Source organism: Micromonospora sp. ATLC20 (assembly GCF_057196585.1).
This window is the reverse complement of the sequence record NZ_JBXUOV010000011.1, coordinates 1-57,671: the sequence shown is the minus strand read 5'-3', so window position 1 is coordinate 57,671 and position 57,671 is coordinate 1. Positions and strand designations below refer to the sequence as shown.

Genomic DNA, 57,671 nt, shown 5'->3' with positions numbered 1-57,671 from the left:
CGCGGCCGCGTCGTCGCGGGCCTCGTCGCGGGTGGCCGAGAGGGCGGAGACCCGAGCCTGCAGGTCGACCAGGCGGCTGCCGATCAGCACGGACGACCAGCGGCCCTGTACCCGCAACCACCAGGGTCCGCTGCGGGCGCCGAACACGATGAAACCGCAGCCGAGGACGGCGGCGTACGGCACCGTGCTGGCCGACATGACTGGGATGAACGCGTACCACTCCGTCGGTTGCAGGCCGAGACCGAGGTAGAGGACTGGCATGGCCACGCAACCGTACAGACCCCAGGCGACAAGTCCGAATGGTGCGATCGCGAGCACGATGCCGGTGTACGGGTCGAGAACCGCCCACAGCATCAGATGCCAGAACGCACGGTCGGTGAGGAGCCGCCAGCACTGACGTGCCTGGGCGGCGAATCCGGACCCGGCGGGGTCCGGCAGGCTCGGCACCGCGAAACCGGTGCCGGTGAAACGCTGATGCGCCCGGCTCAGTCGCTCGGCCTGGCGATGCAGCACGCGTACGCAGCCGGGGAAGATCAGCACACCGACGCCCAGCGCGACGAGACAGAAGACGGCGACGGTGACGACCGTCATCGCCATCACCGCGACCAGATGGGCCGTGAGGATCAGCGAGCCACGCACGGCCGTCCACCGCCTGGCCAGCCCGCCCTCGCCCCTGTCCGATGTGGTCCCGTACCTCTCCTCCACAGACATGCAAATGATCATGCCCGACTCGCCCTTTACATGGCATCGACGGTACGGCCCAGTTCGGCGTGTAGCTTTCCCCACCGTCACGGGATCTGGGCCACACCTTCGGCTCATCGGTAAGAACGGGTGTCGTGCTCATCTCCCGCCCACCGGAACGGCCCGAGAGCCGGGTTTCCCGACGTCCGAGCACTCGTGAGTGGCATCTGGCACTTACACGGTCAAGGCCGTAACGATCGCTTCACCAGCCAGCCACCGCTCCGGTTGGTCCGCCTCGAGGAGGCCGCCGACCGGTCGAAGGCTAAGGCCACGGCCTCGGTCGTCGTTGCTCTGCGCACTGCGACCACCTCTAGGTCGAGGTAGCGCGTACTCAGCGGCAGATGAGAGCGCATCCGTACGGATGTCGCCGACGTGCAGCGGCCCGGGCATGATGATCGGGTGCGCACCCTGGAGGAGCTGACCACTACATCCGATCCGGCGTGGCCGGCGCTCGAGATGGAACTGCTATCGAATCCGCAGATCGCCATCTTGCCGGTCTCTGCAGCCGCCGGGCGGCACAGCCTGCACCGCCTGCAGGTTTCCAATCGGTCGCGGATGGGCGCGTTGGCATTGCACACCGGCGGTCTGCTGGTCGATGGCGGCTGGCTGCGTGTGCTCGGCGGCGGTGGTGAGCGCGGCCTGCCCTCGCTGGCGGAGGCCAACGGCCTGCCGGGCGAGGAGCAAGCGCCTGCGGCGCTGGTCGTCGGCTACGACGTGCTTGGCGGACGGTTCGAGGTCAACGGCCCCGACCCGGCGATTATCGGCCGCCCCGGGGAGCCCGGAGAGGTGTGCTACTTCGGGCCGGACACGTTGGAGTGGGAGTCCCTCGGCGCTGGTCACGGCGACTGGCTGTCGTGGATCACCGAGGGTGGTACCGGCCAGTTCTACGAGTCGCTGCGCTGGCCAGGCTGGCAAGATGAGACAAGCCGGTTGCCCTTGTCGCACGGCATGACGGTCTACCCGTTCCTCTGGTCGCGCGAAGCACATCGGGACCTCGCTGGCACCACACGACGGCCGGCGCCCATGGCCGAGCTGTTCTCGTTGCAGGACAAGTTTGCTGCACGGGTCGCCGCGGAACCGGACACCACGGCGTTGCACATCCGCGTCGTGTAGCGGCCGCGTCAGCACCCCAAGCCTGATCCTCAACGACGCACTCTCAGTGACGATGGAAGGTCACGTCCGCGCTGGTGGTGCAAGAGACGGCCATCGCTTGATCCAGTCTGATGTTGTGCGGCGATTGGCGCGGGGTCGGGTCCGACCGCGACGACAACCGCGGCCCCGGACGGTCGCCGATACGACGCGCGCCCGGGGCCGCCCCCGTCGCGGGAACTCAGCCCCAGTTGTACCGGCCGGCGACCTGCCAACTGGTGAAGTACAAGACCTCGCCGCGATACATCACGCACTTGTCGACGGCGGAGCGCTGGATGGCGGCGTAGTACTTGTAGTTCCCGGAGTCCTCGACCCAGGAACCGCCCTCCACCCGGATGCCCGCCGCCAGCCCGGTCGTCGAGCCGACGGCCACCCGCTTGAGGGTGACGACGCAGTTGTAGCCGGTCGCGCCGTTGCACAACAGGTAGACGTCGCCCACCTTCGTGCCGTCGGAGGCGTTGATCGACCGGTGGCCGTCACTCGCGTAGGCCCACGAGCCACCGAAGTCGTTGTTGCACGCCTGCGCCGCGGTGAACGGGTTCGTCGCCGCCCAGGCGGGCGAGGCGAGCCCTGTCGCCGCGAGGATCGCGGCAACGATCGAGACGGCCAGTCGTCGCGCTGATCCGCGCACCCGTACCTCCAATTGCTCTGGCGCGCGGAGACCGCGCGCACGAGCCGCCATCATCCACAATGTGTGTGGCGGACCTGCCCGCGCCGGGCGCTCGCGGCGCTCGCTGGCAGGTTCCGGTGGCCCGAATCCCGGTGGTTGTCGTGGCCGCGCGCGAGGCGGAGGCCGTCACCGCAGGAGCGGGGCGAGGCCGTCGAGGAGGCGCTGGAGGCCGAACTCGAAGAGTGTGTCCAGGTTCCAGGCCCCGTCGTCGGCGGCGATGAAGCGGGCCAGCAGCGGGAGCCGCCCGTCGGTCAGGACCGCGCCGATGCGTCCTTCCTGGGCCTCCAACCACTGGGCGTCGGTCAGGCCGCTGTCCTGCTCGGCCTGCGCCTCCTCGGCCCGGTTCACCGCCGTGCCGCGAACGTGGTTGGCCACCGTCACCGCCGCCGTGAACTGTGCGTTCAGGTCGAGCCCGCGTCCGTCCAGGGCCCGCATCATCCATTCGGTATGGACCATCGCGTGCGGGGCCGGCAGCGGCCGGGTGAAGGAGACCGCCTCGGCCAGCCAGGTGTGCCGACGGTACATCGCCCATTGCAGCCGGGCGATGGCCTCGAGGCAGGCCCGCCAGCCGTCGCGCTCCGGGGTGAGGGCCGGGGGCGGATTGTCGGCCATGACCTTGTCGATCATGAACATCACCAGCTCGTCGCGGTCGGCCACGTACCGGTAGATCGCCATCGTCGGGATGCCGAGCCGACCGGCGAGCCGGCGCATCGACAGGCCGTGCAGCCCCTCGGCGTCGGCGGTGGCCACGGCGGTGGCGACCACCTGCGCACGGTCCGGGCCGGGTGCTCTGCCCACATCGGCGGCCACCACGGTGCCGACGCCCCGTACGGGCTCGACGAGACCCCGCTCGCGCAGGGTGGCCAGGACCTTCGTCGCGGTCGCCATCGCCACCCCGTACTCGGCTATGAGCTGCCTCGTCGACGGGATCCTCGTTCCGGGGGCGAATTCGCCGGACGCGATCCGGCCGGCGAGATCGGCGGCGATCCGGCGGTACGGCGGTTCCTCCACAGCGGCCTCCCGTGCACTAGTGCAGTGACGATACCCCGAGAGCGAATACGGGGGACAGCCTCACTATTGCCCGTCATAGTGCGCTCGTACGGTGTACAACATGACTGATCTCGTGCAGCTGGACCCGGAGCGTAGGACCCACGACGACCCGGTGGCCGCGGGCGACGGCGTTGGCGGCGCGCGCGCCCCGGGGGTTGTTCGCCCACGGGCCCGAGCCGACGGCCACCGCAATGCCGCGCCGAAGAGGCGGCACGTGCCCCTCGTGGTCGCGGGAGGCTCGGCGTCATGAGCGCGCTCCGACCCGACCGGCAGGGCCGCGCCCGAGGTGCAGCCGCCCACGACGACGACGCCCGGATCAACGTCGTGGACGCGTTGCGCGGGATCGCGCTGCTGTTCATCCTGCTGGCCAACGTGTGGTACTTCAGCTCCGGATTCGAGTTCCACCTGGTCGACGATCCGGCGCACGGCACGGTCGACCGGCTGGTCGCAGGTGCGGCGGAACTGCTGTTCGCGATGAAGGCGTACCTGCTGTTCTCATTCCTGTTCGGCTACAGCTTCACCCTGCAACTCGACTCAGCGGCCCGGCGTGGGGTGACCTTCGGCCCGTCGTTCCTGCGCCGGCTGTCCGGGCTGTTCGTGCTCGGGGCGCTGCACGCGGTGCTGCTGTACCACGGCGACATCCTCACCACGTACGCGTTGCTCGGTCTCGTGCTGCTCGCCGCCCGGCGGACCGAACCGCGCGCCGCCCTGCTCGCAGCGGCGGTCATCGTGGGCGTGGTCGCGACCGCGATCGGTCTGGCCGCGGTCCTCGGCGCCACGGTGGTCCCGGACGAGGCCGCCGCGGTCGCCGCCGGTGCGCGTTCGACGGAGGCCCTACGCGGCGGGCTCGGTGATGTCGTCCTGGAGCACCTGCGCTCGTTGCCGTCAATGCTCGGCGCGCTCGCCGTGCAGGGGCCGTTGGCCTTCGCCGCGTTCCTGGTCGGCCTCGCCGCCGGCAGGCACCGGACGCTCGCCACCGTGCCCACCCACGAGAACCTGCTGCGCCGCTGCGAGCGGGTCGGCTATCCGGTCGGTCTCGCCGGCGCCGCCGTGTTCGCGGTCGGTGGCGGCTCGGCGAGCATGACCGGGCTGATGGTCAGCGCCGTCACCGCGCCGTTCCTCGCCGCGGCCTACGCCGCGACCCTGCTGCGTCTGTTCACCAGGCGACCGCGCGTCGCGGACGCCTTGGCGCCCGCCGGACGCATGGCGTTGACGAACTATCTGGGCCAGTCACTCCTCTGCGTGCTCGTGTTCACCGGCGTCGGGCTGGGCCTGGCCGGTCACACCTCGCCGGCGCAGACGCTGCTGATCGCACTGACGATCTTCGCGGTACAGGTGGCGACCAGCGCGTGGTGGATGCGGCGGTTCCGGTACGGCCCCTTCGAGTGGGCGTTGCGCGCATGGACCCACCGCCGCTGGCCCGACCTGCGGCGATAGCCACTCCGACCGCCGAGCAGATCGCCGAGCCCGCCCGCGCGCTGCGTGGCCGGGCTCGTCGTCGGCGGTCACCGTGCCGGAGGCCAGGGATGGCCCCGGCGGGCGGTCCGTCGATGCCGGCCGCCCTCGGCCGGGCGGGTGCCGGCCCGCCGGGCACGTTCGCGACGTGCCCGGCGGATCCGACAGCGCGTCAGCGCGCGGTGCGGCGGAAGGCGTCGAGGACGGTCTGCTCGACGGTGTTGCCGGCGGCGTCCTCCGCCCTGGCCCTGATGCTGACCGTGCCCGTGGTGGCGGCCAGGCGCGGGGCCTGGTAGCTCGCGGTGTAGTTTCCGCCGGCGCGGCGGGGTCTGGAGCTGTGGACGGATCTTGGCCTTCGCGGCCGCTGCCGTCGGCGGCTCCGGCGCGGTCAAGGGCGGCGCGGCGGCGGCGCCGTTCAGTGCGAGCGCCCGTGGCCGCTGGGCGCATGGGGGATCCTCCTCCGGCAGGGGTGTGAGGGCTGCGGCCGCGACTGGTCACAGCGGCAGGTGGCGACGCGGTCCACGTCGAGGCTCGCCGGCAGGGACGACAGTCCATCCAGGACGTCGGTGAGCAGGTCGAGCCCTTCCGGGACGGCCCCGGCCCGGATCAGGCACCCCGCCTGCCGCTCGCGGGAGAGCGCCGCGCCGTACGGCCGGGGAAGCGCCGCCCAGGCCGCGGCGACCCGGCCGAACAGGCCCGCCGCCGAGGCGTGGTCGCCGGCGGCCTCGGCGAGCAGGCCCCGGCAGTCCAGCACGGCGGCCCGCGGCGCCGGTAACCGCCCGGTGGGCAGCCCTCGGGCGAACGCGTCGACCAGGTCCTGCGCCTGTGCCGTGGCTCCGACGGCGAGCAGGGCCTGGACGCGGGCGGGCACCAGGTCGGCGCCCCACAGCCAGACCCCCTTCTCCGCGACGACCTCGCCGGACTGCCGGAAGTGTCGCGCGAGCTGTGCCAGCGGTCGTGGGGTCACGGTTTCGAGCACCCGCCCGGCACGCTCGTGCAGCGTACGGCGGTCCCGTTCGTCGATGGCGTCGTAAATGGCCGTCCGGCCAGGACGTGGCGGAAGGACACGCTACGGTGGTCCCGTCCGTGCAGCAGGCGGCGATCGTCACGGGTTCAGGATCGGAACACTTCCCGATTGGCGAGCAGCAGTACGGCCGCACTCAACGCCAATGCTGGAGGCCAGCACAGTTGGGCATTCGTCCACCCCGTCTCCTGCGGGATAGGCCATGGCGACTTGGTACCTGTGAAGAACAGCGTCCCGACGAGCGCAACGCCCTGAACCAGCGGCCCGGCCGACGCCGCGCCGAGATCGTCACGGTATCGCGCCGCCACGGCGGCCGCGGCCAGCGGAATCAACCCGCACACCGCCGCCTGCATGGTGACGGGGCCGATGGGCCCGACGACGAGCCGGCCGTTGACCGCCACGATCGCCAGGTAGAGCAGCACCCACACCGTGGTGGCCGGGAGCAGGACCAGGCCCACCCTCAGCCACTGCCGTATCCATCGCGGGGACGGCGCCATCACCGTCGATGCCATCCGGTCCGGCAGCGCGAAGCAGACCGCCGCGCCCAGCGCGGCCGCAGCCAGTCGGAGGCCGGGCAGCGCGAGGCCCGGCGTCGGCTCGGCGAGCAGTGCAGGTAGCTGGCTCAGCACCGCGAGCGCGGCCGCGGCGGCCAGGGGCCACCAGGGCACCGCCCGGGCGAGCGGCCGGGTCAGCAGCATCCCCATGCGGATGGCGCTCACCGGCAAATCCTCGGCTGGTCCGACGATCCGGATGCCGCCGGCTCGTCAACGGTGGGGATCGCCGGCGGCTTCACGGTCACCCCCAGCGGAGCGAGAGCCGCCCCGGCCGGGTCCATGATCTGCGCCCAGTGCGCGACCAGGAATGCGGCCACCTCGTCATGCGGCCGGGCGAGCAGCGCGGCTGCGGCGTGCGCGTCCGCCCGGTCGTAGCGGACTCGCCCAAGGCTCAGGCCGCCATCGGGGAGGTGGCGCGCACCATCCGGCAGAGCCTGGGCAAGCAGCCACAGGGCGACCACAGTGCGATGTTGACCGGAACCGACGCAACCGGACCGGGCATCGTCGTCGAACGGCGTGAGCCCGCGCCCGAACAATCCGGTAGCCGCGGTGGTGTAGGCGATGGTCAGCTGCGTACGGGAGTCCTCCGCCCAGCGACCGTGCCGCCCCCAGCGCGGCCAGGTGGCGATCTCCGGCACCCCGGGAACGAGGACGACGCCATTGTCCATGCCGGCGAGCTGGCGGACCGTCGGACGGGTGGCCTCGGCCGGAAGGTTCCGTGCGACCGGCTCGACCGCCTCCCGCCAGAGCGGAATCCAGCCCGCGAAATGCGGAAGGGCGCAGTAGCGCACACCGCCGTGCATCTCGCAGTCGAGCACCGCCGGACCGGCCAGCGCGTCGTTCATCTCGGGGTAGATCACCGCCGGGGTCGCCCGCGCCTGCTGGTCGGTGGCGAACGCTGAGGTCGCGATCGCCGTGAGGATCACCCCGATCGCGATGATCCGGCGGTGTCTCCACCACAGCAGCGCGACGATCACGGCCAGGACGGACATCAGATAGACCAGGTGCCACCCGGTGGGACGCGCCGCCCCGGTCGCCCATGGTGCGTCCGGCACGGGGAAAAGGTGCAAGAGCACACTGTCGGAGCCGGTGGCCAGCAAGCTGGTGAGGACGACCGCCATCGCGATCATTGTCAGCGGCCCGGCGGCCGTCGCAGGCAGCCAACGCCCCACCACGATCCCGAGCGCCGCACCGATCGCCGGAACCACCACGATCACCAGCAGCACCCAGGGGTCCAATCGCCCGACCGGCCAGGCCGGCAGCATGAGTAGCAGCCCGGCGAGGCAGAGGGTAGCGCCGGCGGCGCCGGAGACCGCCACCAGCGCGAGCAGGCCGACGCCGCGCCGAGCGGCGGTCGTCGGCACTGTTTCGAGACCCTCCGCCGCGGCGCGCCGATCCCGGCTCGCCGCCAAATGCCCGGCCAGCAGAAGCGCACCCGCCAGCACGAGCGAGGACATCCCCGCGTTTTCGGCGAAGGTCTCCCACGTCGGCATCGTGGTCCACCCCCATGCCGTACACAGCGCCAGGGATAGCACCATGCCGCCCCAGAGGAGCGGACTGCGCAGCACCAGGCGCGCCTCGGCGCGGGCGAGCGCGCCCACCGCCACCCGACCGCTGGGTCGGACCGGTGCCGGTGCGAGCGTCGTCATCGGGCCACCCCCTCGCGCGTCGACGAGCCGAGCAGGAGCAGGTAGCCGTCCTCGATGGAGGGGGAGGCCGGCACGCCGTCTGCGGGTCGGTCACCGAGCGTCCGGTACAGCCCGTCGGCATTGCGCCAGTACGCCTGGGAGCCGGACGGAGCCGTGGTCGACAGCCACACCCGGCCGTCGGCGACAGCGACCAGCTCTCGCGGACTGCCATCGAAGATCGCGCGCCCGGAGTTCATCACCACGATCCGTTCGCAGAGTGCCCCCACGTCCTCGGTCTGATGGGTCGACAGCAGCACGGTGCGGCTCTCGCCCACCCGGGAGATCAAGGCCCGGAAGAGCATCCGCTGCTCCGGGTCGAGGCCGACCGTGGGCTCGTCAAGGATCAGCAGCTGGGGCTCGCCGAGCAGGGCCTGGGCCAGACCCAGCCGCTGCCGCATTCCGCCGGAGAGCTTGCGTACCTTGGTCCTGGCCCGGTCGGTCAGCTCGACCTGGTCGAGCACCCGGCGCACCTCGGCTCGGCGCTGCCGGCCGTCCGTCATCTCCTTGAGCACCGCTACGTAGTCGAGCAGGTCGTAGGCGGTGAACTGGGGGTAGAGCCCCGGATTCTGCGGCAGGTAGCCGATCCGCCGGCGCAGTTCGGTCCGCTGCGCGGGGACCGCCGGGTCGAGACCGAGAATCCGCAGCCGGCCCCGGTCGGCCGCCAGCGCGGTGGCCAGACAGCGCAGCAGGGTGGTCTTGCCGGCGCCGTTCGGACCGAGGAAGCCGGTCACCCCCGTCCCGAGCTCCAGATCCAGGTCGTCAAGCGCGGCCGTGGCCCCGTAACGCTTGCCGAGCCCGCCGATGCTGACGGTGGTCATCGAGTCTCCCCCAAGTCGAGGCGGCTTCGCCGCACGGTCAGTACCGCGACGGCCACCGCCGCGGCGAGCAGGTAGCCGAGTTGCGCGGTGCCACCGAAGATGACCGGCAGAGAAGATTCACGGTGGACCGTGGCCGCGGTACCCACGACGATCAGCCAGGCACTGCCCAGCAGGCCAGCGGCGGTCGAGAGCGAAACGATGGTGCTCAGCGCCAAGCTCCCGACGCTGAGCAGCAGTGCGGGCAGCAGCCAGGCCACGGCGTACCAACCCGGTCCGGGCAGCAGGACCGCCGCCGCCATGCCCATGGCCACCGCAACGGCGACGACCGCGGTGGCGCGCCAGAGGACCAGCGGCGGCCCTGCCGCCGGCGTCGTATCAGTGATCTCGTGCATCGGGTCGGCTGGCGGCCCGTACGCGGTGGCGACTGCTAGCACCGGCAGGATCGGCGCGAAGACGAGGAAGAGGGCGTCGCTGACTCGCGCCCCGGTCTGATCGAGATACGCCGCGGCCACCGCGAGGGCCAGCACCGCCGCGGTCGCACCCAACCAGGACCAGCGCAGCGCCGGCGTCGCGGCGAGCAGCTGGATCCGATGCTCAGGCAGCCCGAGCCGGCCCAGGAGCCGCCGTAGCGCGCGCTGTTTGGGCGCATGGACCGCGTCGAAGACGGCCGCCCAGTTGCCGGTCAGCCACACCGTGTCGACCGCGACACGTCCGCGGCAGGAGGCGCAGGCCAGCAGATGGGCGTCGACGGCCATGACTCGGCTCGGATCGAGCGCTCCCCGGTCGTAGTCCGCGAGCATACCCGCATCGATGTGCCAGTCGGTCATGTCAGCAGCTCCCTCAACCGGGCCCGGGCGCGCAGCAGCCGGGTCTTTGCCGTGCCCTCCGCGATACCGAGCAGCTTGGCCGCCTCCCGTACGGTCAAGCCGTCGATAGCCGTGGCCTGCATGAGCGCCCGCAGCTCCGGTGGGATCCGATCGAGCGCTCCGCCCAGGTCGCCGTGCTCGATGCCCAGCAGGACCAACTCCTCCGCTGACGGCGCCGTGGCGACGTCGGGCAACTCGGTGTTGGCGCCACTGAGCCAACGATGCGCGGGACCACGCAGCGCAGACACCAGCCGCCTGACAGCGATGGTCCATATCCATCCCGCGGCATCGGCACCAGTCGCCTCGTACCGTCGGGCGTCGGTCCAGATGGCGACGAACGTGTCCTGGAGCGCGGCATCGACCAAATCGGGGTCCGCGCAGCGCCGGCGCAGGCGGGCCCGCAGCCAGGGCGCGTGCCGATGATGCAGCAACCGGAGAGCCTCGGCCCGCTCGGCTGCAACGGCACGCAGCAGCTCGGCGTCACTGCTCAGCTCGTTGACGGGCCGCTCCGGTGACTGGCTTCTTCTTCGTCGCACACAAGGACTATCGCGGTGTGCGGGGAATTTGGTTCATCGAGGATGCGGCCAGCTTCCCGTGTCGGGCAGCAGTCGGGGACTGCGGCGCCGCGCCCGAGTTCCGTCTGCGGGGCTCCGTTCATGCGCTCGTGAGACCACGGCAGTCATCAGGCCGCTCGCCAACCGCCTATCGGGCTCAGGGTGGCAGCGCCACGGGAATCGGCACCTATTTGTCCCGAGTTGCTCCGTCGGCAAGGAGTCCAGCAATGAGCGCGACGCCGCAAACGCACGCGATCTACCAGGCCATCCATGGCCAAAGCCCCAACCGAGATCAACTCAGTAGACCGCCGAGTTAAGGGTCCCAACGGCGGCATGCTCGCCATGGAATCGACCGACAGCGATCAAAACAGGGCCTCCGCAAGTCGCTGACCTGTGGAAACCCTCTCTGTCGGGACGGCCGGATTCGAACCGACGACCCCCTGTTACCGTCCGTAGCCATCCTGCCCATGTCGATGACTATCAGAAGTAGGCGTTGAGCTGCCCAGACATGGCCAGAGGATGATCGCCAATTGTCACTGGTTGTCAACCATGCGCGGGGGTTTTCGGGGGGGGGGGGTAAACGGGGGGCCGACAGGGGCGTCGTCAGTCCACCGCGTCCCGTTCCCCCATTAGCAGAACACCCGTCACCAAGGGAACTGTGTGCCTACTCATTCGCTACACGCTGGCCGCAGGCCTACGGCCGGCTCTTTACCCCGCAGGCCAATACGGCCCGGCAAGCGCCGACACACCACCAGGCAGTCCCCGGCCCGCCGTCGGTGCGTCAGCAGCCAGTCGGGGAAGTAGCTGCCCTGGCGGAGCTTGGGGATCGCCAGGTCGATCGTTCCGGCCCGGGTGTCCCACTCGCGCTGCCGGTAGCCGTTGCGGGAGTTGACCCGCTCGTCGCTGCGTTGCCCATGCTTCCTCGCAGAAAGTTCCGGTCCACCGACGTAAGATGATCGCGCCATGGTTCGCTGCGTGATCCTCGCCCATCGGGTTCCTGGGCGTGGTCGACCTGGTGAACCTGACCAAGTTGAGGAGGGCAGTGGAGAATCGTCATCCTGGGGCCACGGAATAGGCCCCGACAGCCCAGGCAATGGCGTGGGGACCGCCCCTCGGAGACGCTGGGCAAGAGTGCGGAAATTTGTGGGAATGGACGCATGTTCAAGGACGGGAATTGAACAGGGCGTCACCGAAGGACGCCGCAGGTCCTTCACTGTCAACCGGGTCAACTGTGTGAACCCCGGATGGCACCCTTGTCGGTGAGCGTTCAGGCGTTTGAGCATATGTGGTGGTGTGATGTCTTCTGTGGGTAAGATCATCCGGTTCGATGATGTGCGTGGTTATGGGTTCATCGCCCCGACTGGCGGCGGTGATGACGTCTTCTTTCATGCCAATGACTTCGGCGAGCAACGCCAGCTGGTGCGGATCGGCCTGCCGATCGAGTACGACGTTATAGATGGCGACCGCGGCCTGCGCGCCCGGTCGGTCCGGGTTCTGGAAACGACCGAGACGCCGCACGCGTCGACCAACGGAGACGAGATCCGATCCCGGGTCCGCACGGACGGCGACGAAGAGATGTGCGACGTTCTCGCGTCCGCCGAGTTCGTCGGGGCCGTGACCGAAATGCTCCTGCAGTGCGCGCCATCGTTGACCGGCTCCCAGATCATCGAGGTACGCAAGAAGTTCATCGAATTCAGCCGGTCCCACGGTTGGGTGGACGGCTGACACGCAGCGTGCCCTGCGTCAACGCGTAGACGACGGCTGGTGCCCGGGCCCAGGTGCCCGGGCACCAGCCGTCGTTGCCGTTTGTGCGACCACCAAGAGGTTTGCCACCAGCATGAGGTCGGACACCAGCAGCAGGCAGCGCCTAGGTGATGGTGCCACGCCCGCTGCGCTTGCGCCCGATCAGGCGCGGGGCCGGGCCGCCGTGTGCGTGCCGCGGCGACCCCCGGCCGCAGGTCAGCTGCTGGGCGCGTCCCCGCTCCGACCCAACCACGGTGCGGCGACTGCCCACATCTGGCCCAGCATCGCCGGGGTGTTCAGGTCCTCGTGCCCGCAGGGCAGTCGGACCTCGCTGATCTCGCCGGTGATGTACGGCTTCCACAACTCGGCCGTCGGCGCGCGCTCCGGGATGCTCCGATCGGCGACGACGAGCAGCGCGTCACCGTCGAACCGACCGTACTCGTGGGCGTTGATGCAGGTGAAGTTGTTGCGCCGGAGGACCGCGAAGCGGCGCAGCTCCTCGTCGGGAGCGTTGCCGAGCACGGCACCGGCCTCCTTGCGCACGACTTCGGTGAGCGCGGCGAGCTGAGCCTCCTCGTCGGGGGCGGGCTCGTCCCCGATGACCGTCCGGATCCCCGGGTCCTTGGGATACTGGTCCAGGATGATCAGCGCGCCGACCGTCTCACCGACGGCCTGCAACTGCACCGCGATCTCGTGGGCAAGCACCCGCCGTAGGGACCACCCGAGCAGATGGTACGGCCCGGTGGGCTGCACCGAGCGGATGTGTTCGAGCGACACGGTGGCGGCCTCGCGCAGCGACGTGGACAGCGGGCGCTTGCCGTCCAGGCCGGGTGCCTGCAGGCTGTACAGCGGGGTGTCCAGCCCGTCCGCCATGCTGGACAGGTCCATGCGCTGGATGAGGACGGCGACCATCAACACCATGGCTAGCTGGCTGGGCAGGGCCGGGCGGCACCCGCAAGCACTGGCGGGATCGCTCTGGACCGCTGCCCATGTCCGGCAGGCCTTTCGCGTGGATCGCGCCACCGCACTCGCCGGCTGCGACGAATCCGTCCGGAGCTATTGAGAACTGCTCGACCAGGAGCCGGAAGCCTTCCGCGACGCGTTCAGGACCGTCGAGGAACTCCGTGACCGACTGCGGAACACCGAGTTCCGACCGGACCGGCGCCCGCGGGCATCGTGGTCGCCCGACGGTGACGCAGACGGGCTTTTCGCCGCTGCCGAGATCGTCCCGGTGAGCATCCTCCCGGGACGTCACCGACCCTTGCGTCACCGGCCCTCGGTGAGACCGGAGTAGATCACGTCGACTGTCCTGGCCACCGGGGTGCCGTTGTTGCCGATCCGCAGCACCGGCACCCCGCGGGCGTCGGCGAGCCAGCCCAGGACCAGGTCGTAACGGTCTCGCACCGCCGCCAGACGCGCGCCGGTCTCGTGCATCTCCGCGCCCTGTCGCCGACCGGCGATCCGGGCAAGCGCCTGCTCCACCCCGATGTCAAGCAGGATGATCTTGTGTGGCAGCTCGGTGCGCATCAGCTTCCGGAACTCCTTGAGCAGCAGTTCCGGCGGCAGGTCGTGCAACGCCAGCAGGCGGCGCCCGAGCAGCCAGAGATCCCGCCCAGCACCCACCCGCTCCGCCCAGTCCAGGACCGCTCGCATGGCCAGCGGACCGACGGTCGCCGCCTGCCGCGCGAACTCGTCCGGCGAGATGGCGTCCGACGGCCGTGCTGCGGCCATCCGTCCGTAGAGGGGCAGGTACACCATGGTGTCGATGAGCGGATGCCGCTCGGCCAGGATCACCCGAGGCTGGCGTCGGTCGCGGACATGCCGCTCGACCGAGGAGTACGTACGCAGCTGCAAATAGTAGGTCCCGATCTTCAGCTCCGGGCTACCGAGTTGATCGGCGACCAGCGACACGCGATGCAGATGCCGGGACAGCTGCCGCGCGGGCCCTTCACCGTTCTCGTGCGGTCGAACCGCGTGCAGGACCGCCAGGTCGCCCCGGTGCCCGGAGCCGGCCGCACGCGCGGCCAAGCCCTGGGCGACGGCAGTCTTGCCGCTGCCGTCGATGCCGACCAGCGCCACCCGGTACGGCGCCCGGTCAGCCATGGCCGACCCCCACCCGTCCCACCTGCGCCTCGATCTCGCACAGCCGGCGAGTGGTACCCACGACGCGTTCCAGGAACGGGTACTCCCGATGCTCGTGTGCCAGCAGGTACAGCTGCAACCGGCTCAGCAGCAGATCCCACAGAGCCAACTGGTAGCCGCGCCGCCACAGCGTGAGGTCCGCGCCGCACGCCGGGCCGCCGAGTCGCTCCCAATGCATGACCAGATAGGACTCCACCTCGTCCGGCGATGCCTCGGGAGTCAGCACGAAGGTCAGCAACTCGGCCAGGTCGCGCTGCGGCACGTGCCAGGTAGCCAACTCCCAGTCGTACACGATGGGCAGGCGACCGTTCGGCCGGAATGCGATGTTGCGGGGGTTGAAGTCGTGGTGCACCAGTGTCCTCGGCATCGCCGCCAACTCGGCGGTCCAGCTGGCGATCCGCTCCACGAGCCAGCGGGCCAGCGCAGCCAGGTCCAGACCGGACGAACCGGCCTTCAGCAGGTCCGGATAGGTCGCGGTGTTGTGGTCGATCAAGGCCGTCCACAGTTCGCCGGCGGCTGCCAGGCCCGGCAGCCCGTCGCTCACCCCGAGTGCCGCCGCATCCTCCCGACGCTCGAGCCACCCGCTGTGCACGCCGGCGATCCCGGCAATGGCGGCGCCGACATGCGCCGATGTCCACCCCCTGATGCCGTCCGCCGGATCGAGGAGCACCGCACTTTCCCGCAGATCCTCCAACAGCAGGACGTACGCCTCCCGATCCGGGTCGTCGTGCCATCCGTAACACCGCGGAAGCACATCGACCAGGGACGGATGCTGGCTGCGGTAGATGGCCAGTTCCCGCCGGTGCGCACCCGAGAAGCCACCGACCGCACGACCATGACGCCGCCAGGCGGCCCCGAGACGCTGACCCCCCAACGAGGCGATCTTGCCGATCTCGACCAGCACCTCGTCGTCCAGCGCCTTGATCTTGGCGACGACACCGAGCCGTTGCCGCTGGCCGTCGAGGCCGACACAGTCGACGCGCAACGGATGCAGACCGGTGAACTTTCGCCGCTCACCGCGGGCCGCGAGGTCGCTGAGAATGCCCGAGCCGCCGAACTCCTCGGCCGGGGCGGCGGTCACCGTCACCTCGTCGGACGGGATCGTCCCCCTCAACAACCGCGGCGCGATCACCGTCTGCAGTTCCTCCCGGGTCAGCCAGTTCACCCGACGGGCCCGACCGAGCCGCTGGTGGGCGTCGGCGAACTGCCCGCCGCTGACGGCCGCACACGTCGAGACGTCCAACGCCAGGGCGAACCCACAGATGATCTCGGCCAGCCGCCGCCCGGTCCCCTCCCCCGCACAGCCGAGCACCGCGAGCAGATCCCGCTGCTGCGGTAGCCCGGTACCACCGCCCACTGTGCCCAGCACAAGGTTCGGTAACAGCAGGGTGGCGAGCAGCCCGCCGTCGGTCGGCTCCAGCGAGAAGATCCCGGCGCCCGATTCGTGTACGCACGCCACGTCCTGTCCGGTGGCGATGAACATCGCCGAGATGACGTTCGAGACGTTGATGTTGTGCCCCACCATTCCGGCCTGCTGGCTGGCCAGTACCGAGCAGTGATAGAGGGCCATGAGCGACTCGGGTGTGGTCTTGAGCGTGGCCTCCACCGTCGCGCGGTCGAGATGGCACTCGGCCGTCACCCGGGTACCACGACCGCCCGTCATTGACAGATGGCTCACCTTCTTGTCCCCGCTGAGGTTGCCCTCGACGAAGTAGCGGACGGGCGTGATCTCGGGCCGCCCGACGAGGGCCTCGTCGAGCCACTGGCAGATCCGCCAGGTCGCGACGGTCGTCATGTTCTGTCCTGCCGCGTCCGCCGTCTCGTAGCCGAGAAGCAGGTGCACGTACCGCCCGATCTGGAACGGCTCGACGGAGACCAGCGTGGTATGCCGGGAGACCTCCCGTACCTGCCCTTCCATGCCGGGCCGGACGGTGCCGAGCCAGTCGACGAACGCGGCGGCGGCGGCGAGGTCGCTGAACTCGTAGGCGGGCGCCCGGGTCATCCGCTGGCCCAACGTCCGGGTGGCCACGCCGCCGCCGCGGGTGATCGCCCGGGCACCGCGCGACACCGAGGCCACCAGGGCACCCTCGGTGGTGACCAGCGGTGCGACCACCGAACCGTGGACCTCACCGCCGGTGAAGAGCAGGGGACCGGCCAGGCCCACGGGGAGTGCCACGGTGCCGATGAAGTTCTCGATGTTGCCGGTCAGTTGTTCCGCCGCGAGGATACTGTCGGCGCCGAGCGAGGCCAGCGGCATCCGGCTGCGACGGCGTAGCCATTCCAGCCGTTCGATGCGGGCCGACTCGGTGTATCGGCCGCGGCCGGGAATGGCGCTCACCGCTGGCTCCCGACGATCGTCGGCGCGTTGGTGGTGATCCGGTCCCAGACGTTCGGATCCGGTTGGAAGACCCGGTCCTTGACCCGCGGCGGCCGTTCGCCGGCCCTGACCCGGCGCTCCCATTCGACAAGGAACGCGTCCGGGTGCGTCACCGTCAGCCGGACCGCTCCGAGCCCACCGGAGGCTCGGGCCCGCCGGTAGCCCGGCGACTGCTCAGCCAGCCGTCGCTCCAGAGCCTCGGCGAGCGCCGCGACCACGTCGCTCGGCGGGGTGGCGACCAGGGCCAGCGCCACCTCGTAGCGGGCGGGGGACCAGCCCGTCCGTCGGGCCGTGGCGTTCCGGATCTCCAGGCCAACCTCGGTCAGGGCCGCACCGAGGGCGCGTATCAGGTCGGGCTCCCGGAGCCGCTCGCCGGAGCCGGAACTGATGGTGCCGCGACCGGCGTAGGCCACTTCCGGGGTACGCCCGGCGAAGCCGACCACGCGGACGATGTCCAGCGTGGCGCACCGGTACAGGCCACCGACGTGGGTGAGGACGATGTGGTAGTCGCGGCCCTCCTCCAGTTCGTCGGCGAGCAGGGTGTCGCCGTTCGGCTCGATGTCCCGGTCGGCCGGCACGAACTCGTAGAAGCAGCCCGGCAGGAACAACGGTCCCGAGGCGGGGTCAGCCCCCAGGGGGATGGCCACCGGTCCCTCGCAGGAGGCGATCGGCGGTGACAGCACGATGGTGTCGGCGCCGAACGCCTCCCGCAGCGGGGGAAGGTAGAGCGAGGCGAGGGCCGTGTTCCAGGACAGGATCACCCGGAGGTTGGGCCACAGGTCGACCGGACGCAGGGTGCCGCGCCGTTCGGCGACCTGCCGTAGCTCCAGTGCCCGGGCCGGGTTCGGCTCGCCGTACGGTCGTCCGCCCAGCGTCCCGGCGTGCAGCTCCGCCGCCATGCGGGGCCACCACTGGGCGAGCTGGTAGGGCAGCGCGGCCACGATCGCCGGGTTGACCGCGATGATCCACCTGACGTCACGCTCGACGGCAAGTCGCAGCCGCAGGTATGCCCGCTCCCACGGTCCGCCGTCCGGATAGGAGTCGAGCACCTCGGTCCACCCACCGCCGGTGCCGGGTCCGGTCGCCAACGGCTCACCGTACGTGCGGTAGTCGAGTTGACTGAGCCCGATGTGTGGCTGCCCGCCGAAGGTCTGGCTGATCCGGGTGGTCGGATCCTGCCAGAGGTTGAGCACCTTCTCCTCGGCGCCGATCAACTCCGGGTGACGATCGAGCACACCGGCGAACCCGGCGTAGTAGAAGGCGAGAAACGTGGTACGCAGGTAGGTGGGGGTGACCGGGATGAACTTCTCCCGGCCGGTCGTGCCGCTGGACGAGAAGTACGCCACCGGCTGGTCCGCGGTCAGGACCCGGCGCTCGCCCGCGATGCTCCGTTCGATCCACGGCATCAGCGCCTCGTGGGTGCGGATCGGCACGGCGCGACGGTAGTCGTCCACGCCGGCGACCGCAGACAGGCCGTGCTCGGTGCCGAAGGCCGTGTCGCCGTTGCGCGTGAGGACGTCGGCTAGCACGAGTTCCTGCGTCCGGCGAGGATCGTCGAGCGTCGCGAGCAGGCGCTGCTTCTCGTCTCGGATGCGTCGCGCCAGCCGGACGGCGTGGTCCTGCTGGTTCATGGTCACTCCCCCGTCTGTTCCGTCACGGCCAGATGTGCGTACAGTCGCAGGGCTCCGGGACGGTGCGGGTCCTGCGCGATGCGGAAGTGGGCCGGGGCGCGAGGCGCGGGGCCCAGCGCGACGTCGACGTCGCGCGGATCAAGCTCGGCCGGGTGGTCGATCGCCAGCCGGTCTCCCGGGCGCAGCAGCCCGGACAGCACCGACTCACACAGCACGTGGTTGAGATGGATGAGGTACTCCGCCGCGCTGACCCTGGCCGTGGCGACCCGGAGCAGGGCCGACCGGCCGTCCCGGCCAGCACCGGGCACCTGGAGCGTGATCCGCCGGCGCTCGCCGGGCCACACGACGGGCCCGTGAAACAGCTTGAGCATCCGGCTGAGCTGCCGGGCCGGGTCCCGCTCCGGGTGTACCGGCGCGGTCCAGGCCATCATGGCGTCCTCGGTGCGGTGGAGAAACCGCACCCGGTGGACCAGGCTCGCCGGGTTGCCGGCGAGGAAGAGGGTTCGGGTGAAGGCGCCGTACCAGGGGCCGGCCAGCTCGTCCGGAACCGCGACGGCGAAGGCGAGCGTGCCGTGCAGGAGCGCCGTCAGGTCAAGGTCACGGAGCACGGCCACGGCGCGCAGGGTCGAGCGCTCGGGCGGCGACGGCGACGGCCGGCCGGGTGCCCCGGCACCCGTCACACGGTGGTAGTGGGCGACCAGCCAGGTACGCAGCAGACGCTGCTCCTCCGTCGTCCCGGTCACAGGTAGACCTGTCGTAGGAGTGGCCCGGCGGATGTCCTGCGCCGCCTGCTGAGCAGACGGCAGGTCAGCCCGTACGGGTCGACGTAGCCCCGGTCGTCGCAGAGCTTCGTCAGCAGCGCGGCGCCGGCGGTGGCACCGGTGTCGCCGCCCTGCTCGACCCTCGACAGGATCCGCCGGGCTTTCCACAGGCAACGCCGCAGCAGTTCGGGTTCCATCGAGCGACGCGAGCCGCGCTGGAGCACCGCGATGAAGTAGATCCGCATGCCGAGTTGGTAGACCGGCAGCTCCACGTGCTCCAGGCAGGCGCGCGAGATGTGGTCGAGGGTGACGCCCGCCCAGTCGCCGTGCCGGCTGGAGCGGATCGCCCCGCCGATCGGCACCCGGCCGAGGGCCAGCCGGGACACGGTCGCCCCGAGGGTTCCCAGCACCCGGTCCAGCGTCGTGTAGTCCTGGGTCAGCTCGGTGTCGTGCACCAGTACGACCCGCTCGGCGTGTCGCGCCCGGGGTATCAGGTCCCGCAGGATCGGGACCAGGTAATTGGGGTGCCCGTCCGGGCCGACAAGCTGACGCAGTGGAAGCCCCCACCGAGGACCGTCCAGCAGGACCGGTCCGCCGAATCGGCGATGGTCGACCAGGAGGTCCCGCTCGGCGAGGATGTCGAGGGTCTCGTCCGTGGACAGCGCCATCGGGCGGTCCGCGGTCAGCCCCGGGTCCCCGACGCCCAGTAGCCGCAGTTCGTCTCGCCACAGTTCGAGCAGCCGCACACTGGCCGGGTGGATCCAACCCTCGGCGTCCACCCGCTCCAGGTACGGGGCCAGGACGGCGCGGCTCGGACGGCTTCCCTCCGCGTGCGACCGGACGTACAGCTCACCTATCTCGTTCCCGGTCACCGCCGACCACTGACGCCCCGCGGCGACGCGGTCCAGGTAGGCCCAGAACGCCACGGTCTGCGCGGTCAGGGTGGCGCTCCGCTGATTCCACAGGTAGTCGACGGACCTCACTCGCTGGGTCGCGCGGTAAGCCACGTCGAGCCAGAGAAGGCCCTTCACATGGGTAGGGGTCAACGGTTTGGTCGGGGTGATCGACACCGGCGCCAGCACGACGCGGGAAGGTTCTACTCGCATCCGGCTCCCCCGGGAGACGGCGGCGGGAAGAGGGCGAACGCGGTGGTGACCAGCAGTTGGACGAGGGGAGGGACGCGTAGCCCGCCACGGCTGGTGGGGGCAACCAGATAGACGAACCGGCTCCGCCCGTCCGGGGTCGCCACGATGCCGCTGAGGCAGCCGTGCACGATCCCAGCCATGCCCCAGACGGTCAGACCATTCGGCAGTTCGGCCCGGTCCAGCCCGGCGCCGCAGAACGCCGGGCCACCCCGGGCGTACGGCACCGGCTGCACCCGGAGCATCTCCGCCAGCCAGGGCCGGGACAGGACCTCACCGGCGAACAACGCCGCGAGGAACCGGTCCAGGTCCGCCACGGTTGAGATCATCTCCCCGGCCGCCCCGTGGATCGACGGGCTGTGCTCGGTGACGTCGACGCCGTGGTCGTACCCGCGGACGTGGGGCTCCGGCATCGTTGGGTCGATCCCCGGGAGGGAGGTGGCCGTGAGGCCGAGGGGCCGCAGGACCCGGGCCTCGACCTCGTCCGCATAGGGGTGGCCGGTGACCCGCTCGACGAGCATCCCGGCGATGACGTAGTTCGCCCGGGTGATCTGTTGCGCGGTGCCGGGCTCGAACAGCAGCGGTCGCCGCAGCGACCGGGCGATCAGGTCGGCCGGGGTGAACGTGTCGAACCGGTGCGCCAGAAACCACTCGGTGTCGTTGTAGCGGACATCGCTCTCGTCCGCGAGACCGCTCGTGTGGTCGAGGAGCCGGCGCACCGTGACCGCGCCCGGGAGCAGGTCCGGCAGATGGTCGCGCACCGGATCGTCGAGGCCGAGGCGACCCTCGGCGGCGAGGCTCAACACAGTCGCCGCCATGAAGGTCTTCGTAACGCCCCCGATCCGGAACCGCTGGTCGTCCCGGACGGCCGCGCCGGTGGCGAGATCGGCCACGCCGGACGCGCACTGCCAGCGACCGTCCGGACCGGTCAACCGGACGACCACCGCCGTCGCCTCGTCGTCCGGCCGCTGCCCGACCACCCGACGAACCGCGGCGAACGCGTCCCCGCCGGCCGCGTCGGCCGGTCGCGCCGCGCCGCTCACCGCAGCCCACCGGCATGCGCCGGCCGCCCCGGCGCCTCGACCGGCTCGTCCGGGGTCTCCGCCCACGACCTGCCGAACGGTGACGCGGCGGCTGACGCGTCGGCACGGCGCAGGGCCTCGACCAACGCCAGGTGGGCCCGCTTTCCGTTCTCGCCGTTCGCCAGGACGATCAGTCCGTCACCGCTGACCACCCGGGTGACCGTCATGCAGCGGAAACCGACCGTCCTCCCCCCGTGGCCGTACTCCACGTCACCGTCGCTCGGATCGACGACGGTACCGAGTCCGTAGAAGCTCCCCGGGTGCCAGACCGTGACCATCTGCTGGGCGAGCGGTCGGGTGAGCAACGCACCCGGCTGGCCCTGGTAGGAGCGGCGCACCGCGAGGGCCACCTTGGTGAGGTCCCGGACGCTCGCCCAGAGCCCGCCGGCCGCGACCTCGTTGCGCACTCTCCACCGGCCCGCGATCGGATCGCCGTACGCATCGTGACCGATCGCCGCGGGAATCGTCGACCGCTGCGGGTGGTCCTGGTCGAAGCTGCTGTCCGTCATCTCCAACGGGTCGAGGACGAGCCGCTGGATCAGCGCGTCGAAGGGCTCGCCGGTCACGTCGACGAGGAGCTGTTCCAGGACCGAGTAGTTGATATTGGTCTTCTTGAATACGTCTCCGGCCCGGTGCTGGGCGTGAACCGGCTCGTTGCGGGCCGGCGGGCACCCGTTGAGGATCTCCACGACGGTGGGCATCGTCTCGCCCGGCAGGTGGTTGGTCGCCGGGACGTGGCTCAGGCCCGACTGGTGGCTGACCAACTCCCGCAGGGTGATGACCGCGTCCCCGGGCACCCGCCACGACGTCAGGTACCCGTTGATGTCCGCGTCCAGGTTCAGCACGCCGTCCGCGACCAGCCGCAACACCCCGAGCATCGTGACGTGCTTGCTGATCGACGCCACCTGGAACGGCGTCCGGGTGGTGACTGGTTCCGGCCGGTCCGCCGCGGTCACCCCGTAGCCCTGCGCATGCACCACTTCGCCGCCTCGAAGCAACGCCACGCTCACTCCGGGCACGTGGTGGCGGGCCATCACCTCGATCAGAGCCCCCGGTTCGATCAGAGCGGCGCCGGCCGCCTCGGCCGGGCCCGTCGACCGTCCGTCCGTCGTCATGCTCCTGTCTTCGGTAGGCGGTTCTTCGGCCGGTTGTGCGTCCGCAGGCAGCGCGTCGACCGCCGCGGCGAGATCGGCCAGGGTGTCGTTCTCGTAGAACATCCGCAGGGTCAGGGGAATCCGGCGCCGCCGAGCCGCGGCGATCACCCTGATGATCGTCAAGGAGTTGGCGCCGCCGTCCAGAAGCGTGTCGTGCACGCCGACCCGCTCGCGTCCGAGCACCGCCGACCAGACCTGGGCCAGTGCGCGCTCGGTCGGGGTCGACGGGGGGACGCGCGCGTGCGGGCTGGTCAACTCGGGCTCCGGTAGCGCACGGCGGTCGAGCTTGCCGTGCGCGGTGAGCGGGAGTCGGTCGAGCGGCACGAACACGGCCGGCAGCATCGCATCCGCGAGCGTCCGCGCGAGCCCCCGTCGCAGCGCCCGTTGGTCCAACTGCCCGGCGTCCTCGGGCACGACGTAAGCCGCGAGCCGCACCTCGCCGTCGCCGGTCCGCCACGGGACCACGGCCGCCGCCGCGATCGAGGGCAGCTGCCGCACGGCGGCGGCGACCTCGCCCGGCTCGATCCGCACTCCGTTGATCTTGAGCTGATCGTCGACACGGCCTCGGAACGTCAACGCGCCGTCGTCGCTGAGGCTGACGAGGTCCCCGGTGCGGTACAGCCGCGACCCGGGCGGCCCGAACGGGTCCGGCACGAACCGCCCGGCGGTCAGGCCGGGCCGGTTGAGATAGCCCCGGGCGACCGCCACCCCACCGACGTACAGCTCACCGACCACACCGACCGGCACCGGTTGCATCGCGGCATCCACCACGTACGCGGTGACATTCGGCAACGGGCGGCCGATCGGCACCGGCCCGGCGAGTCGGTCCGGCGCGTAGTGGTACGCCGTCACGTCGATGGTGCACTCGGTCGGGCCGTAGGTGTTCCACACCTCTGCCTGCCGTAGGTCCAGGAAGCGTTGGCACAGCTCCGATTCGAGCTGCTCGCCCGCGACCGTCAACACGCGCAGCGCGCCGCAGTCCCGCCACCCGGGCGTCTGTACGAGCAGGCGGAGGACGGAGGGCACGACCTGAAGGACGGTCACGCCGTGCTCGGCGACCGCACGCACCAGCGCGGCCGGATCGCGCTCCACACCGGCCGGCGCCGCCACCACGGTCCCGCCGCTCGCCAGCGGCGCGAACACCTCCCAGCCCGCCGCGTCGAACCCGATCGACGTCTTCTGCAGCGTGCGGTCCTGCGCCGACATCCGGTGGCGGCGGACGCTCCAGTCGACCCGGTTGGCGAGGCTGCGGTGGGTCACCCCGACGCCCTTCGGCCGACCCGTCGAACCGGAGGTGTAGACCACATACGCCAACTGATCCGGATCCGGAGCAGACCAACCCCACCGACCCCGCTCACCCCCACCACTGGGCAGACCCTCCAGAAACGCCTCGTCCACCACGACACCCACACCCGCGTCAGCCACCAGATACCCCACCCGCTCCGACGGCATGGACTTGTCGATCGGCAGATACGCACCACCGGCCTTCCACACCCCCAACAAGCCCGCCACCAACCCCACACCCCGCTCCAGATGCACCCCCACCACCGACTCCGGCCCCACCCCGAGCGACCGCAACCGACACGCCACCCGATCGGCATACCGGTCCAACTCCGCATACGACACCACCGCCGCCCCCGCCACCACCGCCACCGCATCAGGCCGCGCCGCCACCTGAGCCCCAAACGCCTCCCCCACCGACACACCCACCAACTCCCCAACCCCCCGGTTCAACCCCCCAACCACCACACCGTCCTCCGGCGACAGAAACACCCCCGACGCATCACCATCCGGATCAGCCGCCATCGCCTCCAACACACCGCGATACATCGCCGCCAACCGCTCCGCCCGCCCCCGACCCAACACCCGCGTATGGCTCTTGAGCGAGATGCGCCTACCGACCGTGGTCACCGCCAGGTCGAACTCCGTCGTGCCCGGCGTCATGGTCGATGCAAGGTCCAGGGCCGGGCTGTCCGGCTCGAGGTCGTCGAAGTTGACGAAATTCAGCAGCACGTTGACGATGCGCCGGCCGCCCGCCAGGCGTTGCATCTGCGGCATCGGGAAGTGCCGGTGCGGCCACATCGCCACCTCCTGCGCGAACACCGCCGCGACCAGCTCCCGCCACGTCCACCGCCCCCGCTCGAACACGAACGGCACCGTGTTCAGGTGCATGCCGTAGACCCGCTCCGCGCCGGCCGCCTCCGGTCGGGTGTGTGTCACCAGACCGGCGCTGAACTCGTTGCGGTAGGTGAGCCTGCCCAGCACCGCTCCGTAGGCGGCGACGACGACGCTCTTGAGCGACGCGCCCGCCGCCGCGGCGAGCCTCCGCAGTCCGGGCTCCAGGTCACCGAAGGGCACGTGCACCCAATAGCTTTCCGAAGGGCCCGTCCCACCCCACCCGGACGGCAGCGAGAACGGCTCGACGGATTCCACGACGCGGCGCCAGTAGGCGCGGTCCTCAGGTGACGACAGCGCCCGCAGCTCGCTCGCGACGACATCCGCGTACCGGACCGCGGGGACCGGTTCCGACGCCGGCTGGCGTCCCGCTCGAATCGCCTCGTAGCAGTCGAACAGCTCCCGGATGAGCGAGTGGTAGCTCCAGCCCTCGACGATCGCGTGGAACTCCGTGATGGACAGCCACCAACCGTCGTCGGTGACGTGGGCGGTAAGTCGCATCATCGGCGGACACGCGAGGTCGAACGGACACGTCCGCTCATCGGCGTGGAACTGCTCCATCTGTCGATGGATGCCGGCGGCGTCCAGCCCGCGCAGGTCGCGAATACGGACCGGAAGGTCGGCGTCGGCGTGTACCAGCTGCATCGGTACGGAGCAGGAGTGCAGGTCGAACGAGGTCCGCAGAACCTCGTGCCGCCCGACGAGGATCTGGGCCGCCGCCCGCAGCGCGTCCGCCGACAACGGCCACCCGTCACGGATCCGGATGGACGCGACGTTGTGGTAGTTGCTGAGCCGCCGGTGGGCCAGCATGTCGGCGACCATGCCCAGCTGAGTCTGGCCCATCGGGTACGCGTCGACCAGATCAGCCGGCAGGCGCCTCCGGTCCGCCGGGGTGATCAGCGCGAACGGCTCGACCGCGACGATCGCGCCCTCGGCCGCGGGCCGCGCGTCGGCCAGCTCGCACAACCGCGCCACCGTACGGCGCTCGAAGACGTCACGCACCGACACGTCGAAGCCCGCCGTACGTAGCTGTCCCACCAGGGCGACCGCGCGGATGGAGTCGCCACCGAGGTCGAAGAAGCTGTCCAGCACGCCGACCCGGTCCACCCGCAGCACCGCGCGCCAGACCTCCGCCATCCGTTCCTCGGCGGACGACCGCGGCGCCAGGTAGCGAACCGTGCCCACCAGCGCCGACCGGTCGGGTACCGGAAGCTTGCCGCGGTCCAGCTTCCCATTGGCGGTGAGTGGGATCGCCGGCAAGGGCACGATCGCCGCCGGGACCATGTACGGGGGCAGGAGGCTCCCGCAGTGCGCCCCCAGGTCCCCCTCGGCCAGGTCCGGAACCGCCGGGACCACGTACGCGATCAGGCGGTGCTCGCCGGGCGACACCTCGTCGACGATCACCGCCGCGTCCCGGACGGCCGGGTGCGCCAGCAGAACGGCGCGGATCTCGCCCGGCTCGACCCGGTATCCGCGGATCTTGGCCTGGTCGTCGGCGCGGCGCAGGAACCGCAACTGGCCGTCGGGGAGCCGGCGGGCGAGGTCACCGCTGCGGTACCGCCTGCTGCCCGGGGCGCCGAACGGATCGGGCAGGAAACGCGCTGCCGTGAGGCCCGGCCGGCGCAGGTAGCCGCGGGCGAGACCCGGCCCACCGACGTAGATCTCGCCCGGCACGCCGATCGGCACCGGGCGGCCTTCGTCGTCCAGGAGCCGGATCGTCAGGTCGGCGAGGGGCCGACCGATCGGGCTGCCGACCACCGGATCGAAGTCGGCCGGGGTGACGCGGTGGTACGTCGCGTGCACGGTCGTCTCGGTGATGCCGTACATGTTGATCAGCGCGGTCCGGTTCAGGCCGACTCGCGCGGCCCACGGCCGCAGCGACGGCACGTCCAGCTTCTCGCCGGCGAAGACGATCACCCGCAGACTCAGCCGGTCGACTCGTGGGTCGCCGGTCTCGGCGGCCGCGACCAGGGCGCGGAACGCTGACGGCGTCTGGCTGAGCACTGTCACCCGCCGGTCGACCAACAGGTCCAGCAGGTCGTCCGGGGAACGTGTCACGCCCTGAGGCACGACGACCAACGTGCCGCCGCTGAGTAGTGCGCCCCACATCTCGAACACCGACACGTCGAAGGCGTACGAGTGGAACAACGTCCAGACATCGGCTGGCCCGTACGCGAGATGCTCACGCGCCGTCCGGAGCAGGCGATCGACATTGGCGTGGGTCACGCACACGCCTTTGGGCTGCCCGGTCGATCCCGACGTGTAGATGACGTACATGACGCCGTCGGGTGTCACCACCGACGCAGGGTTGTCCACCGGCTGAGCGGCGAGCGTTTCCGCTTCCCGCGCGGCGTCGAGCACGATCAGGGCGCCGTCGTGGCACAGCCTGGCCGTCTCCCGCAGGTCCACGCACGTCACGACAAGCGCGGCCCCGGAGTCGGCGATGGCGTGGCGCAATCGGCGCGTCGGGTTCGCGGGGTCCAGTGGTAGGTAGCCCGCCCCGGCCTTCAGCACGCCGAGCAGCACGGGCACCAAGTCGACACCGCGGTCCAGGAGCACGGCGACCAGGGACTCGGCGCCCACACCCCGGGCCCGCAGCAGATGGGCCACCCGGTTGGCCCGGACGTTGACCTCCGCGTAGGAGAGCTCCGAGTCGCCGCATCGCACGGCGACCGCATCCGGGGTCGCCGCCGCCTGGTCCTCGAACACCTCGGGCACACACCGCGGGTCGACCGCCACGCCGCCGACGCGGTTCCCGTCACCGTCGCTCGGGCCGGAATCGACCGCGACACCGAGTACGAGGGCCCGCTCGGCCTCGTCCAGCAGGTCGTGGCCGGCCGCGGGAGCAGCCGGGTCGTCGGCCACCCTCTCCAGCAGGCGTAGGAGATGCCGCGCCATCCGGGCCATCGTCGCGTCGTCGAAGAGCGCGGTGGGATACACGAGGCGGCTGTGGACCGAGCCGTCCTCGGCCTGGCAGGTCTGCAGTTCCAGGTCCCACTTGGCGACCGCTTCGCCGTCGCCGTACTGCTCCATCCGGATGCCGGGCAGCCGGACCAGCCGGTCGGGAGAGGTGTGACTGGTGTACGCCACCTGGAACAGCGGCGTACGGGCCAGATCGCGGTCGGCCGCCAACTCGTCGACCAGTCGGGCGAACGGCACGGCTTGGTGGTCGTACGCGTCGAGGACGGTGGTCCGCATCCGCTGGATCAGGTTCTCGAACGACATCGAACCGTCCCACACGGCCCGCATGACGAGGGTGTTGATCCCGTAGCCGATGAGGTTCTCGAGCTCCGGCCGGTTGCGATCCGACACCACGGTTCCGATCGCGACGTCGCTGCGGCCGGTGTATCGGGCCACGAGGACGGCGAAGGCGGTGAGCATGACGACGAACGGCGTCGTGCCGAGTCGCTGACCGATGTCGTCCAGCCGCCTGGCGAGGCCCGCCGGCACGACGAAGGGTGCCGCGGCGCCCGTGTGGCTGCGGACGGCCGGGCGGGGTCGGTCGGCGGGCAGGTCGACGGGTAGGTTGCCGTCGAGTTGGGCTCGCCAGTAGTGGAGGTGCCGTTCCAGGACCGGCCCGGACATCTCGGTGTGTTGCCACGCCGCGTAGTCCGCGTACTGGACGGGTAGCTCCGGCGGCATCGGGCCGCCCTCGGTCAGCGCCCGGTACGCCGCATTCAGGTCGGCGCCCAGCACGCCGAGTGACCAGGCATCCCAGCAGATGTGGTGGAAGACGATGCTCAGCACGTACTCGTCGTCGGTCAGGCGAAGGAGGCGCGCGCGGACCGGCCATTCGACCTCGAGGTCGAACGCGACGGCCACCTCCCCCGCCAGGAGCGCGTCGACGCGCTCACGCCGCTCGCCCGGTGGCAGCCCGCGAAGATCGTCGAGCGCGAGGCCGACGTCGTCGGGCGGGTCGACGACCTGCGTCGGGGCGCCGTCGACCACGGTGTACCGCGTGCGGAGAACCTCGTGGCGGGCGACCGTCCAGGCCCACGCGCGCTGGAGAGCAGGGGTGTCCAGAGCGCCGCGTAGCCGCAGGCACAACGGCACGTTGTACTCGGTGCTGCCCGGATCCAGCCGGTTGATGAACCACATCTGCTGCTGGCCGTACGAGAGGGGTAACGGCCCGTCCCGGGAGACCCGCGGGATCTCGGACCGAGGGCTGGAGGACATGCCCGCGAGCCGACGGCGAAGCAGTGCGCCCCGGGGGTCGCGTGCCGGTCCGTGCTGTGCTGAATGGGTCATCCCGCTGCTCCTGTCATGGCATCCCTCGCGCTTCGCCCGATGCAGCACCGTCGGATGGTGCGATCTCCGCCTACCTCCGTCTTCGCGTTACGGCCGCGGGATCCGCCGGACCGCCGGTCGATCCCGTGTCGTCGACGGCCATCCCGCGGTGTGGAGTCCCCCGTGTCAGGTGCCGTCCTCGGCGAGGGCCGACACCAGCGTGGCCAGGTCGTCGTCGTCCAGCACCATCAGGTCGGCCACGGCGGGCTCGGTGGCCGGGGCCGGTTCGGCCGGCACCGCCTTCTCCGCGAGCTTCTCGACCGTGTGCAGCGTCAGCAGGTCACCCACGCTGATCAGCCAGCCCGCGTCGCGCAGCCGGGAGACCACCTGGATCGCCCGGATGCTGTCGCCACCCAGATCGAAGAACGAGTCGGACGCGCCGACCCGGGACACCGACAGCGCCTCGGCGAACGCGGCGGCCAGCGCGCTCTCCGCGGCTCCGGACGCCTCGCGGCTGCCGGTCGGTGCGACCTCGGGATCGGGCAGGGCGCGCCGGTCCACCTTGCCGTTCGCGTTGAGCGGCAGCGCCGGCAGCACCATGACGACGGCCGGGACCATGAAGTCCGGCAAGGTCTCGCCCAGGCTGTCGCGGACCTCGGCCGGCTCCGGGGTGCGGCCGTCACCGCCCACCACGTACGCCACCAGGCGCCGGACCCCCGGGGCCGTCTCCTGGGCCGTCACGTACGCCTGGGACACCTCCGGCAGCCGGCAGAGCGCGGCCTCGACCTCGCCCAGTTCGATCCGGAAGCCGCGGATCTTCACCTGTTGGTCGCCGCGACCGACGTACTCGATCACTCCGTCCCCACGCCAGCGGACGATGTCCCCGGTGCGGTACATCCTCGAACCCGGCGGGCCGAACGGCGAGGCGACGAACCGCTCGGCGGACAGCGCCGGCTCGTTCAGGTAGCCACGGGCGGTCGCCCAGCCGGCGAGGTACAGCTCGCCCGAGACGTTGGCGGGCACCGGCTGCAGATCCGGGCCGAGCACGTACGCTTGGGTGGCGTCGAGCGGCGACCCGATCGGCGGCACACCGTCGACCCGGTCCACCACCATGAGCGTGGCGAACGTGGTGGTCTCGGTGGGGCCGTACGCGTGGAGCAGCTTCGTGCCCGGGCAGACCTCGCGGACCAGACGCATCGCCTCGGCCGAGGCGGTCTCACCGCCCGTAAGCACCGTTCGCAGGCCGGCGAACGCGGACGCCCGGGTGCGGGCGATCAGGTTGAACAACGCGGTGGTGAGGAAGGCAGAGGTCACGCCGTGCGTCTCGACCAGGCGGGCGACCTCGTCGGTGGTCAGCTGGCCGGGCGGAGCCACCACGGTCCGGCCACCGGTGAGCAGCGGCACCCAGATTTCGTACGTCGAGGCGTCGAAGGCGTGCGCGGAGTGCATGAGTATCCGCTCGTGGTCCCCGTCCCGCCAGCGGCCGTGCGACGCGAACGCGAGCACGTTGCCGTGGGTGATCGCGACGCCCTTGGGCCGGCCGGTGGACCCGGAGGTGTACATGATGTACGCCAGTCGATCGGGACCGCCGTCCCACGAGGGGGCCACGGCCGGCGCCAGCGCGTCCAGGTCCGCTGCCGACAGCGGAAGCACCTCGAGCGGGTGGTCCGCCGGCGCGTCGGTGAGCAGCAGCCGCACCTCGGCGTCCGCCAGCATCGCCTGCTGTCTCGGGGCGGGATCGGTGGGCCGCAGCGGCAGGTACACGCCGCCGGCCTTGACGATCGCCAGGGTCGCCAGCACGACCAGCGCCGACCGCTCGGCCAGGATCGCCACCGGCTCCTCGGCCCGGATCCCCCGGCTCCGCAGGCGCCCGGCAAGAGCGTTGGTGGCGGCGTCCAGTTGCCCGTAGGTGATCTCCCGGCTCCCGTCAACGACCGCGATCGCGTCCGGGGTCCGCGCCGCCTGCCGCGCGAAGGCGGCGGCGAGGTCACCCTCCGGCTCGGCCACCGAGGCGCCGTTCCACTCGGTCAGCATCCGTTGCCGCTCGTCCGCGGTGACCAGCTCGAAACCGCCGAGCGCCGCGTCCGGCTCGGCCGAGACCGCCCGAAGGAACCGCGAATAGAGGCGCTGGATCGTGATGAGGTCGTCACGTGAGTAGCGATCGTGGTTGGCGTCCACGTCGAGTCGCCAGCCGCTGCCGTCGCCCCGGTCGTAGAAGCAGAGAGACAGGTCGTCGACGGGCCCGAGGGTGAGGTTGTGCGTGACCGTCGTTAGTCCGGCGAGGGTCACCTGGTAGTCGAACGCCATCACGTTGACGACCGTGCCCCAGCCGGTGGTCGCCGCGCCGCTGCGCTCGGGCTGCCAGTCCTCGAACCGGCAGCGCTGGTGCTTCAACGCCTGGCGCAGCGCACCTGAGACCCGCGGCATCAGATCCCGCAGGGTGTCCCCCGGGTTCACCTCGACACGCAGCGGAACGACGTTGGAGGCCATGTTCGGCGTGGCGCGCAGCAGCTTGGTGGTCCGGCCGGTGACCGGGAAGCCGAGCACGATGTCGGTGCGCCCGGTGCAGCGGTGCAGGAAGGCGGCCGTGGCCGCCACCACCAGGACCGGCCAGAGAGTACGCAGTTCGCGGGCCACCCCGGCGATCGTGCCGGTCTGCGTGGCGGGGATGTGTTCGGATCGGCGGATGTGCACGGTGCCCGGATCGGGGGCGACCGGGCCACGGACGGCCCAGTGGTCGCTGAGCCTGACCGGGCTGGCCGTGGCCGCATGCTCCGTCCAGAACCGCAGGTCCTCCTGGAAGTCCGGGCCCACCCGATACTCGGCGTCGGCCACCAGCGTCTCCGCCAGCGGCGCAGCGACCGCCGGCGCGTCGGCGACCGGCTCGCCGGTCACGATCTCGGTGTAGTAAGCGCCGATCTTGCGGAGCAGCAACGCGGCGGCGTAGCCGTCGCAGGCGATGTGGTGTCCGCGCCCGTAGTACCAGAAACGCCGGTCGTCGACCCGCAGCAGCGCGAACGTGAACAGGCCACCGGCCTCGAGGTGGACGGGTCGTTCCAGGTCCTCCCGGATCCAACGGTGGGCCGCCGCCTCGGGTTCGGCCTCGGCCCGGAAGTCGACCCGGGTGATCCGGGCCGGCGCGTCGTCGATGATCTGGCAGAGTTCACCGCGGTCGTCGCGGCGGACGGCGATCACTCTGAAGGTCGGCGCCTCCTCCAGGACCCGGGACCAGGCCTGCTCGAAGGCGTCCTGGTCGAGGTCACCGTTCACCTCGGTGTACTCGGCCACGTTGTAGGCGTGACCGCTCGGGTCGAGTTCGTGCCCGAGCCAGATGCCCTTCTGGCCGGCCGACAACGGTAACTGCATAGATGTCTCATCTCATGACAGTGGAGCCCTGGGTACGGGGGCGATCCGCAGGGCTCCACTGTGTCCATGAGGCCTATATTTTTGGTGTCAGCCGACCTCGCGCATCATCTTCTCCATCGCCGCGGTCGCCTCCCGGACGTGGCTGAGTTCGGCGACCGTACGCCGCTGCAGCTCGGCGTTCTCCTCCAGCAGGCGCGCGCACTTCTCGGCGAGCTCCTGGTACTGCTTCTCCCGTGCCGCAGCCAGGCGTGCCCGCCACGTGGCGGCGACCTGCCACACGATCACGATGAGAACGACGAAGATGCCGGCTGCAGCCAGTACGCCCACCCAGTCGTCGCTCGTGGAACCCACCGCACTCACCCTCGCCCTCACTGCTCTGCGTCGTCTTCGCCGCGCCGGTCATCGGTCAGCGTCTTCACCGCTTCCGCCACCGTCTGCGGTGTCAGGTGCAGTGCGAACGGCGTGACCTCGAAGAACTTCATCGCCTTACCACCCGCGGACAGCTCGAGACTTCCCTCGATGAGCCCCGCGGCCTCCAGCCGGGCGAGGTGCATGTGCAGCAGCGGCCGGCTCATGCCCAATCGCACAGCCAGCCGACTGACGTAGTCCCGCTCGCTGGAGAGCATCCCCACGATCCTGAGACGGTGTTGATTGTTCAGCGCCGTCAACATCTTGAGCAGGTCATCACCTGTGACATCCATCCGCGTGACCTCTTTCCGGCGCACGCAAAGCTTCGCACACCCGCCGAGAGTGCGTCAACAAGTTCTGACAGGTGTTAGTAATCGCTGAGCCTGCCGGTCAGTAGCCGCCCCACCGCGTCACGACCGACTCCCGCTCGGCGGCGGTGAGCAGGTCGATCTCTCCGACCACCAGATCGGGGCCGGCGGCCAGGCTCGCCAACGCCAGCACCATCCGGTCCAGGTGCGCCTCGGCCTCGGCGCTCGTGACCAGGTCGGGCCGGTACCCGAGGCGCACGGTGAGCCCGTCGTCCGCCCCGGGGACCGCGACCAGCCGCAACGGGTAGTGCGTGGCGTCGTCGAGGCCCAGACCGGTGACCCGGATGCCAGCGCCGTCCGGCACGGAGAGCGACTCCAGGTCGAAGGGATAGTTGACCAGCATCGTCGTGGTGTCGAAGAGCTGCGTGCAGCCGGTCAGCCGGTGGATCCGCCCCAACCCGAGGTGCTGGTGGTCGAATAGCTCGGTCTGCTCGGCCTGCAACCCCGCCAGGGCCTGCCCGAGGGACTGCCCAAGGTCGAGCCGCACCCGTACCGGCACGGTGTTCACGAACAGCCCGACCATCCGGTCGGCGCCGGGCAGGTCCGCGGGCCGTCCCGACACGGTCGTGCCGAACACCACGTCGTCCCGGCCCGCGGCCCGCGCCAGCACCATCGCCCAGGCGAACTCGACCGCGGTGTTGAGCGTGACACCCAGCGGGCGTAGCGCGTCGAGCAGTCGGCGTACGACGTCACCGGGCAGGTCGCGGCCGAGCTGGCGCTGAGCCGTCCCGGCCGCACCCGGCTTCTCCGGCGCGATCAGCAACGGGCCGGGCAGGCCGCGCAGGTTGTCGGCCCAGGCCCGTTCCGCGACGTCCGTGTCCCGGGCGGCCAGCCACTCGACGTGCGCGCGATGCGAGGGCGCGGCGGCTCCCGTGTACGCCCCCGGATCCGCCCACAGCTCCCGCAGCTCCCGCACCAGGATCGGCAGCGACCAACCGTCGAACGCGATGTGGTGGCCGGTGATCACCAGCCGCCACGCGTCCGGCCCGAGCCGCAGCAGCGCCAGCCTCAGTAGCGGCGGGCGGTCCAGATCGAAGGTGCCACGCTCGGCGGCGACCAAGCGGTCGGCGGCGGCCGCCCGCTCGTCGCCGGGCAGCGCGCTGAGGTCCGCCTCCCGCCAGCGCGGCACACCACCGGACCGTACGATCTGGACCGCGGCGCCACGGTCGAGCTGATGGAAGCCCGTACGCAGCGCGGAATGGCGTTCGACCAGCCGCTGACCGGCCGCCCGGATCGATGCCGGGTCCACGTTCCCGGAAAGATCGAGCCGCACCTGCGTGGTGTAGACGTCGGAGGTGCCGCCGTCGCGGGCCTCCGCGGCGTGGAACAGGAAACCCTCCTGCAGCGGGCTCATCGTCATGACGTCGGCCAGATCCGGCACGAGCGACTCCAGCCGCTCGACCTCCGCCTGGGACAGCGCCGCCAGCGGCAGGTCGGACGGGGTGCGCCCGCCCACGACGTCCGGGCCGGCCAACCCGGCGAGGCCGACCAGTTCGTCCCGCCATCGCCCGGCCGGCGCGGCGCCCCCGCCTGCGGTGATCCACAGAGCGTGCAGGATGGTCCCCCGCTCGGTCGGGCGGGCCTGGACGTGCACCTCGGCACGGTAGCCGAGCGGCATGCCCGGGTCGGTCCCCGGCGGAAGCGCCTCGGTGGTCACCACCGGCCAGGCCCCGGCGACCGATCCGCCGACGTCGCCGAGATAGTTGAACAGGACCGACGGCGTACCGAGTGCGGCGAGTTGCGGGCGCAACGCCCCGTACGAGGCACCGTCCCGCGGCGCCTCGCGCAGCTGCTCCTTCACCCGCAGCACGGCGGCCCGGAGGTCGGTGCCCGCACCCCGCACCCGGACCGGGTGCACGCTGGTCAGCCAGCCCACCGTGCGGGACAGGTCGACGTCGGCGTGGCGGCCGTGGCCCTCCACGTCGATCAACGCCGTGTCCTCGGTCAGCACCCGGGAGAGCGCGGTGATCAGCAGGTCGTCGAGCCGGGCATGGAACTTCCCGGCCACCCGCTCCAGCCGCTCGACCACGTCCGCCGGCACGGTGATCTCGTCATGCCGCGCATCGCCGGCCACGCCGTGGGCGGCGCCGGGCTCACCGCCGGCGAGCACCGATCGCCAGTACGGCAGCTCGTCGCGCCACTTTCCCGCCGACGCCTGGTGGGCCTGACGCAGCGCCCAGGTGCGGTACGAGACCGGCACCGGTTCCAGCGTGGGGACCGAGCCCCGGCTCCGCGCGGTGACCGCCGCGGCCAGGTCGGGCAGCAGCACCCGCCAGGAGACCGCGTCGACGACCAGGTGGTGCGCGCAGAGCACGAGCCGGTCGTCGACGGCGCGGACGGCCAGGAAGTTGATCCCCCGTGCCGGGTCGAGACGGCGCCGGGCGGATTCTGCGGCGGCGTACGCGGACCCGTCCTCGGGCGTGGGAAGCAGGATGTCCGCGTCCCCCGACGGCGGGATCTCGAAGCCACCGTCCCCGGCCAGCAGCCGGGCCCGCAGCACGTGGTGGTGGTTCACCACGTCGCGCAGCGCGGCGGCGAGCACCAGGTCGTCGGTGCCGGGCGGCATCTCGACCACCACCGCCTGGTGGAAGCCGCGGATCTCGCCGCCGCGGGCGAGCAGGGCCGACCCGATCGGAGGCAGGGGCGCGCGCCCGATCGCGTCGGCCACGGTCTCGGCCACCGCGCCGTCGACCGGCCGGGCGATCGCCGCCAGAGCCGCCGCGGTGCGCAGCCGGAACACGTCCTTGGCGGTGACCGTCCAGCCGGCACGCCGGGCCAGCGACACCACCCGCATCGCGAGGATGCTGTCGCCGCCCAGGTCGAAGAAGCTGTCGCCGACCCCGGCCCGGTCCTGCCCGAGCGCAGTCGCGAACGCGTCCGCGAACGCCGCCTCGGCCGCCGACGTGGGTGCGTCGCCCTTCCCGCGCCCGGGGCGAGGCAGCTCCGGCGCCGGCAGCGCAGCCCGGTCGACCTTACCGTTCGGGGTGACCGGGAACGCGTCGAGCAGGACCACCGCGGACGGGACCATGTGCTCCGGCAACGCGGCGGCCACCGACGCCAGCAGGTCCGCTGGGACAAGGGTGCTTCCGGGGTCGGGGATCACGTACGCGACGAGCCGCTGAATGCCGGGCCGGTCCTCGCGCACCAGCACCAGTGATTGGGAAACTCCGGGGCAGGTGGCGAACGCCGCCTCGATCTCGCCCGGTTCGATCCGCTGCCCGTGCAGCTTGACCTGGTGATCGCTGCGGCCGAGGTACTCGAGCACGCCGTCGGACCGCCAGCGGACCAGGTCGCCGGTGCGGTACATGCGCTCGCCGGGGGCGCCGTACGGGCAGGCGACGAACCTCTCGGCAGTCAGCCCGGCCCGGCCGACATAGCCGTGTGCGAGACCGGCGCCGGCCAGGTAGAGCTCGCCGACCACGCCGGGCGGAACCGGACGCAGCCGCCGGTCCAGCGCATAGACCCGGATGTTGGCGATCGGCACCCCGATCGGCACGGTGACCGCACCCGGCTCGTCCCGGCATTCCCACGCGGTGACGTCCACCGAGGCCTCGGTCGGGCCGTACAGATTGTGCAACTCCACGCCGGGCAGCAGTTCGAAGAACCGCCGCTCGAGGTCGACCGGCAACGCCTCACCGCTGCAGACGACCCGGCGCAGCCCGGTGCAGGTCGCCACCGCCGGTTCGCGGAGGAACTCGCCCAGCATCGAGGGCACGAAGTGGATCGTGGTGATCTGCTCCTCGCGGACCAGCGCGGCGAGGTAGGCGGGTTCGCGGTGGCCGTCCGGGCGAGCGATGACCAGTGTGGCACCGACCAGGCAGGGCCAGAAAAACTCCCAGACCGACACGTCGAAGCCGGCCGGGGTCTTCTGGGCGACGCGCTCGCCGGGGCGCAGGCCGTACCGGTCCTGCATCCACCGCAGGCGGTTGACGATGCCGCGGTGCGGGATCGCCACGCCCTTCGGGCGGCCGGTCGAGCCGGAGGTGAAGATCACGTAGGCGGTGTCGTCCGTGGTCGCGGGCCGCCGCTCGGCCGTGGTCAGCCGGTGGGCGGGCACCTCGCTCAGGTCGAGCGAGTCCAGCCGCAGCGCCGGGCCGGGCAGATCGTCGCCCTCGGTGAGGACGCAGACCGGGTCGGCGTCCTCGATCAGCTGAGCGATCCGGGCGGCCGGGTACTCGGGGTCGACCGGCAGATAGGCGGCGCCGGTCTTGAGCACCGCGTACAGGGCGATTACCAGGTCGAACGACCGGGGCAGCGCGACACCGACCAGCCGGCCGGGTCCGGCCCCCTCGGCGAGCAGCCGCCGGGCCAGCCGGTTCGCCCGCCCGTCGAGCTCACGGTAGGTGAGGCCGGCGCCCTCGAAGCGCAGCGCGGGCGCGTCCGGCGTACGGTCGACCTGCGCCTCGAACATCGAGATCAGCGTGCCGTCGGGCACCTCGCCGGCGGTGTCGTTCCAGCGGTGCAGGACGTCGGCGCGCTCGTCCGCGCCGAGCAGGTCCAGGTCGTTGACGGCGACGTCCGGGTCGGACGCCACCGCGGCCAGCACGCGACCGAGCCGGTCGAGCAGGGATGCCGCCTCGCGCTCGGGGATCACGTCGGGGCGGTGGCCCAGCCGCAGCTCCAGACCGTCGCCGGCGGTGACGGCCAGACGGAGCGGGTAGTGGGTGGAGTCCTCGATGTGGACGCCGGTGATCCGCACACCCGCCGCGCCGAGTGGGCCGGTGACCGCCTGGTGGTCGAGCGGGAAGTTCTGGAACACCGTCGTGGTGTCGAACAGCGCCGGGTGCCCGGCAGCGCGCTGCACGGCGGCCAGCGGGGTGTGGTGGTGCTCGATCAGATCAGCCTGCTCGGCCTGAAGCCGGACGAGGCAGGCCACGGCGGTCTCGTCGCCGTGCAGTCGCATCCGCACCGGCACGGTGTTGAGCAGGAGGCCGATGATCCGGTCGGCGCCGGCGAGCGCCGGGGGGCGGCCGGACACGGTCGTACCGAAGATGACGTCGTCCGTGTTCAGCATGCGGGACAGCAGCACACCCCAGCCGAACTGGACCACGGTGCCGAGGGTGTAGCCGTGGCGGCGGCCCTGTTCGGCGAGCCGGTCGGCAACCTCCGCGGGTAGCACGACGCGGACCTCGCGCTGCAGCACCGCGGGAAGGCTCGCGGCGTGCGGCGCGTACAGGGTCGGCGCCTCGAGCCCGGCGAGCGCCGCGGTCCACGCCTTCTCGGCGGGCGCGGTCGGCTGGGCGCGCAGCCAGGCGAGGAAGTCGCGGAACTGGGGTGCTGGCGGCAGCGCCCCGGACGGGCCGGCGGCGTAGCCGGTGAAGAGCTCGCCGAGGGCTACCGGCACCGACCAGCCGTCCCAGATCAGGTGGTGCACGGTGAGGACGAGCCGGTGCCGGCCGGGAGCGAGCCGGAGCAGGGTGAAGCGCAGCAGCGGTGGCCGGTGCGGCGCGAACCCGGCGGCCCGTTCGGCGTCGGCGATCCGGGTCGCCTCGTCCTCTCGGGCCGCCGGCGGCGCCCCGGTCAGATCGTGCTCGCTCCACGCCGCCGGAACCTCGCGGTGGATCAGCTGCACCGGACGCTTGAGTCCACGGTGGTGGAACGCCGCGCGCAACGCGCCGTGCCGGGCGATCAGCTGGCCGGCGGCCGACCGCAGTCGGGCGGCGTCGAGCTCGCCGGCCAGGTCGAGCCGGAGCTGGGTGGTGTAGACGTCGATCCCGCCCTGCCCGGCCCCGTCGCCCTGGTCCTGGACCGCGTGCAGCAGGAGGCCCTCCTGCAGTGGGGTGAGCGGCAGGGCCGCCTCGATGCCGTCGGGAAGCCGCGGTGCGCCTGTCACTTCGGCTGCTCGCGCGGGCGGCGGCGCAGGTCGGTCCAGTTCCGCTCGACGTACCGGACGCACTCGGCGCGCTCGGACTCGGCCAGCGCGACCGTCCAGCCGGCAGGCACCGCGACCGCAGCCGGCCACAGCGAGTGCTGGCCCTGGTCGTTGGTGAGTACCAGGAATCGCCCGTCCGCGTCGTCGAACGGGTTGCCGCTCATCGCTGCCCCCCGGTGTTCTCGCGCACGGGCAGGTCGGCGGCGAGCTTCTCGGCGATCAGCAGCGCGAGCACGGCCGGCGCGGTCTCCAGGTAGAAGTGTCCGCCCGGTACGGTGCGGGTGTCGCATCCGGCAACCGTGTGCCGACGCCATTCCCGGGCGTGGTCCACCGTGAACGAGGGGTCACTGTCCCCGGCGATGACCGTGATCGGGCAGGTCAGCGGGGCGCCTGTGGTGTACCGGTAGTCGGCGACCAGCCGGAAGTCGCCGTGCAGGATCGGCATCGCGAGCTCGCGCACCCCGGCGTCGGCCAGCATCCGGGCGCCGACGCCGCCGAGCGAGTCGACGTAGCGCAGCAACGACTCGTCGTCCGGGAAGCGCAGCGCCTGGCTGTTGTCGTGGTGCGGGGCGCGGCGAGCGGAGGCGAACAGGTGCCGCAGGGCGTTCGGGCGCCTGGCGCGCAGGCGCCGGGCCACCTCGAACGCGACGGTGGCGCCCATACTGTGCCCGAGGAACGCGGCGGGCCGGTCCAGGCGCTCCAGCATCGCGCCGGTGATCTCGTCGACCAGCTCGGCCATCGTCCGAGGCAGCGGTTCGCCGTAGCGGTCCTGTCGGCCCGGGTATTGCACCGCGACCAGCTCGATGTCCTCCTGAAGCAGCACCGCCAGCTGGTGGAAAGCGCTGGCGGCACCGCCCGCGTGCGGGAAACAGAAGAGCGTGAGCCGTGCGGCGGGTCGAGGCGCGATCACCCGGAAGCAGTCACGCGCCGCCATGTGCTTGGCAACAGTCATGAGCGTGGAGACTCTCTGCTCGTGGCCGACGAACGGCCCGGTCCCGGACGGCGGCAACCGTCCGAGACCGCACTGTGCCTCGCGGGTCTATATTTCTTGTGTCCTCCGCCGGGTCAGCTGGCGACGGTGACGTCGCCGCCGCCGGACCTCGCCCTGATCTTGTGAGCGGAACCGGGGACGGCCTGTACCGAGACCGTACGGTCACCGCCCTCGGTGCTCGCGTCCACCTCGTACGGCCCGGACGGCACCTTGATCTTCACGTTACCGCCCTCGCTGGTCACGTCGACCAGGTCGGCAGCGGTGGCGTACTGCAGGTCGATGTCGCCACCGGCGGTGGTGACCGTGGTGTCCGCGCCGAGCCCACGGCCGGTAATGTCACCGCCGTCGGTCTTGATCTTCACGACGGTGCCCTCGGGCAACTCGATCTTGTAGTCGACGTGGCAGTTGTCCTTGCCGCAGCCGTTGTCGACCAAGTTGAGCGTGCTGCCGTTCACGTCGTGGGACGTCTTCGGCTTGGTGTCGGAGTAGCGCAGGTCCTCGGTGACCTTGACCGAGCCGGAGTCCGAGGCGGTGAGCGTCACGTTGCCGCCACGACCGGTCAGGGACAGGGTGCTGACCTTGTCGCTGATGTCGTACGTGTTCCCGGCGCTGTTGTCGGATCCTCCGGCCGGATCGCACCCCGCGACGAGCATCGCGCACGTCGCGATCGCCAGCGCGCTCACGCCTGCCTTCGTCGGGATTCTCATCGATTTTCACTCCTCGTGGTCGTGGTGGACGCCGCGTGGCTCAGGGATTCGGCATCGTTGTCGTTCTCGTCGGAAGCGGCGCGGACGGGCACGGCGACGGACTCGGTGGCGGTGTCGGACGCGGGCGCCGTGGCGGGTCGCCCACGCAGGCTCCAGGCCCGGTCGCCGAGCAGCGACAGCGCCGCCGGAAGCAGCACGCCCCGGACGATCGTCGCGTCGATGAGGATCGCGACCGCCATGCCGACACCGAGCATCTTGTACTCGATGCCGGAGAGCGTCGCGAACATCGCGAAGACCGCGATCATGACGACGGCCGCACTGGTCACCACCCCGGCGCTGCTGCCGACGCCGCGGACGACCGCCTCCCGGGCGGACTCGCCCCGGGCCCAGCGCTCCCGGACCCGGCTGAGGATGAAGACGTGGTAGTCCATGCTCAGGCCGAACAGGATCACGAACATGAACAACGGCAGCCAGTTGACCACGCCGCCGAAGGACGAGAAGCCCAGCAGGTCGGCGAAGTCACCGTTCTGGAAGCCGAGGACGACGATGCCCATCGCCGCACCGATGGCGAGCAGGTTGAGCACCATCGAGACCGCGGCCACCAGCAGTGCCCGGAACGCGATGACCAGCACCACGAACGCCAGCACCAGGACGAAGCCGATCACCCAGGCGGTACGCGCCTTGAGCACCTCGGCGAAGTCGTGCAGACCCGCGGTGCGGCCACCGACGGCGTACTCGAGGTCGGGCGTGTTCGCGAACGCCTCGGGCAGGACGTCCTCACGCAGCGTCCGCAGGGCCTCGACCGAGGTGTCGTCGGTGCCGCTACCGGCCAGCGGGACCTTGATGCTGAGCACATCGCCGACCGGCGAGGCCGAGATCTGGTCGCCGAGCAGGTCGCTCGCGGCGGCCTCGCGGCGCAGCTCCGCGACGGCCCGCTCGGCGGCGCCGGTGGTGGCACCGGTGCCCCAGACCACCACCTGGGCTGGGTCCGCGCCGCCGGGGAACGCCTGCTGCAGCCGGACCCCGGCGTCGACCGCCGGAATGCTGCGCGGCAGCGAGTCGAGCTGCCCGGGCTCACTGAGCTTCATCCCGAACGCGGGCAGGGCGAGCCCGACCAGCGCGAGTAGCGCGATGCCGCCGAACACGATCGGGTGGCGGGACACCGCGCCGGCGATCGCCGACCAGCCGCGGGAACTGGTCGCAGTGGTGCGGGAGCGGCCCAGAAAGGGGACGCGTAGCGCGTCCACCTTGCGGCCGAGCAGGCTCAGCAGGGCCGGCAGGACGGTGACCGAGCCGAGCACCGCCAGGCTCACCACGATGATCGTGCCGATGGCCATCCCGTTGAAGGTGTCGACCTGGGCGAGGAACAGGCCGGCCAGCGACAGGATCACGGTGATACCGGAGACGACGACGGCATGCCCGGAAGTCCGGGCGCTGATCTTCAGCGCCTCACTCGCGTCCTTGCCGGCGGCCCGCTCCTCCCGCTCGCGGCGTAGGTAGAAAAGCGAGTAGTCCACGCCGACCGCCATACCGATCAGCAGCACCACCGAGGACACCGTGCTGTTGGCCGGGACGACCGTGCCGACCAGGCCGAGGAACCCGAGCCCGGCGAACACCGCGGTGGCGGCGAGGAACACCGGAACCGCGGCGGCGACCAGCGCGCCGAAGACGAGGATCAGGATGATCAGCGTCACCGGCAGCGACAGTTGCTCGGCGCGGGCCAGGTCGTCGTCGGCGGCCTTGTCGATCGCGGAGGTCAGCGAGATGTCACCAGCCATCGCGAATCGGACGCCGGGGTGCGCATCCTGGACCGCGCCGAGCTCCTTCTTGATCTCGGCGAAGTGCTTGTCGGCTTCTGCCCCGGGGCCCGGGATCGTGAAGCTGACCAGTCCGGACCTGCCGTCCGTGGAGACCAGCGCCGCCCGCGTCCGCTCGTCGTCCAGCGGGGTCACGATGTCGGTGGTGGCTCCGGGCAGCGCCTTGAGCCGGCCGCTCAGGTCTCTGGCGGCGTTCTCCAGGTCGGGAGTGCCGAGGAACGGCCGGTCCCGGTTCTGCGCCTCGATGAGCACGTTCTCGGTGTAGGAGGAGGTCACCTTCTGCGCCCGGATCATGCTCTGCGCCTTGCCGGCCTCGCCGGCGTCAGTGGTCTTGGCGCCCGAGCCCGCCACGTCGCCGAGCAGCACCGCCGCGGCCACCAAGAGGATCCAGCCGACGATGACCTTCTTGGGATTGCGGCTGGACCAGCCCACTATCCGCTCCATCATGGGCCCCTTCGTCGGCGCCGGCGATGCCTTCCCTGGCATGACTGTCCTTCCTGGATGACCGAAGAGGAGGTGCTCATCTCATTGGGGCGGAGCGGCTCAATCCAGCTCGCGCATCATGAGTTCCATCGAGGTCACGGACTGGCGCACGCCGGTCAGCTCGTTCGCCACCCGCTGGCGCAGGTCCTCGTGCTCGAGGAGCAGCTCGGCATACTTTTGGTTGAGTTCGCGGTAACGGTCGTCGTCCCGTTGCGCGACGATGCGGGCCCGCCAGGTGGCGGCGAGCTGGGTGATGACCAGGACCAGGACCAGGATGATGCCGGCCACCGCCAGCAGGCCGGTGAGGTCGTCGCCGGGGTTCATCGACCCTCCTCCTTCTCCGGTTCGCTCTCGTCGCGGGAGCCCACCGCACGAGCCACGACCGGCGGACTCAGCACTAGGTCGAACGGCACCAGCTCGAAGTACTTCATGGCCTTGCCGTCCTCCCCCAGTTCGAGCGTTCCGACGATCAGCCCGGCGGTCTCCAGCCGTTGCAGGTGCATGTGGAGAAGCGGCCGGCTGATGCCCACCTCGCGAGCCAACCGACTGACGTAGTCGCGCCCCTCGGCCAGCCGCGCCACGATGCGCATCCGGTGTGGATTTCCGAGCGCCGAGAGCACTCCCAGCAAGCTCACCTCGGTCAGAGGTGACCCGTCCATCAGCAAGGCCCCTTTATGTGTAAGAAGAACTTTACAGGTGACCCACCCACCTGTCAAATAAAACTGACATGTGTCCACCTCACTCGACGGGTGGACGCCGGATCGACGGGACACAGACCGCCAGTAAGGCCAACGATCCCATGCCGGCGGCTGTAATCAGCGCCGCCCGCGACGTCCCGGCGGCGGTCAGCAGGACTCCGCCGAGCAGGGCGCCCATCGAGTTCAGACCGGAGCCGATCAGCACGACCACGCTGGTCACCCGGCCCTGCATCGCGTCCGGGGTCACCCGGATCTGGTACGTCGCGGCGGTCACGTTGAGCAGTGCGCCCAGTGCCGCCATGCCGCCCATCAGCGCGCCGAGCCCGACCGGCAGCGTCGTGACCGAGACCAGCAGGATCAGCACGGACCACAGCGCCAGCACGCCGATCAGGATCGCCTGCACCGGCACCCTCCGCATGATCCGCGACGCGGTGAACGCACCGAGCAGCCCGCCCGCGCCGCCGAGCAGCCCAATCACACCGACCATGTACGGCGGATATCCGCCCTGCTTGACGATCACCACCAGGGTCAGGCCGATCACCTGGAAGGCCAGGTTGCTGCCGCCGAGCAGCAGAATCGCCGAGCGCATGAACCGGTGCCGCCACACCCACGCGAAACCCTCGGCGATCTCGGTGGTCAGCATCCGCCGCGGCCCCGTCCGCTCGTCCTGCAGGTTCCTGCGCACGGTCAGCAGGGTCACGAAGGCCACCGCGTGGGTCAGCATCGCGAAGCTGAACGGCAGCCACCGCAACACCGAGTACAACGCGCTCCCGGTCGGTTGTCCGATCAACCCGGTCGCCTGCCCGCGCACCTCGTTCTGGGACAGGGCGGCGCCGAGGTGTGCGGGATGGACGACGTGCCGCACCGAGGCCCGCTCCGCGAGCCGGTAGACGATCACGGCGCTGCCCTCCAGGAAGGCGACCGCCATGACGTGCGGCAGCCACAGCTCATCGAGCAGCAACGCGACGGCCAGGCTGGCCATGCTGGACAGCCCGACCACGTCGCAGGCGAGCATCGTGCGGCGGCGGTTCCACCGGTCGACGAGCGCGCCGGCCGGCAGCACGAACAGCAGTTGGGGCAGCAGCGTGGCGAACGCGATCAACGCGGCATCGGCCGGGGTGCCGCCGCCCCAGATGATCAGCAACGGGTACGCGGCGACCGCGACCCTGGTGCCGAGCAGCGAGGCGCCGGCCCCCACCAAGAGCATCCGGAAGTCCCGGTTGCGACGCAGCGGGGCTACCGGGGCCGACGTCTCGGTGTCCGAAGGGATCTGCGAGGTGGATGTCATCAACACGCTCCTGGCACGGGGATCACCGGCCGCGGGCGAGCCGACCGGCCGTGGACGGTGTTCTAGCGAAGGTCGGAGCGCAGCCGCGCGACGACGGTCTTGAGCACCTGCTCCCCTGCCTGGCCGTTGGTCATCACGCAGAGCCCGCCGCCGGACCCGAGCGAGATCACCGACAGCCCGTGGTAGCCGGTCGGCGTGCCGCCGTGGCCGAACTCGGTGTCGGTGGCGACCGCGTCGACGACCGTGCCGAGGCCGTACAGGCTGTCCTCGTACGGTGTGATCATCATGGCCGCGGTGTCCTGCCGCAGCAGGGCGAACGGCCGGCCCAGCGCGGCCCGCCGCAGTTCGGTCGCCACCTTCGTCAGATCGGCCGGCGTCGACCACAGCCCGGCCGCGGCGGCGTCCGGGCGGACCCGCCAGCCGCCCTCGATCGGTTGTCCGTCGGCGTCGTGGCCCTGCGCGACCGGGTGGGCAGCCCGCGTCGGGTGGTCCTGGTCGAAGCTGCTGTCCGCCATGTTCAGCGGGTCCAGCACCAACCGGCGCATCAACGCGTCGAACGGTTCACCGGTGACGTCGGTCAGCACCTGCTGCACGACGACGTAGTGGACATTGGCCTTGCGGAAGCTGGCACCGGCCGCACCGATCCGGGTGACCGCCGGCACCGCCGGATCGGCCGCCCCGGTGAGCAGGTCGGTGAGCGACGGCACCGGGCCACCCGGCACGAAGCCGCCGCCCGGCGTGGACGACAGCCCGGACCGGTGCGCCAGCAGGTGCCGCAGGGTGACCGGAGCACCCCCGGTCGGCACCTGCCATCCGGTCAGGTAGCGGTTCACGTCCTCGTCGAGGTCGAGGATCCCCTCGTCGACGAGGCGCAGCACGGCCAGCGCGGTGAGGTGCTTGCTGAGCGAGCCGGCCTGGAACGGCGTACGCCCGGTGACCGGCGTGCCCGCCGCGGCCTGTCCGAACGTCTCCACCTCGACGAGTTCCCCGGCGGCGATGACCGCGACACTCAGGCCCGGCACCCGGTACCGCTCCATGGCCTCCTGCCAGTCCTGGCGGGACACCACACCGGGTGCGGCGGCCGGCAGGGTGGCCTTCGCGGCGGCGTCGATCGCGAGCTGGGCGCCGACCGCCTCGGCCAACGCGGACAGCGTCTGGTGCTGGTACATCATGAACAGCGACAGTGGGAGGCCTCTGCGCTGTGCCGCCGCGACGGCCTTGATCACCAGGATCGAGTGGCCGCCGAGCGCGAGGAAGCCGTCGCCGCGGCCGACTCGCTCGACCCCGAGCAGTTCGGCGAAGATCTCGGCCAGGGCCTGCTCGATCCCGGTCGAGGGCGGCTCGAAGGTCTCGGCGGCCGGGGGCGACGGCAGGGCGCGGCGGTCGAGTTTGCCGTTGGCGGTCAACGGCATCGCGTCGAGCACCACGAACACGGCCGGGACCATGTACTCCGGCAGACGCCCCGCGCAGAACGCCCGCACCTCGGCATCGACGAAACCCGCACCCACGACATACCCGATCAACCGACCCTCGACCAGCAACACCCGCGCCTCAGCCACCGACGGATGCTCATTCAGCACCGCCTCAACCTCACCGATCTCCACCCGATAACCACGAATCTTGACCTGATCATCAGAACGACCCAGATACTCGAGCACCCCGTCGCCACGCCACCGAACCACATCCCCCGACCGATACAAACGAGAACCCGCCGGACCATACGGATCAGGAACGAACCGCCGCGCCGTCAACCCCGGCGAATCCACATAGCCACGAGCGACACCCACACCACCCACGAACAGCTCACCCACAGCCCCCACCGGAACCTGATTCAACCGCCCATCCAAAACCCGCACCACCATCCCGGGCAACGGCACACCGATCGGAACCACACCCGAACCACAATCAGCAGGAACCCGATACACAGAAGTACCCACCGACGCCTCAGTCGGGCCATACTCATTCACCAGACGACCCGAACCCGAATAACGACTTGCCAACACACCCGGCAACGCCTCACCAGCCACCACCAACACCCCAGCCAGATCACGCACCTGATCCACAGACAACTGCTGCGACAACACCTCCAAATGACCCGGAGTCAGCTTGAGAAACGCAAACGGACCCCACGACAACAACGCCGACCCCAACTCCGACAAATCCAGATCCTGCGGCAACACCACCACCGGCTGACCAGCCAACAACGGCGCCCACACATTCGGCACCACCAAATCAAACGCCACCGACGAAAACACCGCCCCACCCACACCACCACCCACCACAGACCCCGCCCCCACAAGATCCCGAACCGCCCAACCCACATGATTCGCCAAACCACGGTGCGACACCCCCACACCCTTCGGACGCCCCGTCGACCCAGACGTGAAAATCACATACGCCAACTCATCCGGATCCACCTCAACCGGCTCAACATCCACCAACCCCAAACCATCCACCACCACCACCGGACCCTCAAACACCCCCACCCGATCCCCGTGCGTCACCACCGCAGCCGCACCATCCACCATCGACCGCACCCGACCCACCGGAAACCCAGGATCCACCGGAACATAAGCCGCCCCCACAAACCACACACCCAACAACGCCGCATGCAACCACTCACCACGCTCCACCACCACACCCACCCGATCACCACGAGCCACCCCCACCGCCCGCAACGACTCAGCCACCGCACCCGCCCGACCCACCAACTCACCAAACGAAAGCTCAAACCCCACCCCACGAACCGCCACCGCACCCGGATCCCGCCCCGCCCGCTCCACCAACGCCAACGACACCGGACACCCACTCACCACACCCTCAACCCCAACCTCCCAACCAGAAACCACCCCCACCTCACCAACCGGCAACAACACCCGCGACGCATCACCCTCCGAATCAGCCGCCATCGCCTCCAACACCAACCGATACATCGACGCCAAACGCTCAGCATGCCCCCGAGACAGCACCGAGGTACGGGTCTTGAGCGTGAGACCGCCGTTGGAGGTGGTGACGGTCAGCGCGAACTCGTTGGTGCCGGAGCCGAAGCCCGCGGCAAGGTCGATCTGCTCCGCGTCGAGGTTGTGGAAGTCCTGGTAGTTGAAGATGACGTCGACGAGCCGGCCGGAGCCACCGGCCAACCGGGCCACCCCGGCCAGCGGGTACCGGCGGTGCGGCCACAGGGCAACCTCGGCGTCGAACACCGCGCGGACGAGCTGCCGCCAGGTGCGGGCGGTCCGGTCGTACGGGATCGGCAGCGTGTTGAGAAACATGCCGTGCACCCGGTCGGCGCCGAGCACCTCGAGGCGGGTATCGCAGACCAGCCCGGCGTGGAAGGCCGGCTCGTTGGTGAGCTGGCTGAGCACCTTGAGGTGGGCTGCGAGCAGCACGCTCTTGACCGAGGTCCGCGAGCTCATGGCGAGCGCGCGCAGCGGCGCCTCCAGATCCATCGCGGGCACGGTGAGCTGATAGGCCTCGTCGGCCACGGTCTGGTCGCCCCAGCTCGCGGGCAGGCGGAACGGCGCGCGGTCGTCGACGACCGCCTGCCAGAACGCCCGGTGCTGCGGGGACTCCAGCGCGGCGAGTTCAGCGGCGACCGAGTCGGCGAACCGTACCCCGGGAGTCTCCGCCGGCGCCGGGGTGACACCGTCACGCAGCGCCCGGTAGCACTCGACGAGATCCATGAGCATCTCGTGCTGGCTCCAGCCCTCCGTGATCATGTGCGACCGGGACAGCGCGAGCCACCAGCCGTCGTCGGCGACCAGCGCGCCGATCCGCAGCTGCGGCACCGCGGCCGGGTCGATCGGCCGGGACTGCTCGCGGGCGACGTGGTCGCGCAGGGCCGCGTCGACCGCCTCGGCGTCCAACCCGCGCAGGTCCTGGACGCTGACCGGCGCCTCAGCCTTCTCATGCACCAACTGAAGCGGGATCGAGTACGTCGACAGGTCGAACGACGTGCGCAGCGCCTCGTGCCGGGCGCAGACCGTGCGTACAGCGGCCCGCAGCGCCTCGACGTCGAACGGCGCGTCGTCGATCACCTTGTAGCCGCCGGTGCTGTGGTAGTGCGGCGAATCGCCAGCCTCCAACTCGAACAGCATGCCGGCCTGCGCCTGGAGCAGCGGGTACACGTCCACGACCCCGTCCGGCACCCGCCGCCGATCCGCCGCGCCGACCAGCGCAAACGGTGCGGTGGCCTGGTGCGGCTCGGCGGGCGCCGTACGGCTGCCGATCAACTCGGCGAGCTCGGCGACCGTACGCCGCTCGAACACATCGGTGACCGAGACGTCGTGTCCGGCCGCGCGGACCGCACCCACCAGCGCGATCGCGCGGATCGAGTCGCCGCCGACGTCGAAGAACGAGTCCTCGACGCCGGCCTGCGGCAGGTCCAGCACCTGCGCCCAGACCAGCGCGAGCTGCTGCTCCAGCGGGGTGCGCGGCGCGACGTACTCGCCGGCGGTGCGTAGGTGGGTGCCGTCGGGGGCGGGAAGGCCGCGCTTGTCGAGTTTGCCGTTGGCGGTGACCGGGATCGCGTCGATCTCGACCAGCGCCGCGGGGACCATGTAGTCGGGCAGCGTGCGGGCCAACTGGTCACGGACCACCCGCGAGTCGGGACGGTGACCGGCCATCGGCACGAGGTAACCGACGATGCGTTTGTCGCCAGGGGTGTCCTCGCGGAGCACGGCGACCGCGTCGCGGACCCCCGCGCAGGCGGACAGGGCCGCGCTGATCTCACCGAGCTCGATCCGGAAACCACGGACCTTGACCTGATCATCGGCACGGCCGAGGAATTCCAGCGTGCCGTGCACGGTCCACCGGGCCAGATCACCGCTGCGATACATACGGGTACCGGCCGCACCGAACGGATCCGGCACGAACCGCTGCGCGGTCAACGCCGCCCGACCCAGATACCCACGAGCCACACCCGGACCCGCCACATAGATCTCCCCCGGCACACCCACCGGAACCGGCTCACCACACGGATCGAGCAGATAGACGGCAAGATCCGGCAAAGCCACCCCGGCCGGACTCACCCCCGGCGCCGCCAGATCACCCATCGTCAACCCACGGACCGTCACATGAACCGTGGTCTCGGTGATCCCGTACATGTTCACCAGAGCAACCCGATCCAGAGCCACCCGATCAACCCACGGCCTCAACTCGGCGATCTCCAACTTCTCACCACCGAAGACCACCGAACGCAACGCCAACCGATCGACCCGCTCATCCCCGCCCGCCGCCGCCGAGACCAACGCGCGAAACGCCGTCGGCGTCTGCGACAGGAACGTGACCCGCTCATCAACCAACAACTGCAGGAAATCCTCCGGCGAACGAGCAACCGACCGCGGAACCACCACCACCCGGCCACCGAACGCCAACGCACCCCACATCTCGAAGACCGAGAAATCGAACGCGAACGAATGAGCCATCGACCAGACACCCGACGCGTCGATCCCCAACTCGCCAGCACAGACCCGCATCAAACGCACCACATTCGCATGCGTCACGACACAACCCTTGGGACGACCGGTCGACCCCGACGTGTAAATCGTGTAGAGAACACTATCCGGCGTCGCCACCCGCGGCGGATCATCCACCCGACCCTCAACACCCAACTCGTCCAACACAATCAACCGACCATCGAACACACCCGCCAAACCCGCAGCCAACCCCGCCGACGTCACCACCACCCGAACACCCGCATCACCCACCACAAAACCCAACCGCTCCACCGGATTCGCCGGATCCAACGGCAGATAACCAGCCCCCGACTTCACCACACCCAACAACGCCGGAACCAACTCCGGACCACGCTCCAAATACACACCAACCAAATCCTCAGGACCCACACCAACATCCCGCAACAACCACGCCAAACGATTCGCCCGCGCATTCAGAGAACAATGCACAACGATGACGAACTTGGTTGCCGCACCGCGTAAACGGGGGGTTTTCGGGGGGCGGTTCAAATCTCCATCGAAGAAAATCAAAGCCCTGACCAGCGTTCCCGCTGGTCAGGGCTTTTTCTTTGTCGGGACGGCCGGATTCGAACCGACGACCCCTTGACCCCCAGTCAAGTGCGCTACCAAGCTGCGCCACGTCCCGATGCCCCCGCCAGGTCTCCCCCGCGGCAGCCGGTACAGCTTAGCGCAGGATCTTCGCACCGTGCGCAGAGGCCCCTCCCGCGCCGCGCGCCACACCCCCTAGAGCATCCTAGGAGGGTGGCGTGCGACAGCGAGCGCGTCAGCCGTGGGCCTTGCCCCGGCCGCCCGGGCCCAGCTTCTTGCGGGGGCGTACCGAGATCTCGATCGGGCTGCCCTCGTAGCCGAACTCCTCGCGGAGCTTGCGCTCGACGAAGCGCTGGTAGCCTGCGTCCAGCGGCCCGGTGGTGAACAGCACGAACCGCGGCGGTGCCGCCCCGGCCTGGGTGGCGAACAGGATGCGTGGCGCGCGTCCGCCGCGTACCGGGTGCGGGGTGGCCTGGACCAGCGCGGTGAGCCACTGGTTGAGCTGCGCGGTGGGGATGCGCGTCTCCCAGCTTGCGAGCGCCTTGCGCAGCGCGGGCGCGAGCTTGTCGACGGCGCGGCCGGTCTTCGCGGACAGGTTCAGCCGGATCGCCCAGGGGATGCGCCGCAGCTCCCGGTCGATCTCCTTGTCCAGGTAGTAGCGGCGGTCACCGTCGACCAGGTCCCACTTGTTGAAGGCGATGACCAGCGCCCGGCCGGACTCGACGACCATGGTGAGGATCCGCTGGTCCTGCTCGCTGATCACCTCGCTGGAGTCGATCAGCACCACGGCGACCTCGGCCGCCTCGATCGCCGAGGCGGTGCGCAGGCTGGCGTAGTACTCGGTGCCGCTGGCCTTGCCGACCCGCTTGCGCAGGCCGGCGGTGTCGACCAGCTGCCACGTCTCGCCGCCGATCTCGACCAGGCTGTCGACCGGGTCGACTGTGGTGCCGGCCACCGAGTCGACCACCGCCCGCTCCTCGCCGGAGAAGCGGTTGAGCAGGCTGGACTTGCCGACGTTGGGGCGGCCGACCAGTGCGACCCGGCGCGGGCCGCGGGGCCGGTTCTCCACGATCTTCGGCGCCTCGGGCAGCGCGTCCAGGATGGCGTCGAGCAGGTCGCCGGAGCCGCGGCCGTGCAGCGCCGAGACCGGGAACGGCTCACCGAGGCCGAGCGACCACAGCGAGGTGGCCTCCATCTCGATGGTGGTGTTGTCGGCCTTGTTCGCGATGAGGATGACCGGCTTGGCGCTGCGGCGCAGCATCTTCACCGCGGCCTCGTCCACGTCGGTGGCGCCGACCATGGCGTCCACCACGAACAGCACCACGTCGGCGGTGACCACCGCGATCTCGGCCTGGGCGGCGATGGCCGCGGCGCGGTCCTTGGCGTCGGGTTCCCAGCCGCCGGTGTCCACCACCGTGAACGCCCGGCCGTTCCACTGCGCGTCGTAGGGCACCCGGTCCCGGGTCACGCCGGGGATGTCCTCCACGACCGCCTGCCGGCGGCCGATGATGCGGTTGACCAGCGTGGACTTGCCGACGTTGGGCCGGCCGACCACTGCCACCACGGGCTGCGGGCCGGTCGGCTCACCGGAGTCGGCCTCCCGCTCGCGCAACTCCACCCAGCCACCGAAATCGTCGTCACTCATGCCACGCCTCGCTCGGTGAGCATGTCCCGCAGGCGCGCCACTACCTCGTCGATGCCCAGCTCGGTGGTGTCCAGCACCACCGCGTCGGGGGCCTGCTGCAGCGGGTTGACCTTGCGGGTCGAGTCGAGCCGGTCCCGCCGGGCCAGGTCGGCAGCGGTCGCCGCGACGTCGGCGGCGTCCTCGGCGCTGCGCCGCTTCGCGCGCGCTGCCTCGGAGGCGGTCAGGTACACCTTCAGGTCCGCGTCCGGCGCGACCACCGAGCCGATGTCCCGGCCTTCGACCACGATCCGGCCCGCGTCGGCGATCACCCGCCGCTGCCGGTCCACCAGCAGCTCGCGTACGGCGGGGACGGCGGCCACCGCGGAGACGGCTCCGGTCACCTCGGCGCCGCGGATCGCGGTGGACACGTCGGTGCCGTCGACTGTCACGGCGTACCCCTGGGGGTCGGTGCCGATGCGGAGGTCGGCCTCGGCGGCGACCTTCGCCACCGACTCGGTGTCGGTGAGTTCCACGCCGGAGCGCAGGACCGCCCAGGTCAGCGCCCGGTACATGGCGCCGGTGTCGAGGTAGCGGGCGCCGAGGCCCGTCGCCAGTCGCCGCGACACGGTGGACTTACCCGAACCGGACGGCCCGTCCACAGCGACCACGCATCGCCCGGCCGGTACGTTTTCCTCCACCGTTGTCCTCCTCAGCCCGTACCTCGCAGGTCGCCCGATATGTCCGGCGCCGTTGAGCGGATGGTTCTGTCGTCAATTCTGCCCGCGCCGCGCGGGCGTCCCGCCGGGCCGGCGTGTGCCGGCCCGCGGACCGCGTCGAAGCCTACCGGGAGCCGTACCCCGGTCGTCGGGGTCAGTCACCCACCGCCTTGAACAGGGCGGCGACCTCCGCGTTTGTGAGCCGCCGCATCCGCCCGGTGCGCAGGTCGCCGAGCTTGATCGGCCCGATCGAGGTACGGATCAGACGGGACACCGGGTGTCCCACCTCGGCCATCAGGCGCCGGACGATGTGCTTGCGCCCCTCGTGCAGGGTCAGCTCCACCTGGGCGGATTTACCGAGCGTGTCGACCAGCTTGAACCCGTCGACCTTCACCGGCCCGTCCTCCAGCTCGATGCCGGCGGTCAGCCGCTTGCCCAGGTTGCGCGGGATCGGCCCGGCCACCTCGGCGAGGTAGGTCTTGAGCACCTCGTACGACGGGTGCATGAGCTTGTGGGCGAGGGTGCCGTCGTTTGTGAGCAGGAGCAGGCCCTCGCTGTCGGCGTCCAGTCGCCCGACGTGGTAGACCCGCTGCTCCAGCCGCGCGCCGATGAAGTCGGCGAGCTCGGTGCGGCCCTTCTCGTCGGCCATGGTGGTGACCACCCCGCGCGGCTTGTTCATCGCCACGTAGACCAGGCGGACGTCGGCCTGCAGCCGCTCCCCGTCGACGACGATCACGTCGCGGGTCGGGTCGGCCTTGTCGCCGAGCTGCGCCACCCGCCCGTTCACGGTGACCCGGCGCCGGAAGATCAGGTCTTCACAGGCGCGCCGGGAACCCACCCCCGCGGCGGCGAGCACCTTCTGGAGGCGCTCGGCGCCCTCGTACACGGGGGCGTCGGGCTTCGGGGCACGGTCATCGCGTCGCATCGGCAAGCTCTTCTACGTCGTCGGGAAGGAACGGGGCGAGCGGCGGCAGGTCGTCCACCGAGTTCAGCCCCAGCTTCTCCAGGAACATGGTGGTGGTCCGGTAGAGGTAGGCGCCGCTGTCCGCTTCGGTGCCGCACTCCTCGACCAGGCCGCGACCCACCAGGGTACGGAGCACCCCGTCGCAGTTGACACCCCGGATGGCCGAGATGCGCGAACGGGTCACCGGCTGCCGGTAGGCGACCACGGCCAGGGTCTCCAGCGCGGCCTGGGTCAGCCGCACGGACTGCCCGTCCAGTACGAACCGTTCCACGTACGTCGCGTATTCCGGCCGGGTGTAGAGACGCCAGCCACCCGCCGCCCGGCGCAGGTCGAACCCGTGCCCGGCCGCGGTGTATCCGGCGGCGATCTCGTCGAGCATCGCGCCGACCCGTTCCGGGGCCTGTTCGAGGACCTCGGCCAGGACCAGCTCGCTGACCGGCTGGTCCACCACGAGCAGGATCGCCTCCAGGGCGCCGCGCAGCTCCGCGTCGTCCAGGACAGGTGCGGGCGCCGGTTCCGGCACGGCTCGCCGCCGTCCCCGCTTAGCGGGTACGCCGTCAGCACCCGCTCCCCCACCCGCCCGCTGCCCCGCGTCGTCCCCGACCCCGCCCTCTCCCGAGATCTTGGTGCGGTCCCGCCCCTCAGAGGGCGCCTCCGTACCAAGATCCGGCGTAGGCGGGACATCTGGGGAGGACTCCGACGCGGTGTCCGTGATGTCGGGGTCCGGGTGCTCGGCGGGCGCGGCGGAGTCGTCCGGGGCGGGCTTGGGCGGGGCGGGGCGCTCCCACGGGGGCACCCATGCGGCGGCCTGGTCGGCCAGGGAGTCGCGGCGTTCCTGGTCGCTCATCCGTTCACTCCTGCGTCGGTGCGGGTTCGTCCGCCGCCTCGGTGGGCACGGCGGCGTCGGATGCGGTGGCATCGCTCGGCACGGTGTCGGCGGCGGGGACGGACGTGGTCGTGGGTTCGGGGCTGCCGGCGTACTCGTCGACTGTCAGCTCGGCCTCGCCGTCGGCCGGGCCGGTCCAGCGGACTGTGAGTTCCTCCAGCGCCTGCTCCTGCACGAACGCCACCAGGCCCTGCCGGTACAGCTCCAGCAGCGCCAGGAACCGGGCCACCACCTCGAGCGTCATCTCGCAGTCGGCGCAGAGCAGCGAGAACGTGGCGATACCGGCTCGGCGCAGCCGGTCGGCGATGATGCCGGCGTGTTCCCGGACGCTGACCCGGACCATGTGCACGTGCGCGATGGAGACCTCGGGCACCGGCTTCGGGCTCATCGCCCTGACCGCGAGCGTACGCAGCCGCTCCGGCCCGATGCCGAGCACCAGGTCGGGCAGCGCCTCGGCGTACCGCGGTTCGAGGGTGACCGCCCGCGGGTAGCGCCGGCCGCCGACCGCCTCCAGCTCGGCGATGTGCGCGGCGGCCTCCTTGTACGCCTTGTACTGCAGCAGCCGGGCGAACAGCAGGTCCCGCGCCTCCAGCAGCGCCAGGTCCTCCTCGTCCTCGACCTCGGCCGAGGGCAGCAGCCGGGCCGCCTTCAGGTCGAGCAGGGTGGCGGCGACGAGCAGGAACTCGCTCGTCTCGTCCAGGTCCCACTGGTCGCCCATGGCGCGCAGGTACGCGATGAACTCGTCGGTGACCTTGTGCAGCGCGACCTCGGTGACGTCCAGCTTGTGCTTGCTGATCAGCTGGAGCAGCAGGTCGAACGGGCCGGTGAAGTTGTCCAGCCGGACCGTGAAGCCACTCGTCTGCTCGCCGGTGCCCGGGTCGGCGGGCACCACACCGTCGACCTCGGCGGCCAGCTCCGCGGCGACGGCGGGGTCGCCGGGGCCGTGCGGCGGGTCGAGGGGCGGTGCGGTCACCGGGAAACCGTAGACGACGCGGCGGGCGGCCGGCGTGCGCCCTACCGGTCCGCCTGGGCGGCGATGACCTCCCGGGCGAGCTGCCGGTAGTTGCGCGCGCCGGAGGAGGCCGGGTCGAGGGTGGTGATCGGGGCACCGGCCACCGTGGACTCGGGGAACTTCACCGTCTTGGTGATGACGGTCTGGTAGACCTTGTCGCCGAACGCCTCGACCACCCGCTGCAGCACCTGGCGGCAGTGGGTGGTGCGGCTGTCGTACATGGTGGCGAGGATGCCTTCGAGTTCCAGGTCGAAGTTGAGCCGCTCGCGCACCTTGTCGATGGTGTCCAGCAGCAGCGCGACACCGCGCAGGCTGAAGAACTCGCACTCCAGCGGGATGAGCACGCCGTGCGCGACGGTGAGCGCGTTGATCGCCAGCAGGCCCAGCGAGGGCTGGCAGTCGATCAGGATGAAGTCGTACTCCTTGCGGATGGTCCGCAGCACCCGCGCCAGGGCCATCTCGCGGGCGACCTCGTTCACCAGCTGGATCTCGGCGGCGGAGAGGTCGATGTTCGCGGGCAGCAGGTGCAGGCCGGCCACGTCGGTCTTGATGAGGACGTCCTCGGCGGTGACGTCGTCCTGCATCAGCAGGTTGTAGACCGACAGGTCCAGGTTGTGCGGGTTGACGCCCAGCCCGACGGAGAGGGCGCCCTGCGGGTCGAAGTCGACGAGCAGCACCTTGCGGCCGTACTCGGCCAGGGCCGCGCCCAGGTTGATGGTCGTCGTGGTCTTGCCGACGCCGCCCTTCTGGTTGGCCATCGCGATGATCCGCGCCGGGCCGTGCCGGTCGGTCGGCATGGGTTCGGGGATCGGCTTGCGCATGGTGTACGCGGCCGGGTCGGCGGGGCCGAGATCGGCACCGAGCGTCGCCTGCTGCTCACGGAGCTCCGACGTCCAGGTCTCGGCACGGTCACCGTTTCCTGCCATGTCCTCGTTGCCCCCTCCCGACGACCACCCGGCGTCGGAGCCGTCCGACGTCCCTCGCGGCGCCGCTGCGCACCCCCGGTCCGTCGCACCTGGAGGCCCGCGCCGATGCCGACTGTACGCCACCGGCCAGCAGCGCGTTCGGTAGCGGGTCGGCGTGTCGGCCGCCCGTCAGCCGGGGCTCGCCACGTCGGCGCTCAGCGGGCGCGCGGATGCGCCGTCGCGTACACCTCGCGCAGCCGCTCCACCGTCACCAGCGTGTAGACCTGGGTGGTGGTCACCGAGGCGTGGCCGAGTAGTTCCTGCACCACGCGTACGTCCGCGCCGCCGTCGAGCAGGTGGGTGGCGTACGAGTGGCGCAGCGTGTGCGGCGAGACCGCGTCGGGACCGTCGACCGGCAGGCCGGCACGTGCGGCGGCGGTACGCAGCACCGCCCAGGCGCCCTGCCGGGTGAGCGGGCCGCCACGCGCGTTCACGAACACCGCGTGGGTGCCGCGCCCGGCGGCGAGCAGCGCCGGGCGGCCCCGGACCAGCCAGGCG

The 57,671-nt window shown here is 71.0% G+C and carries 39 protein-coding genes, 1 tRNA gene and 1 pseudogene (1 of these 41 running past the window's edge); 3 read left to right on the top strand and 38 right to left on the bottom strand.

Annotation, left to right across the window (positions count from 1 at the left end):
- Positions 1–711, bottom strand: the 5' portion of a protein-coding gene (locus tag AC2CHG_RS04780) for a sensor histidine kinase (RefSeq protein ID WP_484524217.1). 576 nt of this gene lie to the left of the window's left edge; 711 of the gene's 1,287 nt are visible here — the first part of the coding sequence; it begins with the start codon at positions 709–711; the stop codon falls past the left edge of the window.
- A gap of 429 nt (positions 712–1,140) precedes the next feature.
- Here AC2CHG_RS04780 and AC2CHG_RS04775 point away from each other — a divergent pair, with 429 nt between their 5' ends.
- Positions 1,141–1,854 (top strand): DUF2625 family protein, encoded by a 714-nt coding sequence (locus AC2CHG_RS04775; RefSeq protein ID WP_484524216.1) that lies wholly within the window; start codon positions 1,141–1,143, stop codon positions 1,852–1,854.
- Between the two features lie 217 nt (positions 1,855–2,071).
- Here the strand turns inward: AC2CHG_RS04775 and AC2CHG_RS04770 are convergent, their stop codons facing one another.
- On the bottom strand, positions 2,072–2,521 hold the full coding sequence (locus AC2CHG_RS04770; RefSeq protein ID WP_262014177.1) for a hypothetical protein: 450 nt from the start codon (positions 2,519–2,521) through the stop codon (positions 2,072–2,074).
- Between the two features lie 165 nt (positions 2,522–2,686).
- Positions 2,687–3,571 (bottom strand): TetR/AcrR family transcriptional regulator C-terminal domain-containing protein, encoded by an 885-nt coding sequence (locus AC2CHG_RS04765; RefSeq protein WP_262014176.1) that lies wholly within the window; start codon positions 3,569–3,571, stop codon positions 2,687–2,689.
- Between the two features lie 285 nt (positions 3,572–3,856).
- Between AC2CHG_RS04765 and AC2CHG_RS04760 the strand changes: the two genes are divergently transcribed.
- Positions 3,857–5,047, top strand: a complete 1,191-nt coding sequence (locus tag AC2CHG_RS04760; protein ID WP_484524215.1) for a DUF418 domain-containing protein — start codon at positions 3,857–3,859, stop codon at positions 5,045–5,047.
- 433 nt (positions 5,048–5,480) lie between these two features.
- Here AC2CHG_RS04760 and AC2CHG_RS04755 read toward each other — a convergent pair whose 3' ends face one another.
- The 7 genes and pseudogenes from AC2CHG_RS04755 to AC2CHG_RS04725 form a co-directional block, all read right to left on the bottom strand.
- Positions 5,481–6,032: a hypothetical protein gene (locus AC2CHG_RS04755; protein ID WP_484524214.1), complete on the bottom strand. Its 552-nt coding sequence runs from the start codon at positions 6,030–6,032 to the stop codon at positions 5,481–5,483.
- Between the two features lie 146 nt (positions 6,033–6,178).
- Positions 6,179–6,808: a hypothetical protein gene (locus AC2CHG_RS04750; protein WP_484524213.1), complete on the bottom strand. Its 630-nt coding sequence runs from the start codon at positions 6,806–6,808 to the stop codon at positions 6,179–6,181.
- Complete coding sequence (locus tag AC2CHG_RS04745) at positions 6,805–8,292, bottom strand: hypothetical protein (RefSeq protein ID WP_484524212.1); 1,488 nt, start codon at positions 8,290–8,292, stop codon at positions 6,805–6,807. Before AC2CHG_RS04745 ends, AC2CHG_RS04750 begins: the two co-directional genes overlap by 4 nt.
- Positions 8,289–9,149, bottom strand: a complete 861-nt coding sequence (locus tag AC2CHG_RS04740) for an ABC transporter ATP-binding protein (protein ID WP_262014170.1) — start codon at positions 9,147–9,149, stop codon at positions 8,289–8,291. The genes AC2CHG_RS04745 and AC2CHG_RS04740 overlap by 4 nt, the downstream gene beginning before the upstream one ends.
- Positions 9,146–9,976: a zf-HC2 domain-containing protein gene (locus AC2CHG_RS04735; RefSeq protein WP_484524211.1), complete on the bottom strand. Its 831-nt coding sequence runs from the start codon at positions 9,974–9,976 to the stop codon at positions 9,146–9,148. The genes AC2CHG_RS04740 and AC2CHG_RS04735 overlap by 4 nt, the downstream gene beginning before the upstream one ends.
- Complete coding sequence (locus AC2CHG_RS04730; RefSeq protein ID WP_484524210.1) at positions 9,973–10,551, bottom strand: RNA polymerase sigma factor; 579 nt, start codon at positions 10,549–10,551, stop codon at positions 9,973–9,975. The genes AC2CHG_RS04735 and AC2CHG_RS04730 overlap by 4 nt, the downstream gene beginning before the upstream one ends.
- Positions 10,552–11,333: 782 nt before the next feature.
- A pseudogene (locus AC2CHG_RS04725) lies at positions 11,334–11,483 on the bottom strand (transposase); the annotation flags it as partial.
- A gap of 382 nt (positions 11,484–11,865) precedes the next feature.
- Here AC2CHG_RS04725 and AC2CHG_RS04720 point away from each other — a divergent pair.
- Positions 11,866–12,294: a cold-shock protein gene (locus AC2CHG_RS04720; protein WP_484524209.1), complete on the top strand. Its 429-nt coding sequence runs from the start codon at positions 11,866–11,868 to the stop codon at positions 12,292–12,294.
- 234 nt (positions 12,295–12,528) lie between these two features.
- Here AC2CHG_RS04720 and AC2CHG_RS04715 read toward each other — a convergent pair whose 3' ends face one another.
- The 28 genes from AC2CHG_RS04715 to AC2CHG_RS04580 all read right to left on the bottom strand — a co-directional run.
- Positions 12,529–13,233 (bottom strand): thioesterase domain-containing protein, encoded by a 705-nt coding sequence (locus tag AC2CHG_RS04715; RefSeq protein ID WP_262014166.1) that lies wholly within the window; start codon positions 13,231–13,233, stop codon positions 12,529–12,531.
- 345 nt (positions 13,234–13,578) lie between these two features.
- Positions 13,579–14,415: a hypothetical protein gene (locus AC2CHG_RS04710; RefSeq protein WP_262014165.1), complete on the bottom strand. Its 837-nt coding sequence runs from the start codon at positions 14,413–14,415 to the stop codon at positions 13,579–13,581.
- On the bottom strand, positions 14,408–16,792 hold the full coding sequence (locus AC2CHG_RS04705; protein ID WP_262014164.1) for a phosphotransferase: 2,385 nt from the start codon (positions 16,790–16,792) through the stop codon (positions 14,408–14,410). The genes AC2CHG_RS04710 and AC2CHG_RS04705 overlap by 8 nt, the downstream gene beginning before the upstream one ends.
- Entirely contained in the window at positions 16,789–18,462 is a 1,674-nt protein-coding gene (locus AC2CHG_RS04700; RefSeq protein ID WP_484524208.1) for a GH3 auxin-responsive promoter family protein, read from the bottom strand. Before AC2CHG_RS04700 ends, AC2CHG_RS04705 begins: the two co-directional genes overlap by 4 nt.
- Positions 18,463–18,464: 2 nt before the next feature.
- On the bottom strand, positions 18,465–19,205 hold the full coding sequence (locus AC2CHG_RS04695; RefSeq protein ID WP_262014162.1) for a DUF6182 family protein: 741 nt from the start codon (positions 19,203–19,205) through the stop codon (positions 18,465–18,467).
- Entirely contained in the window at positions 19,202–20,206 is a 1,005-nt protein-coding gene (locus tag AC2CHG_RS04690; RefSeq protein WP_357209656.1) for a hypothetical protein, read from the bottom strand. The genes AC2CHG_RS04695 and AC2CHG_RS04690 overlap by 4 nt, the downstream gene beginning before the upstream one ends.
- Before the next feature lie 113 nt (positions 20,207–20,319).
- On the bottom strand, positions 20,320–21,408 hold the full coding sequence (locus AC2CHG_RS04685; protein WP_262014160.1) for a serine hydrolase domain-containing protein: 1,089 nt from the start codon (positions 21,406–21,408) through the stop codon (positions 20,320–20,322).
- Positions 21,405–28,952 (bottom strand): non-ribosomal peptide synthetase, encoded by a 7,548-nt coding sequence (locus tag AC2CHG_RS04680; protein WP_484524207.1) that lies wholly within the window; start codon positions 28,950–28,952, stop codon positions 21,405–21,407. The genes AC2CHG_RS04685 and AC2CHG_RS04680 overlap by 4 nt, the downstream gene beginning before the upstream one ends.
- A gap of 237 nt (positions 28,953–29,189) precedes the next feature.
- The gene (locus AC2CHG_RS04675) at positions 29,190–32,369 is read right to left on the bottom strand and encodes a non-ribosomal peptide synthetase (protein ID WP_262016339.1); all 3,180 of its coding nucleotides are present in this window, start codon (positions 32,367–32,369) and stop codon (positions 29,190–29,192) included.
- A gap of 87 nt (positions 32,370–32,456) precedes the next feature.
- Positions 32,457–32,720, bottom strand: coding sequence for a hypothetical protein (locus AC2CHG_RS04670; protein ID WP_262016338.1), 264 nt, complete (start codon positions 32,718–32,720; stop codon positions 32,457–32,459).
- 17 nt (positions 32,721–32,737) lie between these two features.
- The gene (locus tag AC2CHG_RS04665) at positions 32,738–33,070 is read right to left on the bottom strand and encodes an ArsR/SmtB family transcription factor (RefSeq protein WP_402815091.1); all 333 of its coding nucleotides are present in this window, start codon (positions 33,068–33,070) and stop codon (positions 32,738–32,740) included.
- A gap of 97 nt (positions 33,071–33,167) precedes the next feature.
- Complete coding sequence (locus AC2CHG_RS04660; RefSeq protein ID WP_484524206.1) at positions 33,168–38,978, bottom strand: amino acid adenylation domain-containing protein; 5,811 nt, start codon at positions 38,976–38,978, stop codon at positions 33,168–33,170.
- On the bottom strand, positions 38,975–39,181 hold the full coding sequence (locus tag AC2CHG_RS04655) for an MbtH family protein (protein ID WP_262016335.1): 207 nt from the start codon (positions 39,179–39,181) through the stop codon (positions 38,975–38,977). The genes AC2CHG_RS04660 and AC2CHG_RS04655 overlap by 4 nt, the downstream gene beginning before the upstream one ends.
- Complete coding sequence (locus AC2CHG_RS04650) at positions 39,178–39,969, bottom strand: thioesterase II family protein (protein WP_402815097.1); 792 nt, start codon at positions 39,967–39,969, stop codon at positions 39,178–39,180. Before AC2CHG_RS04650 ends, AC2CHG_RS04655 begins: the two co-directional genes overlap by 4 nt.
- Before the next feature lie 113 nt (positions 39,970–40,082).
- The gene (locus AC2CHG_RS04645) at positions 40,083–40,715 is read right to left on the bottom strand and encodes a DUF4097 domain-containing protein (protein ID WP_262016333.1); all 633 of its coding nucleotides are present in this window, start codon (positions 40,713–40,715) and stop codon (positions 40,083–40,085) included.
- Entirely contained in the window at positions 40,712–42,979 is a 2,268-nt protein-coding gene (locus AC2CHG_RS04640) for an MMPL family transporter (protein ID WP_262016332.1), read from the bottom strand. The genes AC2CHG_RS04645 and AC2CHG_RS04640 overlap by 4 nt, the downstream gene beginning before the upstream one ends.
- A 96-nt stretch (positions 42,980–43,075) precedes the next feature.
- Positions 43,076–43,339 (bottom strand): hypothetical protein, encoded by a 264-nt coding sequence (locus AC2CHG_RS04635; protein ID WP_184684864.1) that lies wholly within the window; start codon positions 43,337–43,339, stop codon positions 43,076–43,078.
- Positions 43,336–43,674 carry an ArsR/SmtB family transcription factor gene (locus AC2CHG_RS04630; RefSeq protein ID WP_262016331.1) on the bottom strand — a complete coding sequence of 113 codons (339 nt, stop codon included), beginning with the start codon at positions 43,672–43,674 and terminating at the stop codon, positions 43,336–43,338. Before AC2CHG_RS04630 ends, AC2CHG_RS04635 begins: the two co-directional genes overlap by 4 nt.
- A 79-nt stretch (positions 43,675–43,753) precedes the next feature.
- Positions 43,754–45,001 (bottom strand): MFS transporter, encoded by a 1,248-nt coding sequence (locus tag AC2CHG_RS04625; RefSeq protein ID WP_262016330.1) that lies wholly within the window; start codon positions 44,999–45,001, stop codon positions 43,754–43,756.
- A 62-nt stretch (positions 45,002–45,063) separates the two neighbouring features.
- On the bottom strand, positions 45,064–50,847 hold the full coding sequence (locus AC2CHG_RS04620) for a non-ribosomal peptide synthetase (RefSeq protein WP_484524205.1): 5,784 nt from the start codon (positions 50,845–50,847) through the stop codon (positions 45,064–45,066).
- A 182-nt stretch (positions 50,848–51,029) separates the two neighbouring features.
- Positions 51,030–51,103, bottom strand: a tRNA-Pro gene (locus AC2CHG_RS04615).
- Positions 51,104–51,241: 138 nt separating this feature from the next.
- Positions 51,242–52,651 carry a ribosome biogenesis GTPase Der gene (gene der, locus AC2CHG_RS04610; RefSeq protein WP_484524204.1) on the bottom strand — a complete coding sequence of 470 codons (1,410 nt, stop codon included), beginning with the start codon at positions 52,649–52,651 and terminating at the stop codon, positions 51,242–51,244.
- Entirely contained in the window at positions 52,648–53,328 is a 681-nt protein-coding gene (gene cmk / locus AC2CHG_RS04605) for a (d)CMP kinase (protein WP_262016066.1), read from the bottom strand. Before cmk ends, der begins: the two co-directional genes overlap by 4 nt.
- 172 nt (positions 53,329–53,500) lie before the next feature.
- Positions 53,501–54,271 (bottom strand): pseudouridine synthase, encoded by a 771-nt coding sequence (locus AC2CHG_RS04600; RefSeq protein WP_194799866.1) that lies wholly within the window; start codon positions 54,269–54,271, stop codon positions 53,501–53,503.
- A complete protein-coding gene (gene scpB, locus AC2CHG_RS04595) occupies positions 54,258–55,157 on the bottom strand; it encodes an SMC-Scp complex subunit ScpB (protein ID WP_484524203.1) in 900 nt (299 codons plus the stop codon). Before scpB ends, AC2CHG_RS04600 begins: the two co-directional genes overlap by 14 nt.
- Before the next feature lie 4 nt (positions 55,158–55,161).
- A complete protein-coding gene (locus AC2CHG_RS04590; protein WP_402815024.1) occupies positions 55,162–56,169 on the bottom strand; it encodes a segregation and condensation protein A in 1,008 nt (335 codons plus the stop codon).
- Between the two features lie 41 nt (positions 56,170–56,210).
- Positions 56,211–57,134, bottom strand: a complete 924-nt coding sequence (locus tag AC2CHG_RS04585; RefSeq protein WP_013285595.1) for a ParA family protein — start codon at positions 57,132–57,134, stop codon at positions 56,211–56,213.
- Between the two features lie 194 nt (positions 57,135–57,328).
- Positions 57,329–57,671, bottom strand: a 343-nt coding sequence (locus AC2CHG_RS04580; RefSeq protein WP_484524202.1) for a tyrosine-type recombinase/integrase, incomplete at its 5' end; no start/stop codon positions are given.

Coding starts and splice junctions, on each gene's coding strand:
- AC2CHG_RS04760 (WP_484524215.1), top strand. CDS start 3,857: ATGAGCGCGCTCCGACCCGACCGGCAGGGCCGCGCCCGAGGTGCAGCC.
- AC2CHG_RS04745 (WP_484524212.1), bottom strand. CDS start 8,292: ATGACGACGCTCGCACCGGCACCGGTCCGACCCAGCGGTCGGGTGGCG.
- AC2CHG_RS04740 (WP_262014170.1), bottom strand. CDS start 9,149: ATGACCACCGTCAGCATCGGCGGGCTCGGCAAGCGTTACGGGGCCACG.
- AC2CHG_RS04735 (WP_484524211.1), bottom strand. CDS start 9,976: ATGACCGACTGGCACATCGATGCGGGTATGCTCGCGGACTACGACCGG.
- AC2CHG_RS04720 (WP_484524209.1), top strand. CDS start 11,866: ATGTCTTCTGTGGGTAAGATCATCCGGTTCGATGATGTGCGTGGTTAT.
- AC2CHG_RS04715 (WP_262014166.1), bottom strand. CDS start 13,233: ATGGTGTTGATGGTCGCCGTCCTCATCCAGCGCATGGACCTGTCCAGC.
- AC2CHG_RS04710 (WP_262014165.1), bottom strand. CDS start 14,415: ATGGCTGACCGGGCGCCGTACCGGGTGGCGCTGGTCGGCATCGACGGC.
- AC2CHG_RS04700 (WP_484524208.1), bottom strand. CDS start 18,462: ATGAACCAGCAGGACCACGCCGTCCGGCTGGCGCGACGCATCCGAGAC.
- AC2CHG_RS04680 (WP_484524207.1), bottom strand. CDS start 28,952: ATGTCCTCCAGCCCTCGGTCCGAGATCCCGCGGGTCTCCCGGGACGGG.
- AC2CHG_RS04675 (WP_262016339.1), bottom strand. CDS start 32,369: ATGCAGTTACCGTTGTCGGCCGGCCAGAAGGGCATCTGGCTCGGGCAC.
- AC2CHG_RS04665 (WP_402815091.1), bottom strand. CDS start 33,070: ATGGATGTCACAGGTGATGACCTGCTCAAGATGTTGACGGCGCTGAAC.
- AC2CHG_RS04655 (WP_262016335.1), bottom strand. CDS start 39,181: ATGAGCGGCAACCCGTTCGACGACGCGGACGGGCGATTCCTGGTACTC.
- AC2CHG_RS04650 (WP_402815097.1), bottom strand. CDS start 39,969: ATGACTGTTGCCAAGCACATGGCGGCGCGTGACTGCTTCCGGGTGATC.
- AC2CHG_RS04645 (WP_262016333.1), bottom strand. CDS start 40,715: ATGAGAATCCCGACGAAGGCAGGCGTGAGCGCGCTGGCGATCGCGACG.
- AC2CHG_RS04640 (WP_262016332.1), bottom strand. CDS start 42,979: ATGATGGAGCGGATAGTGGGCTGGTCCAGCCGCAATCCCAAGAAGGTC.
- AC2CHG_RS04635 (WP_184684864.1), bottom strand. CDS start 43,339: ATGAACCCCGGCGACGACCTCACCGGCCTGCTGGCGGTGGCCGGCATC.
- AC2CHG_RS04630 (WP_262016331.1), bottom strand. CDS start 43,674: ATGGACGGGTCACCTCTGACCGAGGTGAGCTTGCTGGGAGTGCTCTCG.
- AC2CHG_RS04625 (WP_262016330.1), bottom strand. CDS start 45,001: ATGACATCCACCTCGCAGATCCCTTCGGACACCGAGACGTCGGCCCCG.
- der (WP_484524204.1), bottom strand. CDS start 52,651: ATGAGTGACGACGATTTCGGTGGCTGGGTGGAGTTGCGCGAGCGGGAG.
- AC2CHG_RS04600 (WP_194799866.1), bottom strand. CDS start 54,271: ATGCGACGCGATGACCGTGCCCCGAAGCCCGACGCCCCCGTGTACGAG.
- scpB (WP_484524203.1), bottom strand. CDS start 55,157: ATGAGCGACCAGGAACGCCGCGACTCCCTGGCCGACCAGGCCGCCGCA.
- AC2CHG_RS04585 (WP_013285595.1), bottom strand. CDS start 57,134: ATGGCAGGAAACGGTGACCGTGCCGAGACCTGGACGTCGGAGCTCCGT.